Here is a 43,877-nt window from a genome sequence, read left to right as displayed (position 1 = left end):
CGACGCGATGCCCGCGTCGGCCGGCGGCGCCGCCCCGAGGATGGCGGTCGTCAGGGGCGCCACGGTGATCGACAGGCCGAGGCCGAACACCAGCAGGCCGGGCAGCACCTGGGTGAGGTAGTCCGCACCGGCGTCCATCGTGAGCATCAACAGGTACCCCGCGCCGGCCACGATCGGCCCGATCGTCATGAACCAGCGCGGGCCGTAGCGCCCGGCGAGCGCGCCGAACCGCGTGGAGAGCGCGAGCATGGCGAAGACCGCAGGAAGCTGAGCCACCCCCGCCGCCGTCGCCGAGTACCCCGCGACCTGCTGCAGGAACAGGGTGAGCACGAATCCGCCGAGCGCCAGGGCGCCGTAGACGGCGGCCGTCGCGACGTTCCCCCACGCGAAGTTGCGCGCCGCGAAGAGCCGCAGCGGCAGCATCGGGTCGCGCGCCCGGCGCTCCCACAGGACGAACGCGACGAGCAGCACCGCGCCGGCGGCGACCGAGACCCACGACCGCTCGATGAGCCCGTAGACGGCGGCGGCGAGCCCCACCGCCGCCAGCACGGCGCCCGGGACGTCGACCCGGCGGCCGGCGGCCGCCAGTGACTCCGGCACGCCGCGCAGCAGGACCAGCGTGACGACCACGACCGGGAGGTTGATCCAGAAGACCCACCGCCACGAGACGAGGTCCACGAGGCCGCCCCCGATGAACGGGCCGACGATCATCGCCGTCCCGGTCCACGCGGTCCATCGGCCGATCGCCCGCCCCTGCGCCTCGCCCTCGAACGTCGAGATGATGAGCGCCAGCGAGCTCGGCACGAGGAGCGCCCCGGCGACGCCCTGCAGCAACCGCGCCACGACGAGCACCGGGCCGGTCGGCGCGAGCGCACACAGCACCGACGCCACCGCGAAGCCGGCGAGCCCGAGCATGAGCACCCGGCGGCGGCCGTGCACGTCGGAGAGCGACCCTGCCACGAGGATCAGCGAGCCGAGGGTGACGAGGTAGCCGTCCACCACCCACTGCTGCAGGCTCAGCCCGGCCTCGCCCGGGCCGCCGAGCTCGTCCGCGATCGCGGGCAGCGCGACGTTCACGACCGTCCCGTCAAGGAACGAGACGAACGAGGCGAGGATCGCGACGAGCAGCACCCGCTGCTGCACGCGTCGCGACTCGGGCGGCACGACGCTCACCCGGGACACGCTACGGCCCGCGGCACGGCCACGACACCCCCGCGCCACCACCCGCGCGGCCGACCCGACGACGCGACGCGCACGGCAAACACCTACCCCGCCGACGCGGTCGTGGATACCCTCCGACGGTGAGCCTCGAGATCCGCCGGAGCACCCTCACCGACGTCCCCGCCGCGCGGCGCCTGGGCGCCGAGGCGTTCGGCGTCCCGTCCACGCCGCCGCCGGACCCGACACCGGGGTCGTGGCCGGCGGCCAACACCCGTCCGTGGGTGGCGGTGGAGGACGCCGCCGGCACCCCGGAGCTCGTCGCGACGCTCGGGGTGCGGCGGTTCACGTCCTGGTTCCACGGGGCCCCCGTGCCGACGGCGGGGATCGCGGGGGTCACCGTCGCGGCCGAGCGGCGCGGCTCGGGCGTCCTGCGCCCGCTGTTCGACGCGGTTCTGGCCGAGGCGCGCGAGCACGGCGAGGTGGTCTCGACGCTCTATCCCACCGCGGCGGGGATCTACCGCGGCCTGGGCTACGAGGTCGTCGGCGCGTACGACGAGGTGCGGATCCCGATGTCCGCGCTCGCCGCGGTGCGGCCCGGCGGCGGGGTGCGCACCCGCCGGGCGACGGCCGCGGACGTCCCGGCGCTCCGGCGGGTGTACGACGCCTGGGCGGCCGCGCAGAACGGCCCGCTGACGCGCGCCGAGACCCCGTTCGAGATGCTCGCCGAGGAGATGGTCGGCCCCGACGCGGACTACACGGGCGTGAGCCTCGCCGTCGCGGGTGGGCCCGACGGCGATGACGGCGACCCCGGCGAACGGGTGCTCGGCTTCGCGAGCTGGTCGCGCGGGTCGGGCTACGACCGGACGACCGCGATCGAGGTGGACGACCTGGTCGCGCTCACGCCCGATGCCGCCCGGGCGCTGTGGCGGCTGCTCGGGACGTTCTCCGGGGTCGTCGGGGAGGTCGCGCTGTCCACGTCCGGCGGCTGGGCCGGCACCGACGTCGCCCGGATCGTCCTGCCCGACCACGCCGCCACCGTGACGTCCCGCCCGTACATGCTGCGGCTGCTGGACGTGCCCGGCGCCCTGGGCGCCGGGCGGCTCGCCCCCGTCACCGCCCGCGTGCCGTTCGCCGTCGCTGACGCTGCCGCCCCCGACCTCGAGGGCGCGTGGACGCTCGGGGTGGTCGGCAGGGTGGACCACGGCGAGGTGCGCGTGGTGCCGGACACCGGTCCCGGCGTCGGCGCGGGCGACCGCATGACGTTCACCTCGGCGGGGATCGCCCAGTCCTACGCGGGCGCGCAGTCGTGCGCCAACCTGCGCCTGGCGGGCCACCTCACGGGGCCGACCGACCACGACGACACCTGGGACGCCCTGTGGGGCGGCCGGCAGGTGCACGTCCGCGACTACTTCTGAACCGACCGCGGGGAGCGTCCGACCCCGCGCATTGCCACCATACCTAGAGGTAGGTATGGTGGCGGCATGACCACGACCACCGATGCGCGCGAGCGGCTCGTCGCGACGGCGCAGGAGCTCTTCGCCGCCCAGGGCGTCGGACCGACCAGCCCGCGGCAGGTGCTGGCGGCGTCCGGCGTCGGGCAAGGCAGCCTCTACCACCACTTCCCCACCAAGCACGACCTCGCCGTGGCGGCGGTCGGGGCCACCGTGGACGAGGCGCTCACCGCCGCCCGCCGCGACCTCGAGGCGGGCGGCCCCGCCCTGGAGCGCGTAATCGGGTACGTACGCCGGCCTCGCGAGGCGCTCGCCGGCTGCAAGGTCGGCCGGCTCACCAGCGACCAGGCCGTGATGGACGACGACGGGCTGCGGGACGTCGTCACCGCCTACTTCGTGCGGCTCCTCGACGCCGTCACGGCGACCCTGCGCGACGCCGGGCTGCCGGAGGCCGAGGCCCGCGACCGGGCGCACACCGCCGTCGCCGTCGTGCAGGGCGGGTACGTGCTGGCCCGCGCCACGGGCGACCCCGAGGCCATGCGCGCCGCGGTACGAGGGTTCGTCGCGATGCTGAAGGAGACACCATGACCCCCGCGAGCACGAGCTTCCGCGAGCGCCTGCGCGCGCTGCCGACCTTCCCGCCCGGCCTGCCGCCCTTCGGGATCGACCTGGACGACCTGCCGTCCGCGCCGGGCACGCCGCAGGACCTGTTCGCACGCTGGTTCGACGACGCCCTCGCCGCCGGCATCGGCGCCCCGCACGCCGCCGTCCTGTCGACCGCGGACGCCGAGGGCCGGGTGCACGCCCGCACCCTGGTGCTCAAGGACGTCACCGCCGCCGGCTGGTGGTTCGCCGGTCACGCCGCCAGCCCCAAGGGCCGCGACCTGGCGGCGAACCCGCACGCGTCGCTCACCGTCTTCTGGCGGGAGCTCGGTCGGCAGGTGCGGATCACGGGACGGGCCACGTCGGCGGGACCGGAGGCGGGCGCCGCGGACTTCCGGGCGCGCCCGGACGGATCGCGGGCCGCCGGGCTGGTGGGGCACCAGAGCGAGCCGCTCGGCTCGCGCGCGGAGTACTCGCGCGCGTTCGCCGACCGGCTCGAGGACGCGCGCGCCGACCCCGCCGCCGTCGCCCCGTCGTGGACGGCCTGGACGCTCGCGCCCACGGAGGTCGAGTTCTGGCAGGCGAGCGACGACAAGGGCCAGGCGCGCCTGCGCTACCGGCTCGAGAACACCACCTGGACCAAGGAGCTGCTGTGGCCGTGAGCATTCCCGACCTGACCCACGCGACCCGCGACGCCGACGCCGCGCTCGGAGCGCTGATCGACGCCGTGCGCCCGCTGCCCGCCGATGCCGGCTCGGCGCCGTCGTCGCTGCCCGGCTGGACGCTGGGCCATGTGCTCGCGCACGTGGCGAACGTCGCCGCGGCGCTCGCCCGCCAGGCGGAGTACGCCGCCCGGGGCGAGAAGGTCGCCCCGTACGACGGCGGCAAGGCCGGGCGCGACGCGGCGATCGAGGCGGGGTCCGTGCGCACGACGGCGGAGCACGTCGAGGCGTTGACCGCCGCTCGCGGGCGCCTCGCGGCGGCATGGCCGGACCCGGCCGACCGGGACGCCTGGTCCGCGCCCGTCGCCTACCGCGACGGCGTCCTGGCCGACGCGCTGCTCGCCTGGTGGCGCGAGGCCCGCATCCACGCCGTCGACGCGACGGCGGGCCTCGGCGACCGCGCGATCGGGTACGACTCGTGGGACGACGCGTTCCGCGCACACCTGCGCGACTTCCTCGCCGTCCGGCTGCCCGGTCCGCAGGACGGGGGCGACGCGGCGGCCGTCGAGCTCGTCGGCGACCCGCACGACGTGGCCGCGTGGCTCGCCGGCCGCGAGCCGAGAGGGGCGGTCTCGGCCGCCCGCGACGGGGTCGCGGTGCCGCTGCCCGAGCTCGGCCCGTGGCCGTCGGCGGCGGCCCCGACGCGCTGACCTGCGCCCTCGCCGAACTCCGGTGTGACCTGCGTCACTGCAGGTCAGGGCGTCGTGTGAGGTTGATCTCTTTCTTTGTGACAGTTTTCACGCGCGACGTAGCATGGCTACGTGACTTCGCCTGCTACGACTGCTGGGGCCCCCGCGCGGGCCGACGTCGACGTCGTCCTCATCGGCGGCGGGATCATGAGCGCCACGCTCGGCACGCTGCTCCAGCAGCTCGAGCCGAGCTGGTCGATCCGCATCTACGAGCGGCTCGACGACGTCGCCCAGGAATCCTCCAACCCGTGGAACAACGCGGGCACCGGGCACGCCGCGCTCTGCGAGCTCAACTACACGCCGGAGCGCAAGGACGGCTCGATCGACATCAGCAAGGCGGTGACGATCAACGAGCAGTTCGAGGTCTCGCGCGAGCTGTGGCAGCACCTCGTCGCCTCCGGGCGCCTCAAGGACGACTCGTTCCTGTCCCGCACCCCGCACATGACGTTCGTGCGCGGCGAGAAGAACGTCGACTACCTGCGCCGCCGCTACGAGGCGCTCGGCAAGCACCCCCTGTTCCGCGACCTCGAGTTCAGCACCGACCGGTCCGCCATCCAGCAGTGGGCCCCGCTGCTCACGCAGGACCGCGACCCGGACGAGGCGGTCGCCGCGACCCGCGCGACGTCCGGCACCGACGTCGACTTCGGCAACCTCACCCGCCAGATGATCGACGGCCTCGTCGGAGGCGGCGCGCAGCTGCGCACGGAGCACGAGATCACGAGCCTCAAGAAGACCAAGGACGGCCGCTGGCGGCTGCGGGTCAAGGACCGCTCGTGGAACGCCGACCGCCGCCACCACACCGTCACCGCGAAGTTCGTCTTCGTCGGCGCCGGCGGCGGCGCGCTCCCCCTGCTGCAGTCGGCGGGCATCCCCGAGATCAAGGGTTTCGGCGGCTTCCCCATCTCCGGCGAGTTCCTGCGCACCTCGAACCCCGAGGTCGTGGCCCGCCACCAGGCCAAGGTGTACGGCAAGGCCGACGTCGGCGCCCCGCCGATGTCCGTGCCGCACCTCGACACCCGCGTCATCGACGGCAAGCAGTACCTCATGTTCGGCCCGTACGCCGGGTTCAGCCCCAAGTACCTCAAGAAGGGCAAGTACCTGGGCCTGATCACGTCGCTGCGGCTGCACAACCTCACGTCGATGCTCGGTGCAGGCCTGAAGAACCTCGACCTCACCCAGTACCTGGTCGGCCAGCTCGCCGCCGCGCCGGAGACGAAGTTCCACGCGCTGCAGCAGTTCATGCCCACCGCGCACCCCAAGGACTGGGAGCGGATCACCGCCGGCCAGCGCGTCCAGGTGATCAAGCGCGACTCCGACGGCAAGGGCGTGCTCCAGTTCGGCACCGAGATCGTGGCCGCCTCCGACGGCACGATCGCCGGCCTGCTGGGCGCCTCCCCGGGCGCCTCGACCGCCGCGTCGGCGATGGTCGACGTGCTGGAGAAGTGCTTCCCGTTCCGGTTCACCAAGTGGCGTCCCGAGCTCGCCACCGTGATGCCGAGCCTGGACGGCGGCGTCCCCGCCGACGTCAGCGGCATCTCCTCCGCCGGGACCGCGGTCCCGGAGTCGGCGTTCGTCCACCCCGACGGCGTGCTCGACGCGGCGGTCTACGAGTCGCAGGCCGACTCGCGGGTCTGACGCCCCGACGTCAGAGCGCCTGGACGATCTTCTCGACCTGCTCCTTGGCGTCGCCGAACAGCATGGCCGTGTTCGCACGGAAGAACAGCGGGTTGCCCACGCCGGCGTAGCCGGTGGCGAGCGAGCGCTTGAACACCACGACGTCGCGCGCCTTCCACGCCTCGATCACCGGCATGCCCGCGATCGGCGAGGACGGGTCGTCCTGCGCGGCGGGGTTCACGGTGTCGTTCGCCCCGACGACGAGGACGACGTCCGTGCCGGGCAGGTCGGGGTTGACCTCGTCCATGCCGAGCACGATGTCGTAGGGCACCCGGGCCTCCGCGAGCAGCACGTTCATGTGTCCCGGCAGCCGCCCTGCCACGGGATGCACGCCGAACCGCACCACGGCGCCGTTCCCCCGCAGCCGCTCGACGAGGTCCGCGATCGGGTGCTGGGCCTTCGCCACCGCCATGCCGTAGCCCGGCACGACGACCACCGACCGGGCCGCGGTGAGCAGGTCGGCCACCGCCTCGGGCGACGTCTCGCGCACCTGCCCCTGCTCCGCGGTGACGCCCGGCGCCGTCCCGCCGCCGGTGCCGAAGCCGCCCAGCACGACCGACCAGAACGACCGGTTCATGGCGCGGCACATGAGGTAGCTGAGGATGGCGCCGGACGCGCCCACCAGCGCCCCGGTGACGATGAGCAGGTCGTTGCCCAGCGTGAACCCGGCCGCGGCGGCCGCCCAGCCCGAGTACGAGTTGAGCATCGACACGACGACCGGCATGTCCCCGCCACCGATCGCCGCGACCAGGTGCCAGCCCAGCGCGAGGGCGACGAGCGTCATCAGCACGAGCGGGACCGTCCCTGCCGCCACCCCGCCCGCCGCGACGAACCACGCGAGCAGGCCTCCGCAGGCGACGAGCGCGACCAGGTTGAGCAGGTTGCGGGCCGGCAGCGTCAGCGGCGCGGACGGCAACCGCCCGGACAGCTTGCCGAACGCGACCACCGAGCCGGTGAACGTCACCGCGCCGATGAGGACGCCGAGGAAGACCTCCACCCGGTGCACGGCGTCGGCCCCGCCCGCCCCCACGGGCTCGCCCAGGTACGACCCGTACCCGACGAGCACCGCCGCGAGCCCCACGAACGAGTGGAGCAGCGCGATGAGCTCCGGCATCTGCGTCATCTCGACGCGGCGGGCACGCCACGTGCCGACCGCCGCCCCCACGACCAGGACGAGGAGGATCAACCCCGCCGTCACCGGCCACGGGCGGGCCGAGCGCTCGAGGGCGAGCGCGATCGTCGCGGCGAGCGCCAGCCCCATGCCGAGCATGCCGAGCAGCGTCCCGCGCCGCGCGGACTCCTGGGCGGACAGCCCCGCCAGGGACAGGATGAACAGGATGCCTGCGACGACGTAGGCGGCCTGCACGACCGACGTGACGGTCATCGCCCGCCCCCGCTCCGCGAGGGCTCGTCCCGGTGGAACATGCCCAGCATCCGCCGGGTGACGAGGAACCCGCCGAAGACGTTCACACCCGCCAGTGCCGCCGCCACCACCGCGAGCGTCGTGACGACCGGCGACGGGTCGCCGATCTGCAGCAGCGCGCCGACCATGATGATCCCGCTGATGGCGTTGGTCTGAGCCATGAGCGGCGTGTGCAGGGCGTGCGTGACGTTCGAGATGACGTAGAAACCGACGACCACGGCGAGCGCGAACACCGTGTAGTGGCCGACCAGCTCCGGCGGCGACGCCGCGATCAGCAGGCCGGCGAGGACGCCGCCCAGCGCGGCCAGCACGACGCGACGCTGGCGGTGCCGCTGCGCCGAGGCCCTCGGGCCGACGGGCGGGGCGGCCTCGGGGGGCGGTTCCGTCGGGGCCGCCGAGACCTGCACGGGCGGGGGCGGCCACAGCACCTGCCCGCCCGTGGTGACGGTCATGCCGCGGACCACCGGGTCGTCGAGGTCGAGCACCGGCCGCCCGTCCTGGCCGGGTGTGATCAGCGCGACGACGCCCGCCACGACCGTGCCGACGAGGCGCGAGGTGTGCTGCGGCAGCCGCGCGGGCAGGTCCGTGTACCCGAGGACGACCACGCCGCGTGCGGTGACCACGCGCTCCCCCGGCACCGTGAGCTCGCAGTTGCCGCCGCCCGACGCGGCGAGGTCGACGATCACCGAGCCGGGCTTCATCGCGTCGACCATCTCCCGCGTGACGGTGGTGGGCGCCGTGCCGCGCACCAGCGCCGTCGTGACGACGACGTCGGCCCGCGCCGTCTGCTCGGCGTAGGTCCGCAGCGCCGCCGCCTCCTGGTCGGTCGTGAGGGCACTCGCGTAGCCGTCCGCGCTGACCTGCTGCGTCGCGTCCGCGGCGCGCACGACCCGGGCCCCGAGCGACTCGATCTGGTCGGCGGCCTCGGGCCGCACGTCGAAGGCGTGCACGTCGGCGCCGAGGCTGGCGGCGGTGCCGATCGCCGCGAGGCCGGCCACGCCGGCGCCGATGACGAAGACGCGCGCGGGCGGCGTCGTGCCCGCGGCCGTGACCTGCCCGGTGAACATGCCGCCGAACTCCTCGGCGGCCTCGACGATCGCGCGGTAGCCCGCCACGTTCGACAGGGCCGACAGCACGTCGAGCGACTGCGCCCGCGAGATGCGCGGCACGGCGTCGAGCGCGAGCGCCGTAACGCCGCGCGCGGCCAGGTCGGCGAGCAGCTCGGGATCGGTCGCGGGGGCGAGCTGCGCGACGAGCACCGCGCCGGGCCGCAGCAGGTCGAGCTCGGCGGGACCGGGCGCGTGCAGGGCCACGACGACGTCGGCCGACCACACGTCGTCCCGCCCGGCGACGCGCGCGCCGGCCGCGACGTACTCGTGGGCACCGAGCCGGGCGCCGTCGCCCGCACCGGGCTCGACGAGGACGTCGTACCCGAGCTCGGTGAGCCGACGAGCCGCGTCGGGGGTGACGGCGACGATCCGGTGGTCCTCGCCGGTGGTGCGGGGGACGCCGAGACGCATCGGTGCCTCCGTCAGCGTGCCGTGTTGTCGACCAGGCTGCGGAGCGCTCCCCACGCCGTCCAGCGGTCCACGTCGATGCGCGCGGTGACGCGGGGGCGGTCCCGGACGGGGTAGGCGTGGCCGGTGTAGTGCCGGGCGATCAGGTCCGTGTCCGAGAGATCGGCGTCGTCGCGCAGCTCCACCACCCGGCCGAGCAGCGTGACGTGCGTGTACCAGTCGTCGTCGAGGACGGTGAGGCTCACCTGCGGGTTGCCACGCAGGTGCTCCAGCCGCTTGCGGCCCGCCTCGAGATTGACCAGCAGATGCCCGCCGGTCGGCGAGTCGTCGTCCTCCCACACGAACCAGGTGGCCGCGGTGACCGGGCTCCCGTCGGGCCGGACGACGGCCATCACGGCGGGTTGCGCACGGCGGACGAGGTCGAGGGCGGTGGTCGGCAGCGGCGGACGGGGCACGAGGTCTCCTCGGGTCGGACGGGCGGCGGCGGCCGTGGACGTGCCCCGACGCTACCGCGCGGGCACGCGAGCGCGCTCGCCGTTCGTCGGTAGGCGTTCGCCGTGGCCGCGACGAGGTGCCAACCTGCCCGCCGCGCCGTCTGAGGAGTGGTTCACCTGGCCCGATGACGACCCCGTGCGAGCGGCCGGTAGGCTAGCCTGAAACGTGCTGGAACCGGTTCCAGCCCTGTCGTCGTCGAGCTCGGGGGTGCGCATGGTCACGCTGCGCGAGGTCGCGCGCGCCGCGGGCGTGTCGCCGGCCACGGCGTCCCGCGCGCTGACCGACGCCCCGCACGTCTCCGCCGCCAACCGCGAGCAGGTGGCCCGGGCGGCCGCGTCGCTCGGCTACCGCCCGCACCCGGCGGCCCGCGCCCTGACGACGGGCACCACCGCCACCGTGGGTCTCGTGGTGCCCGACCTGGCCAACCCGTTCTTCGCCGCCGTCGCCAAGGGGGTGCAGGCGCGCGCCCGGGAGACCGGCCGCGAGGTGCTGGTGGCCGACACGGACGAGGACGCGACGCTCGAGCAGGACGTCGTCGCCCGGCTCGGCAACCGGGTGGACGGCCTCGTGCTCTGTTCGCCACGGATGCCGGCCGAGACGCTCGGCTCGGTGATCAGCGAAGCGCTCGCCGCCGACGGCCGGGTCGCGCTGGTCAACCGCGAGGCGCCCGGCGCGCCCTCGGTGTCCTTCGACATCGCCGACGGCGTGCGGCAGGCGGTGGACCACCTCCGCGCCCTCGGCCACGAGACCGTCGCCTACGCGGGCGGCCCCCGGACGTCCTGGTCGGACGCCGAGCGGCGGACGGCGCTCGGCGCCGCCGCCGGCGGCGCGGTCCTCGACCTCGGGAGCTTCCGCCCCACGCACGGCGGGGGCGTGCAGGCGGCCGACCTGGCCCTCGCGGCCGGGGCGACCGCCGTGCTGTGCTTCAACGACCTGGTGGCGCTCGGCGTCCTCGCGCGCCTGCACGCCCGCGGCGTGCGGGCACCTGACGACGTCTCCGTCGTCGGCTTCGACGACGTCGCCACGGCGGCCCTCGTGACCCCCGCGCTCACCACCGTCGCCGTCCCCCTGGCGCGGGCAGGACGGGAGGCCGTCGACCTGCTCGGCGGCAACGCCGGCGCCGCGGCCCGGCACCGGCGCCTGCCCGTCGAGCTCGTGGTGCGGGCGTCGACCGCGCCCGCACCCCCGGCTTTCTCCCCCAGCCCGCCCGCACGCACCGATCCCGAGGTCGTGATCCGATGAGCACCGCCCCGCACCACCCGCTGCTGCCCCTGGCCGCGGGCGCGTCGTCGCCCGACGCCGCGCCCCTGCCCGGCGTCGTCGACCTCGCCGACGTCGCCCTGGTGCTGCGGCCCGGCGACGACGTCGCGGTGACCACGCGCCAGGTCCCGGCGGGCACGGTGGTGCGGCTCCCCGGCGGCGAGACGACGACCGCCTCCACGCTGCCGCGCGGGCACAAGCTGGCCCTGCGCGCCGTGCCGGCGGGCGCCGAGGTGCGCAAGTACGGGCAGTCGATCGGACGGGCGAAGCGCGACGTCGCCCCGGGCGAGCACGTGCACACGCACAACCTCGGCTTCGCCGACGGAACCGACGACGGTGCCCGCGACCACGAGTTCGGCACGGCCCGCACGACGCTCCCCGCGCCGGCCGCCCGGCGCACGTTCGCCGGCTACCGGAGATCCGACGGCCGGTGGGGAACCCGCAACTACGTCGGCATCCTCACCTCGGTGAACTGCTCGGCGTCGACGGCGCGCCTCGTCGCCGACCAGTTCCGCGGCCCCGTCCTGGACGCGTTCCCGCACGTCGACGGCGTCGTGGCCCTGACCCACGACACGGGTTGCGGGCTGGTGCCCACGTCCGAGGGCGCGCAGGTCACGCTGCGCACGCTGCGCGGCTACGCGAGCCACCCGAACATGGCCGGCCTGCTCGTCGTCGGTCTGGGCTGCGAGATGCTGCCCGCGGCCTCGGTGCTCGACGGGCTGGCGCTGCGCGACGACCTGCCCGTGCGCACCCTGACCATCCAGGACACCGGCGGCATCCGCGCCACCGTGCGCGCCGGCGTCGCCGCGATCACCGAGATGCTGCCGGAGATCGACGCGCTGCGCCGCGAGGAGGCGCCCGCCTCGGAGCTCGTGCTGGGGCTGAACTGCGGCGGCTCCGACGGGTTCTCCGGGATCACCGCCAACCCCGCGCTCGGGCACGCGTCCGACCTGCTGGTGGCGCAGGGCGGCACGTCGATCCTCGCCGAGACGCCGGAGGTCTTCGGCGCCGAGCACCTGCTGCTGCGCCGCGCCGTCTCGCGCGAGGTCGGGCAGCGCCTGCTCGACCGCCTCGACTGGTGGCAGGCCTACGCGGCCGCCGGGGGCGGCACCCTCGACAACAACCCCTCGCCGGGCAACAAGGCCGGCGGCCTCACGACCATCCTCGAGAAGTCCCTCGGCGCCGTCGCCAAGGCCGGCACCGCCGACCTCGTGGCCGTGCACGAGTACGCCGAGCCCGTCACCGAGCGCGGCATGACGTTCATGGACACCCCCGGCTACGACCCGGTGTCCGTGACCGGCATCGTCGCCGGCGGCGCCACCGTCGTCGTCTTCACCACCGGCCGCGGGTCGGTGCTGGGCTGCAAGCCGACCCCGTCGATCAAGGTCGCCACCAACTCCGACACCTACCGCCGCATGCGGGAGGACATGGACCTCGACGCCGGCCGCATCGTCGAGACCGGCGCGACGGTGGAGGAGGTCGGCGACGAGCTGTTCGAGAAGATCCTCGCCGTGGCCTCGGGCGAGCAGACCGTCTCCGAGGAGCTGGACCTCGGCGCCGACGAGTTCGTGCCCTGGCAGCTCGGCGCGGTCACGTGACGCGCGACTGACCCGGACGAATCAGGCCTCGATCCCCCGCAGCAACCGGCGCAACGCCTCCCAGGCCTGTTCGAGGGCCCGGTCGCGGTCCGGCGCGGCGGCCACCCACAGCGCCGCCTCGTTCATGGCGCCGGACAGCAGGGCGGCGGTCGCCCGGACGTCGGCCGCACGGACGAGCCCGGCCTCGGCGAGCCCGTCCAGCACCTCGTCCAGCAGCCGGCCCGAGCTGCGGGCGTCGTCCTCGCGCCACCGCGCCCAGCCGAGCACGGCGGGCCCGTCGACGAGCACCACCTGACGCGCGTCGTCCGCCACCACCGCGGCGAGGAACGCGCGACAGCCGGCCTCGAGGCTCGCCCACAGGTCGCGCTCCCGCTCGGTCGCCCGCTCGATCTCGGCGGCGACAGCGGCCGTCACGTCCGCGTGCACGGCGGCGAACAGCCCGGCGCGGCTGCCGAAGTGGTGGTAGACGGCGCCGCGCGTGACGCCGCACGCCGCCGCGACCTCCTCCACCGCCACCGCGGCGTACCCACGCCGCGCGTACAGGTTCCGCGCGGCGGCGAGGACCGCGGCCGCCGTCGCCTCGCTTTCCGCCTTCGTCCTCCTGGGCATGGTTGACAGGTTACCGACATTGTGAATGTATAGATACGTACACACCGTATGTATCCAACCGACCGGGAGCCCATCGTGATCACCAGCCTCTACCCCGTCCTCGCCTCGTCCGACGTGCCCGCCGCGGCCCGGTTCTACGCCGAGCTGCTGGGCATGTCCCCCACCTTCACCTCCGACTGGTACGTCAGCCTCCGCTCCGGGGACGCCGAGCTCGCCGTCGTCGACGCCGACCACGCCACGATCCCCGAGCGCGCCCGCGGCGCCCGTGCCGCCGGCGTCCTGGTCACGGTCGAGGTGGACGACGTCGACGCCGTGCACACCCGGGTCGTCGCCGACGGCGGGCACGACCTCCTGCTGCCCCTGCGCGACGAGGAGTTCGGCCAGCGCCACTTCATCGTGGCCGGGCCCGACGGCGCGCTCGTCGACATCGTCACGCCCATCGCGCCGTCGGAGGAGTTCGCCGCGCTCTACTCGTAGCGCGGTGCCGCGGGCCAGCTGCCACAGCCCCGGCCCGGCGCTCAGTGCGAGACGGGCATCCGCGCGCGCACGATCGCGACGCCGTCACCGGTCACCTCACCGAGGAACCTGGAGCGGCCCGCCATCACCATGGTCAGGGCGAGGGTGCTGCCGCGTAGCATGGGCCCGGCGCCGTGCGCGAACGGGCCGTCGGTCGCCTCCAGGCGCAGCCCGGCGACCATGCTCCGGCTGTTGACGGCGAAGTCCCGGCCCGCGAAGAACCGCGCCACCTCGGTCATGGCCTCCAGGGACGGCGTCGTCGCGATGCCGAGCGGCGTCCGCACGTCCTGGCCGTGGACGACGACCTCGCCCAGCCACGCGGCGGTGTCGCCGGTCGGCGCGACGCGGCTGTCCACGACGGCGCGGAAGCGCGCCAGCGTCTCGGCCGGCGTCGCTCCGCGGCGCTCCGCCAGCCGGCGGGCGTTGTGCCGGTCGGCGTCGAAACGGGCGGCGACGATGCTGCGGAGCCAGGCCCACCGGCCGATGCTCGCTCCCGCGGTCAGGTGGGCGACGACGTCCTCGACGTCCCACCCGGCGCAGAGCGACGGGGCCCGCCACGCGGCGTCGTCCAGGGTTGCGAGGTCGCCGGCGAGCGCCGCGCGCTCGGCGTGGATCATCGCCCAGAGGTCGTCCCGTGTCGTGGAGGCCACCGCCGCATGCAACCACGGCCCACCGACAGGAGCGAGGCCGAGCCGCGGTTAGGCTGGACGCTCCCGCGCCGTCGAAGCTCTGGAGGTCTGGCGCCCGTGACTGGTTCGCCGAAGCGCGCGATCTTCCTGGACGTGGACGGCACCTATGCCGACCACGGCACCGTGCCCGAGGCGCACGCCGACGCGGTGCGCGCCGCCCGGCGCGGGGGCCACCGGGTGCTCTTGTGCACCGGCCGGCCGGTGTCGATGCTCCCGGCCCCGATCCTCGCCGCCGGCTTCGACGGCGTCGTCGCAGCCGCCGGCGCCTACGTGAGCCTGGACGGGCAGGTCCTCGCCGACGAGCGGTTCCCGGACGACCTCGCGACCGCGGTGCGGCACGTGCTCGACGAGCACGACGTCGCGTACCTGCTCGAGACCCCCGAGGCGATCTACGGGCCCGTCGGGGTCGACGCCCGGTTCACCGCGGCGCGGTCCGCTGCCCCGCAGGAGATCCTCGACGTGCTGCGCATGCCGGGCGACCTGTCCGCCGTCCGGTTCGCCAAGATCAGCTACGTCGACTCGCCCGTCCCGATCGCGGGGCTGCGTGCCCTCTTCGGCCCCGAGATCGGTGTGCTGCCCAGCTCGTACGCCGACTTCGGCGACAGCGCGGGCGAGATCCACCTCGCCCGGATCCACAAGGCGGTCGGTATCGAGACGGTCGTGACGGCCCTCGGGCTCACGGCCGCGGACGTCGTCGCCGTCGGGGACGGCCACAACGACCTGGAGATGCTCGCCTACGCCGGCACCGCGGTGGCGATCGAGGGGGCGCCCGCCCCGCTGCTCGCGGAGGCGGACCTGGTGGTGCCCGGGCCGGCTGACGGCGGCGTGGCGCGGGCGTTCGAGCAGCTCGGCCTGCTGGACGGCGCAGCCAGCCGATAGCATCCAAGGGCCGCGACGAACGGAGCCCCCATGTCGAACCTCGACGCCCTGACCGCGACCCATCTCGCCAAGGCGCGTGCCGCCGAGAACGGCCGCAGCGCCGAGGTCCTGCTTCACGACGGCCCGCTGCGGCAGACCGTCATCGCGCTGGCCTCCGGCACCGAGCTCGGGGAGCACAACTCGCCCCCCGCTGCGTCGATCCTGGTCCTGCGCGGGCGCGTGCGCGTCACCGCCCTCGACGGTCACGACGAGGTGACCGCGGGCGAGATCCGCGTGCTCACCCACGACCGGCACGCCGTCCTCGCGCGGGAGGACTCCGCCTTCCTGCTCACGACGGTGACGAGCGTCCCCCGGGGATGACCGCAAGCGACCACGCCGCCGCGACACAGTCGGGGTGACGTCGCACGCAGCACGCCCCGAGCAGCCAGGAGCCCCGATGACGCGGCCACGCCTCCCCCGTCCGCCGACGCTCGCGACGGTCGTCCTGCTCGTCGCGCTCCTCGGCGCGTGCGCCGGCGAGGGGTTCGCGACCCTGCCGCCGGCGGCCGCGCCGTCGGCGGTCCCGTCGCCCACGGCGACGACCGCGCACGGCGAGTGGCCCGCCACGGAGGTCGAGGTCGAGCAGCCGCCGCCGTTCGAGGTCCGGCACGCGGGTGAGGCCCTGCTGATCTACCCGCACTCCTTCTGCAACGCGACGGGGTGCGCGGACGGCGCCGACGAGCACCCGCCGTCGGTCGGGTCACCGGCAGAGGTCTACGTGCGGGTCCCGGTCGCCACGTTCACGGAGCTTCGGGTGAGCGGCGCGCCGGTGGACAACCGGTGCGCGGAGCCGGCGGACGAGTACGCCGTCGAGCCGCTCGGCGAGGGCTGGTGGCGGGTGACGCCCCGCGGCGCGGCCGACGAGCGCCGCGTGACCCTGTTCGCGGACGGCGGCGACGGGTCGGGCAGCATGGGCGCCGACCTGCGCTGGACCACGCCGCCGGGCGACGCGCCGCCCACCACCTGTCAGTGACCGTGCCCCCTCGTTGGGAGGATCCGGTCACCGCTCACCTCGGGGTTCATCGGGCCGCCTCGACAGCCTCCGCCAGAGTGATCCCACTGCTCCCCGGCTTGAGGTCGGCCCACCCCTCCGCGATGCGGTCGCGCACGGCCTCCCCGAGGCCCTTCCCCCGCCACTCATCACGGTCGGCCATCACCGGCATGTCGCTGCGCGCACGCTGGGCTCACGCCCCGGCGAACAACCTCAGCAGGCGCGCGGCCTCCGCGGTGACGGCGTCCCGGCCGGCGCGCACGTACTTCCGGGAGTCGACGACGTCCGGGTGCTCCGCCAGGTAGCCGCGCACCGCCGCGGTGAAGTGCTTGTTCAGCTGCGTGGACACGTTGATCTTGGTCATCCCCGCGCGGATCGCGGACGCGAGCACGTCGTCGGGGACCCCGGACGAGCCGTGCAGCACGAGGGGCACGTCGAGCCCCGCGCGGAGCGCCGCGACGAGGTCGAGGTCGAGGGCGGCGGTGCGCTCGGTCATCGCGTGCGACGAGCCGACGGCCACCGCGAGCGAGTCCACCCCCGTGTCCGCGACGAACGCCGCCGCCTCGTCGGGATCCGTGCGGACGCCGGGCGCGTGCGCGCCGTCCTTGCCGCCGACCCTGCCGAGCTCCGCCTCGACGGCGACGCCCGCGGCGTGCGCGTAGGTCACGACGCGCGCCGTCGCGGCCACGTTCTGCGCGTACTCCAGCGTCGACCCGTCGAACATCACCGAGCCGAAGCCCAGGTCGATCGCCGTCCGGGCCAGGTCCTCGTCCTCCGCGTGGTCGAGGTGCACGGCGACGTCCGCCCGCGAGGCGTGCGCGAGCTCCAGGCACGCGAGCGCGAGCGGGTCCAGCGAGCCGTGGTAGGTCACGCAGTTCTGCGAGAGCTGCAGGACCACGGGCCGGCCGGTCTCCTCCGCCGCGGCGACGAGCGCCTCGGCCGTCTCGAGGTGGACGACGTTGAACGCCCCCACCCCGGTGCCGCCGGCGACGGCCGCGGCGAGGAGGTCGGCGGTAGGGATCTGGGGCATGCGGAGCTCCTCGTCGTGGGGTGTCTCGGGGCTTCAGGAACGGGTGAGGACGACGTCGCGCTCGAGCGCGCGGTACGCCGGGTCGAGCTCGCCCGCGAGCGGCGCGAGGACGGCGGCCGCGGACCACGCGACGGCGCGGCGCAGCAGCGCGGCCAGGTCGGGCTGCCCGGGCGTGCGGTCGGCGAGGGAGACGGCGGCGGCGGCTACGGCGGCGTCGCCCGCGCCCGTGGGGTTGCCGCGCAGGGCGCGCGGCAGCCGCGCGCGCAGCACGTCGCCCGGGCGGTCTGCGTCGACGACGATCATCCCGTCCGGGCCGAGCGTGACGACGACGCGCCGGGCTCCGGCCTCCAGCAGCGCGCGGGCGCCGGCCACCGGGTCGGCGGTGCCCGTCGTGGCGACGAGCTCCTCGCGGTTGGGCTTGACCAGGTCGACCCCCACGGCGCAGGCGGCCAGGAGCGGCGGCCCGACGGCGTCGACGACGGCGGGGACGCCGGCGTCGTGCGCGGCGGTCACGAGACCGGCGTCGAGGCCCGCGGGCGCGCCCGGCGGCAGGCTGCCGGAGACGACGAGGCACGACACCCGGCCGGGACCTTCCGCGCCAAGGAGCTCGACGACGGCGGCCCGGAGCGCGTCGAGCTCGGCGGCGGCGAGCTCTGTCCCCCGCTCGTTGAGGATGGTGGTGTCGCCCGCGGCGCGGTCGACGAGCGCCACGCTGCGGCGGGTCGCGCCGGCGACGGGCACGACGCGGTGCGCCAGGCCGGACGTGGCCAGCTCCGCCGCCAGCTCGCGGCCCGTCTCGCCGCCGGCGGTGACGACGGCGAGCGCGTCGGTGCCGACCTGCGTCAGGACGCGGGCCACGTTGACGCCCTTGCCGCCCGCCCGCACGGCGGGGGCGTCGACGCGCAGGGATGCGCCGGGCGCGAGCCCGTCGACCGCGTAGGTGACGTCGATCGCGGGGTTCGGGGTGACGGTGAGGATCACGCTCCGCCTCCCGCAGACGGCGCCACGTCCCTGGCCCGCAGCGCGGCGCCCAGCACGCCCGCGTCGCCGCCGAGCCGCGCGGGCACCAGCGCGGGCCGCCGGTGGAACGTCAGCAGCGCGCCGAGCCGCTCGGCCAGCGGCGCGAGCAAGGTGTCGCCCGCGTGGGAGAGCCCGCCGCCGAGCACGATCGCCTGCGGGGCGAGCAGCGCGACGACGTGCGACAGCCCGAGGGCCAGGGCGTCGAGGGCCTCGTCCCACACGGCCCGGGCCACCGCGTCGCCGTCCTCCATCGCGGCCAGCACGTCGCGCGCCCCGGGCACCTGGATCCCGCTCGCGTCGGTGTACCGGCGCGCGATCGCCGCCGCCGAGGCGACCGCCTCCAGGCAGCCGCGCCCGCCGCAGACGCAGTCGGGGCCGTCGGCGACGCGTGCGTGCCCGATCTCGCCGGCGAGGCCACCGCCACGGTACGGACGCCCGTCGAGCAGCACCGCGGCCGCGATCCCGGTGCCCAGCGTGACGACGAGCGCGTCGCGGTACCCCGCGGCGGCGCCCAGCCGGTACTCGGCCCACCCCGCGGCGGCGACGTCGTGGCCCAGAGACACGGGCAGCCCGAGACGCGCGGACGCCGCCTCGGCGAACGGCGCGTCCCGCCAGCCGAGGTTCTCCGACCAGACGCCGACGCCACGCTCGTCGTCGACGATGCCGGGGACCACGAGGCCCAGCGCGCGCGGCGTCACGTCCGGGTGGCGGGCGGCGAGCTCGGCGGCGACCGCGGCGGCCTCGTCGACCACGCGCTCGCCGGTCCGCCCGGCGTCGCGCGGGGTCGGCCGGCGCAGCACCTCGCGGACGACTCCCGACCCGTCGACCAGGGCCGACTTCGTGTCGGTGCCGCCCACGTCGACGGCGAGGACCGCCGCCCCCGGGCCGAGCGAGACCTCGGGCCCTGCGCTCATGATCGGCTCACGCGCCCTCGAGCACGACCGAGCGGGTGAGGTTGCGCGGCTGGTCCGGGTCGAGCCCGCGGCGCCGGGCGCGCTCCAGGGCGACCGCGTGCACGCGGACGAGCTCCGCCATCGGGTCGGCCGCGCGGTGCTCGTAGTGCGCGCCGGTGGCCGCGGTGTCGCGGTCGATGCCGGCCGGCATCGTGCCGAACGCCCACGTGACGCGCCCCGGCGCGGCGATCGCGATCGGCCCGTGGCGGTACTCCATCGCGGGGTACGACTCGGTCCACGACTGGGCCGACTCGCGCATCTTCAGCGCGGCCTCGTGCGCCAGCCCGACCGTCCACCCGGCGCCGAGGAAGGTGTGCTGCTCGGCGTCGACGAGCACGTCCGGGGCCGCCTCGGCGAGCGCCGCGCGCGCGTCGGCGACGGCGGGCGCGAGGTCCTGGCCGAGGGTGGCGCGCAGGTAGGCGAGGGCCGTCGTCGCGAACCGCGTCTGCACCACGGACCGCTCGTCGGCGAACGGCAGCGCCACCAGCTCGTCGACCAGGTCGACGAACGGGGAGCCGGTGTCGCCGACGATGCCGAGGGTGGGCACCCGGCCGCGCAGGCGCTCGACGAGCTCGAGCACCTCGGTCGTGGTGCCCGACCGGGTGATCGCGACCACGGCGTCGTAGCCGCGGTCGACGAAGGCCTCGGAGGCGGTGAACGCGTCGGTCTCGCCCTGGCCGGAGGCCTCGCGCGCCACGGCGTAGGACTGCGCCATGAACCAGGAGGTGCCGCAGCCGATCACGGCCACGCGCGCGCCCGCTGCGGGCGCCGCTCCCCCGGCGACCGCGAGCTCCGCCGCGCGCTCCCAGGTCTCGGGCTGGGATGCCAGCTCGGCGGCCATGTCGGCGCCGGGAACGCGTCCGGGCGATGGTGTCTCGGTCATCGTTCTCCTCGCGGGTCGATCGGGGTACGTCGTCGTGGCCCATCCAACCATATGAGTGAGCGAAAATGAGCGATCCGCGGATCAAGGCGTCATCTTCATCCCTTGGCCCCGGGTCCGTTGACATGTGACCATATGGTCACCTATGGTGAACGGATGACGCCCGACGACGAGACGCAGGAGGCCGTGTTCCGCGCCCTCGCCGACTCGTCCCGACGGCGGCTGCTCGACCTGCTCCACGCGCGGGGCGGGCAGTCGCTCACCGAGCTCGAGGAGGAGTTCGCGATGACCCGGTTCGGCGTGATGAAGCACCTGCGGGTGCTCTCGGACGCCGGGCTCGTCGTCACCAGGAAGCAGGGCCGCAAGACGCTGCACTTCCTCAACCCGGTGCCGATCCGGCTGGTCCACGACCGGTGGATCGACAAGTACACCGAGCCGCAGGTCGCCACCCTGGCCGGCCTGGTGCCCCTGCTGGAGGGGGCAAGCCCCGAGGAGGGCTGATGAGCACCACCGACCACGACCTCGCGACCGAGCAGGTCTATCAGATCGTCATCCGCACGACGCCGGAACGGCTCTGGGAGGCGATCACCTCGCCGGCCTTCACCACGCAGTACTTCCACGGGGCGCGGATCGACGTCACCCCTGAGCGCTACACCTCCCGCGGGCCCGACGGGCAGTCGTGGGGCGACGACGCCGTGTACGAGTTCGACCCGCCCCACCGCCTGGTCCACGGCTGGCGGTCCCTCTACGACCCGGACCTCGCCGACGAGCCCGAGAGTCGGGTGACCTGGCAGATCGAGCCCCGCGACGGCGGGCTCTGCCTGCTGACCGTCACGCACGACCGCCTCGAGGGCTCGCCCCGGACCGCGCGCGGCGTCTCCGGCGAGGGCTGGACGACGGTCCTGTCCGGCCTCAAGACGCTGCTGGAGACGGGGAGCCCGATGCTGCCGGCCGACGGCTGACCGACGGCGGCGACCGTCGAGCGCGCCCGGACTCGCGGTCAGGGGCTCGGCGGTCGCCTGGTGTGCTGCGCTCGGAACTCCGTCGGCGGAACACCCGCCTTACGGGCGAACAGCCGTGAGAAGAATGCCGGGTCGTCGTATCCCACCGCCGCACCGATGGCACCCACGGGCAGCTCGGTACGCACGAGGAGGTCCTGCGCTCGCTCGATGCGGGTCGTGACGATGAACTCGTGCGGAGACCGCCCGGTGGCCTCGTGGACGACCGCGCGCAGCGTCGCCGGGGAGAGGCCGAGGCGCCGCGCACGCTCGGCGATCTCGATGCGGTCGGCGGCGTGCTCGCGCAGGGCCGCGATCACGCGGTCGGCAACCCGGTCCGCGTCTTCGTCGTGGATCTCGACCTCCGCGGCCAGCGCGATGAGCCGCAGACAGAGTGCCGACGCCGTGACGCGCGCCGACCGGCGGGCCGATTCGAGCACGCCGCGCAGCTCGGCGAAGAACTCCGGCACCTCGGCCGGCATCTGGCGGAGCTGAGCCACCGGACGCCGGGTGTCGAACGCACCGAGGTCGAGCAGCGCGCGCACCGTGACGCCGTCGAACAACAACCAGTGCTCGGTCCATCCGTCGGGTGCGGGACCGTAGCCGTGCAGCCGCCCCGGCGGCACCCGGATGACCGCGGGGGAACTCACCGTGCGTCGTCCCACACGTCGATCGTGGTACTCGCCGGCGCCGCTGCTCACGAACACGAGGGCATGGCTGTCCAGACGCCGGTTCGAGAACCCCGTGCGGGCATCGGACTGCTCGCCGGCGCCGAGGCACACGAGGCCGTGGTCGCGCAGCAGGGGTGTCGGCGCGGCGTACTGCGCCCAGCTCGAGACCACCTCGGCACGATAGTCCAAGGGATGCGTGCCGCGGATCCATGGATGTCGCGGATCAGCGTCGCCGACCATGGAGCCATGCTCACCTCGAACGGCTACGTGCTCGACGACGACCCGACCCGCCTCGCCCGGCTCGAGCCGGTACCCATGGACGAGCGCGACGACCGGGACGCGCTCTGGGCCAGGCTGCGCCGCGACGGCTACCTCTACCTCACCGACCATCTCGACCCGGCCGAGGTGCTCGCCTTCCGCCGCTACTACTTCGAGGCGCTCACGCCTGCCGGGCTCATCGCCGACGGCAGCGACCCGGCGGACGGCATCGCGGCCGACCGGGACGTCGACCGAGGCTCCTACCGGCGGATCCTCTACGACGACGTCGTGCCGGGGGCCGAGTACCAGGCGCTGTGCGCGGCGCCGCGCGTCGCCGACTGGTTCGCGTGGCTGCTCGACGACGAGGTGCACCTGCACAAGCGCAAGATCATCAGGCACACGAAGCCGGGCGATCGCGGCCTCGGAACGGCGACGCAGGCACACTACGACCTCGTCTACCTGCGGGAGGGCACCGACCGCGTGCTCTCGATGTGGATCCCGCTCGGCGACATCCCCCTCGAGCGTGGCGGACTTGCCTACCTCGAGGGCAGCCACCACCGGGTCATGGCGCAGGAGGCCGCCGGGCTGCTGCGCCGGCCGGCCGCGTCGATCACCGCCGACCTGCCCGGCCTCGCCGACGAGTACGACGCGCGTTGGCTCGTGACCGACTACGCGGCCGGCGACGTGATGGTGCACTCGGCGCACATCGTGCACGCGGGCCTCGACAACGTCGACGCCGGCGGGAAGATGCGCCTCTCGACCGACATCCGGTACCAGCGCGCGTCCGAGCCGATCGACTGGCGCTGGCAGGAGCACTGGCACGATCAAGACGGTCTCTGAACGGTGGTGCCTTCCTGAGAGGGCGTTTCCTGCCATGGGCAGGGGAACCGGCGACGGCTACGCGGACGCCCTCGGCACGAGCCGGGTGATGCGGCCGCCGATCACCCACTCCGTCACGATGACGTGGCCATCGGCGGTGGCCGCGATTCCGTGCGGCGCGCGAAACTCTCCGAGTGACGTGGGCCGTTCGATCGCGCCGCCGCGGGCGACGTTCGGCCACGCCGCAGGGGGTCGCCGCAGGGGCGTCCCGATGCTGCCGAGCACCTCGTCGTCGGGGCCGAACGCGACGACCCGACCGTCGAGCTCCGTGATGAGCAGCCGCTCGCCGTCGAGGGCGAACCCCGACGGGCTGGTGAGCGCAGACTGGCCGAAGTCGCCGAGGAACTCCCCGTCGAGGGTGAGCCGGACGATGCGCCGGTTCAGGCGGTCGGCGACGAGAAGCGAGGATGTCGTCGAACGGGAGTCCACGACGATGGCGTGGGGCTGCCGGAACCGCGTCCCGGTGCCTTCACCGTCGGACTTCCACAGCAGATCGCCGGCGACGGTGAAGGCGTAGACCATGCTGTCGCCGTACCCGTCGGCGACCCAGATCCGCGCGTCGTCGGCGCCGAACGCCGACAGCGCGACATCGCACGGTCGCCACGTCTCGGGCCCGACCAGCTCGGCGCTGACGTCGCCGTCCCCGCTCAGCCTCAGAACCCGCCCTCGCACCGGATCGCCCTCGTAGCCTCCTTCGGTGGTCCGCTCGGGCTTGTAGCCGGTGTCGGCAATCCAGGTCTCGCCGTCAGCGTCGACAGCAAGACCATGCAGCTCCGTGCCCGGGAACGGCACCCGTTCGAGGTCGTCACCGCGGATGATCACGAGGTGGCGGGCCTGCGCGTCCGCCGTGTGGATCGCGCCGTCGGGTGCGACGGCGACGCCGTGGTGCGCCCACGCGGTCTCTCCGGGCTCATCGACGGCGATGATCTCTCGGAGGTACTCGGTGTCGTCGAGCACCGTGGCAGCTTCGGCGGGGCGAGGGAGGGGCATGCCCTCACCCTGCGACAACCTCGACCGAAGTTCGATGGATTCGCCCGCTCGCCTGCTTGGACTTTTCGTGGGGCGCAGGTCAGGACGGGTCGTCGTTCGGCAGACTCCGATCCTGGACGATCACCGCACCGTGGCGTCGGAACTCCCGTGGCGGCAGGCCGGTCCTGCGGGTGAACAGCCTGCTGAAGTAGGCCGGATCGTCGTACCCGACGCGGCGGGCGATCGCGGCGACCGTGAGGGACGACCCGGTCAACAGCGCCTTCGCCTCGCTCAGCCGGGTGCCGAGCACGAACTCGTGCGGCGGGAGACCCGACATGGACCGGGTCACGTCTCGCAGCCGGCTCATGCTGACGCCGAGACGTGCGGCGTGAGCCGGCATGGTCAGCGGGAGACGTGCGGCGTCGCGCAACCGCCCGAGGAGCACGTGGTCGTCGGACGCCGCGGCATCGGTGGACGGTCGGCGGGCGTGCGCGAGCAGGTCGTGGAGGGCGGGCACGGCCCGGACGCCGGCGTCCGGGTCCGGACGTCGGCACAGCGCGAGCAGCCGTGCGAAGGCACCGGCCACGCCGTCGCCCGCCCGGGGCCCGAGCGACAGCACCGGGAGGTCGGGGTCCAGGTAGCCCATCGCCTCGTATACCGCGACGGCCGGCCCGTCGAACAACACCCAGGCCTGCGACCAGCCAGAACCTGCCGGGCGGTACCCGTGCAGGACGCCGGGGAACAACCAGAGCACGGCGGGGCCCCGCACCTCGACCAGCCGGCGGCGCGGGCCGTGGAGCAGCTCGCCCTCCCCCGACCCCACCAGGACGGCCGCGTAGCAACCGAGCGCGCGTTCCGGGGTGGGTGCGGGCGGGTTCCACTGCTCGCCGGCACCGAGGCAGACGAGCCCGAGCCCACGGTGTCCGGGACTCGGCGTGAGGTAGGTCGACCAGTGCACCACGGGCTCGGCAGACCTGCGGACGCCGGGGTTCATGAGCACCAAGAGTCCAAGAACCTTCCCGAGCAGTCCATGCTCCCGCAGCCCGGGGTTCGGCGACCGGGCTGTCGGACGCCGGCGCCTACGAGGGCGCGGGCGTGGGCGGACCGGTCCCGTCGCCCGCCGACGGCTGACCACGGGCCGCGAGCCACCCGCACGCCTCGAGACCCTGCCCCGCTCGCCGCGGGGCAGGGTCTCGTGCGTCGGGAGCGCTCAGCCGCAGGTCAGCTGCGCGCCGGCCCAGTCGGCGTGGTCGTTGCCGCCGCCGTCCCCGCCGTCGGTGACGACGAGGTCGAGGTACCGCACGCCGGAGACGTCGACCGCGAGGTCCTGCGTCGCTCCCCCGCCGCGCAGCACGGGCGTGCTCGCCAGCGAGGCGTCGTCGCCGAGCACCTCGAACGCCACCGAGCCGCGCGTGGCCTGGCTGTCGTCGAGGCCCACCGTGGCGGTGAACGTCTCGCAGCGCTCACCGAGGAAGAGCCGGACCCGCGACGGCGAGCCTGCCCCGATCCCCTTCTCGTAGACGGTGCCGCGGAGGGTGATCGGCGAGCCGTCCCCCGGCGCCTGTTCGCCGTTCGACATGTCCCGCTCGACCGGTCCCCAGCCGCCCGTCGCCGACACGAACGGCAAGTCGCTCACCCAGTGCTCGCCCGCCGCCGGCGGCACCACGACGTGCACGTCGGACCGCGCCTCGACAGTCCGCGGGCCGACGGGGTCGGCCGTCGTGGTGTACGTCGCCGTGGCGGTCAGCGGGTACGCGTCGGTGGTGATGTCGCCGCGAGGCGTGACCTCCCACGTCGTGACCAGCTGGCCGCCGCTCTGGATCGTCCCCGCGGTGTCGGCGTCGGTCGCGGTGACCTCCCAGCCGTCGGGCACGTCGAGCGCCACGGAGACGTCCGCGACGTCCGCCGGCTCGAACACCTGCAGCGTGGTCGTCACGGTGTTGGCGACGTCAGGCTCCAGCGACGCCTTCTCGGTCTCGACCCCGAGCGAGGCGCACGCCGGCACCTCGTCCGCGACACCGAGGTCCTCGACGAGGAAGTCGTCCATGATCAGGTCCGTCTCGTTCCCTCCGCCGACCGTCTTGCGCAGGCCGACCCAGGTGTCGCCGCACGCCGAGGCCACGACCTCCTCGGTGAACGTCGCCGTCGTGCGTTGCTCGCCGATCGGCGTTCGGCGCGTCTCGACGCTCACCGGCTCACCCGACGCGACGGAGTCGTACCCGGTCACCCAGGAGTAGTAGCCGCTGCGCCCCGACTGGTGGTCGAAGGACACGCGGTACCGGTGACCCGGCTCGAACGCCACCGTGCTCGGCGTGGTCCGGTAGACCAGGCCGCGGTTCTCCTCGTGCGCCTTGAGCGACCACTGGCCGTCGATGACGTCGTCCACGAGCTTGTCGTTCCAGCCCGCCTGCGTGTACGGCGCGTTCTTCTCCGCGAGATGGGTGCGAGGGTCGGTGATGCCACCGGCATCGCCCTTGGTGAACGGCCCCCAGCCCTGCGGGACGTTCTCGAAGTCGTCAAAGGCGACCACGTCGCCGGCTCCCGCCGGCGACGGGGGACGTTCGGTGTCGACGACCCTCAGGTCGTCCATCCGCACGACGGCGTCGCCGTCGCCCGCTCGCACGGTGAGCGTCGGCCGGGCCGAGCGGTCGACGTCGAACAGCACCTGCACGCGCTGGTAGTACCGGCCGTACTTGTCATCGGCGGCGTTCATGTTCTGAGCGGTCGAGCGCTCCAGGTGCACCTCGGCGTCGTCGACGCCGCGGCCCGCGACCTCGAGAGTCGTCGGCCGCGACCCGCCCGGCTCGATCTCGATCCAGGCGGAGGCGGCGTAGCTTCCGCGGTCCAGCCGACCGAGCTCCTGCGAGATCGACGCCTCGCCCGCGCCGAGCTGCGCCACGTGCTGGCCGTTGCTCAGCCGCTCGCGCGTCACCTCACCGGAGGTCCGGTAGGCGTCCAGGTCCCCGGCATCGAAGCCCGGGTTCTCGATCGACGAGCCCTCGCCCCATTCGACGCTCGACGCGTCCGGGGTGCGGAAGCCGTGGCCCGGGACGTCCGGGAACAGCACGTACGGCTGGCCCGCCTCCGCTTCGACCGTGACCTGCCCGTCGTCGACCGGCACGACCCCGACCTTCTCGCGGCCGGTGTCCGTCAGCCGGTACACCGTGAGGTTGCGGGCCTCGGCGAGCTCACCCGGCAGGTCCCACGTCGTGGCCCCGCCGGCGGGGTTGTAGTGGTAGAGCTTGTCGCCCTTCGCGACCGCGCCCTTCGCCCCGGGCGCGTCGGCCGCGCTCCACGGCAGCAGGTAAGTGTCTCCGCGCGCGACGACGGCGTCGCCGACGAGGATCTCGCGGTCCGCCGCGCTGGTGCCGCGGGCGGTGACGCCGTCCGAGAAGGTGATCTCGTCATCGGCCCACCGCTGGATCTCGTGGTGCTGGAGGAACTTCGTGGTGAGGTTGTGCCCCCAGATGTTCTGATAGAACGCGTCCCAGTCGACCTCTCCGGTCCAGCCCTCCCACTCGACGATGCTCGCGTTGCCGAGCAGCGGGTGCGGGTTCCAGGTGTCCTTCTCGCCGTTGCGGATGAACCGCACGACCTGCGAGTTCAGTCCCTTGTTGGACGAGCCGCCGTAGCTCTCGTCCGCCGACCAGTGGCTCCACAGCGAGTCGGCCTCGAACTTGTCCGACCATTCCGTGGCGATCTGGAAGTCGTTCGACTTCGCGGCGTCTGCGAGCGCCCGCGCCTGCCAGCCGAAGCTGTAGTAGACGTCGACATACAACATGTCGAGGTCGCCGCGCGTCTCGTCTGCCAGCTGGTCGAGGCGGGACTCGAGGTCGCCGCTGTTGATGTCACGCCGCTGGTCGATGTAGTACGACTGACCGAGCCAGTTCCAGCCCTCGGCGTCCTTGTCGACCAGCTCCTCGGAGAATGCGTGCGCCTCCGCGTAGGACTCGGTGGCGTTGATGTGCACCCCGAAGTCGGCGTTCCAGTCGTCGCCCGACCTCAGGAGGGTGCGCATGTCCGTCAGCCCGCCGGCGCGCTCGTTGTAGTGGCCGCCATAGTCGGGGTGGGCCGAGTCGTGCCCCTCCGACCCGTAGCCCTTGAGCACCGCCATCTGGCCCAGGCCGTCGGTGGCGAGGGAGATGTGCTTGACGTCGTCGAGGGTGCGCAGGAACGGGTGGGTGGCCTGCGACGCGAAGTTGAACGGGATGTGTGTCACGACGCGGTCGGCCACCTCCTCGGCACCCTTGGCCTTCGGCGCGACGTCGCGGTAGGCGATGGCGCCGTCCTGCCAGTCGGTCGTGCCGTCGTCGTTGGCGTCGCCGGTGACGACGACGGTCGCGGACGGCAGCACCTCGGTGACCGGCGAGCCCTGCGCCCGGTAGGTCCAGGCCCCGCTCCACAGCCCCACCCGCTTCGCGGTGCCGTCGGCGAACGCCTGACGCTGGAGCCGGTTGCCCTCCCGCGTGGCCTTGCCCTGCGCCTCGTCGTACGTGCTGTTCGTGACGACGGACGCGGCCAGTCCGTTGGCGCTGACGAAGGCGTACGCGGAGCCGACCGGGTTGGCGTCGGCCGGGGTGTCGGCCGTGACCTTCGAGAACGTGTCACCGCTGACGGTCCGCGACGGAGAGATGACGGCGCTGGCCACGGCCGCGTCGGCATCGGCGGACGAGACCGAGACCAGGTCGTGCCCGGGGATCTCGAGCGTCCCGACGCGGTGCTCGGCGGTGTCGACGATCTTCGTGACCTCGAAACGGACCTGCTGGCCCCGCACACGCAGCGCGGCGTCGATGCGCACGCCGGGCAGGTCGGGGAACGTCAGGCGGTAGGCCGCGGCGTCGTCGCTGGTCGCGGTGCGCTCGACGACGACGGCGTGCGCCGTCCCGTCGATCGTCACCGACGTCACGGGGCGGGTGCTGCCCGCCAGCGTGGCGCCGCTGGCCCGATCGGTGTAGCTCAGCACGCGGGGGAAGTCGGCCGCGACGCGCACCTCGAGGGCCCGCGAGCGCAGGGTGACGTGATCGGACGCGGTGTCGGACGAGGTGCCCGACGCCGTATGGGGTATGGGGCCCGCGGCGGCCGCGGGGGCCACCACCAGCCCCGCGCACCCCGCCGCGAGCGCCGTGGCAAGGGCCACGGCGCTGCGCGCGGTGCGCGGACGGACGGATCGTCGTGCCATGCGAGATCTCCTTCGATCGGGCGGGTCGTCCTCGACCCGCCGGGGGCGGTCCGTGCTGTCGGAACTGCTGGTCAGAACTCCTCGACGTACTCCTCCGCCGTGCCCAGGTCGGGCGCGGCGCGCAGCTCGAGGTCGGTGCCGGCGCGGTGCTGCTCGAGCACCGTCACCGTGTTGGCCCCGGGCCGCAGCAACGGCGCGGGGACGTAGAGGGTGCGCTGCGGGCCGACCTTCCAGTACCGGCCGAGCAGCACGTCGTTGACCCAGACGAAGCCCTTCGCCCAGCCGGGCAGGGCGAGATAGGTGTCGGCGGGCTCGTCGACGTCCAACACGGTGCGCCCGAGGACGGCGGCGCCGTCGGCCGCGGGGACCTCGCCGGCGTCCGCCGTGGCCCAGAGCGCGTCCGGGGCGACCCGGTCGAGCGGGACGGGCCGCGACTCCCAGCCGTGCACGATGCGCCGGTCCACCAGGACGTCGCCGACGACGCCCTTGGGCTCGCCGAGGCGCGGGCCGTAGTTGACCCGGCCGAGGCTCTCCACGACCAGCTCGAGCACCACCTCGTCGCCGGCGCCGGTCACCGCGACGCCGTCGTGCGCCGTCGCGCGCTCCAGCGTGCCGACCGCCTCGCCGTCGACCAGCACCGTGGCCCGGTCGTGCAGGCCGAGGACGCTGATCACGGACTCCCCCGCGGGCAGCCGCGTCGTCGCGCGGTAGAGCACCAGGCCGGCGTCGAGGCCGAGCTGCTCGAAGGTGCGCGGGCGCGGGGCGAGCTCGCCGGGCCCTGCGAGGACCCGCAGCGCGGACAGGGCGGGCCGGGTCCGCGCGGCAGGCAGCACGCGCGGGGCGAGCCGCGGCCGCGGGGCGGTCCACGCCTCGTCGAGGGCGTCGGCCGGCAGGTGCGGCGACCGGAACGGTGCGAGGACCTCGCGGACGGCGAAGAACTTCGCGGTGGCCGTGCCGTCCTCCGCCACGGGGGCGTCGGAGTCGTAGCTCGTCACCGTGGGCTGCAGCACGCGACCGTCGTGGTTCGCCCCCGCCCACAGGCCCGGGTTGGACCCGCCGTGCGCCATGTACAGGCTCACCGAGCCGCCGAGCTCGAGGATCTCGCCGACGGTGCGCGCCGCGTCGTGCGGGTCGCGGGTGTGGTGCTCCTCGCCCCAGTGGTCGAACCAGCCGTTCCACAGCTCGGCGACCAGGAACGGCTCGCCGTCGGGCCGCCGGGCGGCGAGCAGGTCGCGCGCCTGGCCCGGCTTCGAGCCCAGGGTGGCCGCGGCGAGCACTCCCGGCAGCGACCCGCCGTCCTGCATGAGGTCCGTGGCGCCGTCGGCCGTGAACACCAGCTCGTCGATGCCGCGCTCGCGCAGGGCGTCGCGGATCCACGCCACGTACGCGTGGTCCTCGCCGTAGCTGCCGTACTCGTTCTCCACCTGGACGGCGACAACCGGGCCGCCGCGGTTCGCCTGAAGTGCTGCGACGCGCGGGACCAGCTCGTCGAACCAGCGGGCGACGGCGTCGGTGAACGCCGGGTCGACGGTGCGCAGCGCGATGCCCGGCGCCGCGGTGAGCCAGGAGGGCAGCCCGCCGTTCGACCACTCGGCGCAGATGTACGGCCCCGGTCGCACGATCGCGTCCATGCCGAGCTCGCCCACCAGACACAGGAAGCGCTCGACGTCGCGGTCGCCGCCGAAGTCGAACCGGCCGGGGGTGGCCTCGTGCCAGTTCCACGGGACGTACGTGTCGATCGTGTTGAGCCCCATGGCGCGGACGCGCCGCAGGCGGTCCTCCCACAGGTCCGGGTGCACGCGGAAGTAGTGCACCGACCCCGACAGGACACGGTGGGGCTCGCCGCGGCGCAGCAGGGTCTCCCCCACCGTCGTGAGGGTGGGGGCGCTCACTTGACCGCCCCCGTGGCCAGGCCGGAGCGCCAGAAGCGCTGCAGGGACAGGAACGCGACGACCAACGGCACGACGGCGACGAACGCGCCGATGATCACCATGTGCCGCTCGATCTGCCCGGACTGCACCAGCGCGTTCCAGGTCACCAGCCCGACCGTGACGGGCTTGAGCTGCTCGTCGATCAGCACCTGCGAGGGCAGCAGGAAGTTGTTCCAGATCTCGACGAACTGGAAGAGGAAGATCGTCACGAGCGCCGGCGACATCATGCGCAGGCTGACCCCGAAGAAGATCCGTCGCTCGTTCGCCCCGTCCAGGCGTGCCGCCTCGATCACCTCGTCCGGCACCGACGACGCCGCGAAGATGCGGGCGAGGTAGACGCCGAACGGGCTGACGATGCTCGGCAGCAGCACGGCGAGGTAGGTGTTGACGATCCCGACCTGGGAGAACATCAGGAACAGCGGCAGGGTGAACAGGACCTTGGGCACGAGCACCGCGCCCAGCACGACGGCGAGCAGCGCGCGGCGACCGGGGAACTCGTACTTGGCGATCGCGTACCCGGTGGACGCCGCGATCAGGGTGCCGACGCCGGCGCCCACGATCGAGTAGAGAGCCGCGTTGCCGAGCCAGACGGCGTAGAGCCCGTCCTTGTAGGCGAACAGATCGGCGATGTTGCCGAAGAGGTCGAAGTGGCTGAACCACAGCGGGTTGCCGGCGAACGTGTACCCGGCGTCCTTGGTGGCGGCCACCAGCAGCCACCACAGCGGCATGAGGAAATACACGCTCGTCAGCACGAGCACGCCGGTGACCAGCACCCGGCTACGCACGGTCGTCTCCACCGAGTCGCGGCGGGGGCGGACCGGGCGGCGCGGCGCAGGACCGGGCGAGGTCGTGCCGGACGGCCCGGACGCGAAGGCGGCACCGACGGTGGCGGCGGGCGCGGGGGCGCTCACGAGGACCTCCGGGAGGTGAGGCGGAAGAACACGACGGACAGGGCGGCGACCCCGACGGCGAGGATCACCGACTGCGCGGCGGCGTACGGGTAGTTGGCCGCGGTGATGGACGACTGCGCCGCCATCAGCGGGGTGTACTGCGGCCCGATCGTGCCGGTGCTGGACGACAGCACGAACGGCTCGTTGTAGAGCTGGGCCGAGCCGATGATCGAGAAGACGGCGGTGAGCAGGATGGCGGGGCGAACGAGCGGCACCTTGACGTTCCACGCGATGCGCCACGGGGACGCGCCGTCGAGCTTCGCGGCCTCCAGCACCTCGCCGGGGATCCCCTGCAGGGCGGCGTAGATGATGATCATGTTGTAGCCGGTCCAGCCCCAGGTCACGACGTTCGCCACCGACCACAGCGTGAGCTGCGTGCCGAGGAAGTCGACCGTGATCCCGGTGGGCTCCAGCAGCTGGTTGAGCGGGCTGTTCGTCGGCGAGTAGAGGAACGACCACATGAGCGCCGACACGACGGTCGGCACCGCATACGGCGCGAAGCTCGCGAGCCGGAAGAACCCCTTGCCGCGCGCCGAGGCGGAGTCGATGAGCAGCGCCAGCGCGAGCGCGAACCCGAGCATGACGGGCACCTGCACGACGCCGAACAGCAGCACCCGCCCGAGCGACGCCAGGAACGCCGAGTCCTGCAGGGCCGCCGAGTAGTTGAACAGCGGGTCAAGGACCTCGGTCGGCGGGGTCAGGCCGAGGGCGTCGCGCTCGATGCGGAACAGGCTCTGGTAGACCGCGTAGCAGATCGGCGCGACGTACACGCCGGCGAACAGCACCACGAACGGCGCCACGAACCAGAGGGCGTAGCGGGCGGTGCGGGAGGGACGGCGCCGGTCGGCCCGGACCGGGGCGCCGGCCGGGGCCCCCGGCACGCGCCGCTGCGCGTGCCGGGGGTCGGCGGTCGGGATGCTCGAGATCGTCACGGTGTCACTCGCCGACGTCGATGCCCTGCTGGGCGAGCGCGTCGGCCGTCGCGGCCTTGGAGCTGGCGAGCGCGCCCGAGATCGTGGCGTCGCCCTCCTTCGCGTAGGCCTTCTTCATGTCTGCGGCGAACGTGCTCGTGAGCGTCGAGACGCCGGGGCCCCACTGCCAGTCCCCCGCGACGTCGGCCGAGGCCTCGATGATGACCTCGTCCACGACCTGCCCGCCGAAGTAGTCGTCGCCCTGGGTGAGCAGCTCGGACGTCAGACCGTCCACCGATGCCGGGAGCGTGCCGGCGGCCTCGATGACGGCGTCAGCAGCTGTGGTGTCGGTCGCCATGAAGTGGGCGACCTCCCACGCGGCCTCCGGGTTCTCGCAACCGGCGAGCACGGCGATGCTGCTGCCGCCCACGTTGCCGGTGACCTCGTCGCCGGCCTCCCAGGTGGGCAGCGGGGCGACGGCCCACTGACCGGCGGATGCCGCCGCCGAGTCCTTGAGGATCCCCTTGAACCACGAGGCGCCGGCGATCGTCGCGATGCTGCCGTCGGACAGGCCCGCGGCCCACTCGTCGCTCCAGATGCCCGCGCCCACGAGGCCGTCGTCGATCAGGCCCTGCCAGTAGTCGGCGACCTTCTGGTTCTCCGGCGAGTCGTTGGTGATCGACCACTGCCCGTCGGCGACCGAGTACCACGGGGCGCCCGCCTGCCAGGCGAAGCCGGTGTAGTCATAGTCCTCGTACGTGCCGGTGAGCGCGATGCCCGCCTTCTTCAGCTTCTCGCCCGCCGCCCGGTACTCGTCCCACGTGGTCGGGACCTCGATGTCGTGCTTCTCGAAGACGTCCTTGTTGTAGAACAGCACCATGGGGCCCTGGTCCTGCGGCGCGCCGTAGACGCGGTCGCCCACGGTGACGCCCGACCAGCCCGCCGGGGCGTAGGCGTCCGCGTCCGGCGAGGCGATGTCCGTGACGTCGAGCAGGTTGCCCTCGGAGACGAAGCTCGGCATGGTCTCGTAGCCGACCTGCGCGAGGCACGGCGCACTGTCCGCCTTGATGGCGTTGCGGATCTTGTCGTAGCCACCCTTGCTGCCCGGCTCGATCTCGGTGAACGTCACCTGGACGTCGTCGTGGGCGGCGTTGAACGCCTCGGCGGCCTTGTCGTACCCCTGTGCCCAGGTCCAGACCTCGATCTCGACAGGGCCGTCGCCGTCGCCTTCGGCCGACGTGCCGCCGTCGGCGGGGTCGCCGCAGGCGGCCAGTCCCGCCACCGCGAGGGCGGCGACGCAGGCCGCTCCGGTCGCGCGGGCCGGGACGCGCACCGTCGAACGCTTCATGTCTGACTCCTTCTGACCACTCTGTGCTGAGGAGCGGCGCCGTCGCCGCATGGGGATCGGGCACACTCTAGGCACAGATTGATATCCATAACAACCCCGATCAAGGCCTGAATCCAGCGAATCAGACGCCGCAGGAGCGATGCGCGCTGTTATCGTCACCAGCTCGAGCGGTAAGGTCGAGGCGGGCACGGCGGCCCGCGCGTGCCCACGCCGTCCCCGTGGACGAGACCAGGAGGTGGCCCATGACCAGGGCGTCATCGATGAGCGAGGTGGCGCGCGTTGCCGGTGTCTCGGCGCAGACCGTCTCCCGCGTGCTCTCGGACCACCCCAACGTGAACGCCGCCACCCGCGCGAAGGTCCGGGCCGCCGTCGAGCGGACGGGGTACCGCCGCAACCGGCTCGCGCGCGCTCTCGTCACCGGCCGCAGCCGTATCGTCGGGGTGGTCACGCACGAGACGGACGCCTACTCGACGTCGGCCATCCTCCTCGGCGTCCAGACGGCCGCCCGGGCCGCGGGCTACTTCGTCTCTACGGCGACGACGTCGTCGCTGTCCGCCGCCCCGATCGCCCAGGCCGTCGGCCGGCTCATGGACCAGGGCGTCGACGGCCTGGTGATTGCGGTGCCGGTGCGCGAGGACGCGTCCCTCGGCGACGTCACCCGCGACCTGCCGACCGTCGTCGTCGACGGCATGCGCGCGTCCGCGACCGAGGTCGTCGCGATCGACCAGGTCGAGGCCGGGCGGGTCGCGACCGAGCACCTGCTGGCGCTCGGCCACCAGACCGTGTGGCACGTCGCGGGGCCCGAGTCGTGGAACGACGCGATCGGGCGCACGTCCGGCTGGCGCGCCGCCCTCGAGGACGCCGGCCGCGAGGTCCCCCCGGTGCTGTACGGCGACTGGACCCCCGGGTCCGGCTACCGGAACGGGGCCCTGGTCGGTCGCATGCCCGAGGTCACCGCGCTGTTCGTCGCGAGCGACGAGATGGCGTTCGGCGCGATCCGGGCGCTCGTCGAGCTCGGCCGCCGGGTGCCGGACGACGTGTCCGTCGTCGGGATGGACGACATCGCCCTGGCCGCCTACGCCTCTCCCCCGCTGACCACCGTCCGTCAGCCGTTCCACGACATGGGCCGTCGCGCCGTCGAGCACGTGCTCGCCCTGGTCGCCGACCCCGAGACCGTGCACGAGCCCGAGGTGGTGCACCCCCAGCTCGTCGTGCGCGGCTCGACCGCCGCGGCCGCGAGTCGCTAGAGCTCAGTCCCGACGCGGCCCCACCCAGACCTGCTGGGCGTTGACGAACTCCCGGATGCCGTGCGGGCCGAGCTCGCGCCCGTAGCCGGACCGCTTGATCCCGCCGCTGGGCAGGCGGGGGTCGGTCTTGACGATGCCGTTCACGGCGACCTGGCCGGCCTGGATCTCACGGGCCAGGGCCTCGCCGCGCTCCGGCGTCGACCACACGCTCGCGGCCAGGCCGTAGTCGGTGCGGTTGGCCATCGCGAGCGCGTCGTCGGCGTCGTCGGCGCGCAGCACCGCCAGCACGGGGCCGAAGGTCTCCTCGCAGGCGGCGGTCATGTCGTCGGTGACGTCGGCGAGGAGCGTGGGCGGGTAGAAGTAGCCCGGCCCGTCCGGGACCTCGCCGCCCAGCAGCAGCCGGGCGCCCGCGGCCACCGTCTCGGTCACCTGCCGGTGCAGGTTCTCGCGCAGGTCGGCGCGGGCGATCGGGCCGACGTCCGTGGCGGGGTCGGACGGGTCGCCGGTCCTCAGCGCGGCCAGGCGCTCGCGCAGCCGCGCCACCAGCGCGTCGTAGACGGGCGCCTCGACGATGATCCGCTTCGCGGCGATGCAGGACTGCCCGGCGTTGATGATGCGCGAGAGCGCGATCGTGTCGGCCGCGGCGTCCAGGTCGGCGTCGGCCAGGACGAGGCACGGGTCGGACCCGCCGAGCTCGAGGACGGCGGGCTTGATCTCGCCGGCCGCGACGCTCGCCACCGCCGCCCCGCCCCGCGCCGACCCGGTGAACGACACCGCCTGCACGCGCGGGTCCCGGACGACGCCCGCCACCGCCGCCGTCTCCAGCGGCAGGTTCTGGAAGACGCCGGCCGGGGCGCCGGCCTCGGCCAGCGCCGCCGCGAACACCTCGCCGATCGCCTGCGCGCATCCGGGCACGTGCGGGTCGTGCTTGAGCACGCCCACGTTGCCCGCCATCAGGGCCGGGGCTGCGAAGCGCAGCGCCAGCCAGAAGGGAGCGTTCCAGGGCAGGATGCCGAGGACGACCCCGAGCGGCAGGTGCTGCACGTAGCTGCGCGACGCATCCGAGCCGATGACCTCGTCGGCGAGGTACGCGGCCGCGTGCTCGGCGTAGTGCTCGGCGCACCAGGCGGCCTTGGCCACCTCGCCGCGGGCCTCGGTGATGGGCTTGCCCATCTCCTGCGTCATCAGCGGCGCCAGGTCCTCGGTGCGCTCGCGCAGCAGTGCGCCCACGGCGCGCATCGCCTCGGCCCGCGCCGCGACGTCCCGCGCGCGCCAGGCGGGCCAGGCGGCCTCCGCCGCGGCGAGCACCGCGTCCACCTCGTCGGGCGTGGCCGGCGGCACCTCGCGCACGACGATGCCGGTGCGGGGGTCGGTGGCGGTGAGCATCGACATGGGCAGCAGACCTCTTTCAGACGACGTCGGGTCGGAGCGGAGCGGGCTCGGCGCCGGGCGGACGGTCGCCGTCGGGCAGGTGGTTCGTCCCGTCCTCGGGCGCCGCCGGCCGGGCCGCGTGCTCCGGCTTGCAGGTGAAGTCCTCCTGGAGCGTGAAGAAGGACTCGCAGCCGCGGTCGGTGATGCGCACGGTGTCGGAGATGCCGACGGTCTTGTCGCCGTCGACGCCCCACATCCACGGGATGATGTGGAACGTCATCCCCTCGCGCAGGATCGTGGGATCCCCCTGGTTGAGGCTCGCGATGTAGCCCTCGTCCCAGCTCGGCGGGAACGCGATGCCGATGGAGTAACCGGAGCGGGTGACGAGCCGGGCGCCGACGCCGTTGTCGGAGATGATGCTGCGCACGATGTTGTCGGCGTCCGACACCGTCAGGCCGGGGCGCATCGCCGCCTTGATCTCCGCGAGCGCGAGCTTCATCCGCTCCTGCGCCACCAGCATCGAGCGCGAGAGCTCGCCCAGCACCGCCGTGCGCATCATGGCCGTGTGGTAGCGCCGGAAGCACCCGCCCACCTCGAGGAACACGTGCTCCCCCGGTTGGACGGTCCGACCCTCCCAGGTGGCGTGCCCGATCATGCTGCGCGGCCCGGACGTGACGTACGGCAGCACGGCCGGCGGCTCGCCGCCCGCGCGGAACATCGCGGCGCAGATCTCGGCGGCGACGTCGTTCTCGGTGACCCCGGCCGCACAGGCGTCGAGGCCCGCGCGCATCCCCACCTCGGTGGCGTGCGCCGCCCTGCGCATGACCGCGATCTCCGCGGCCGACTTGCGCACGCGCCCCTCCTCGACGATGCCGAAGCAGTCGAGCAGCCGCCCCTCGGTGAACGCCGTGTGGACGTAGTCCTGGTGGTAGGCCGGGAAGAAGTAGCTGTTGCGCTCGTAACCCACGTCCTTCGTGTGCAGGCCGAACTCCCGCAGCGCCTGCACCAGGCTCTGGATCGCGTCGCCCGTGTCGGGATAAGGCCGGGTCAGCTCGACCCACGTGCGCGCATGCACGTTGGACTCCTCGACGCTGCGCGTGATCATGAACGGCTCGGCATCGAGCGGCACCACCAGCGCCTGGAAGAACGAGTACCCGGTCGTCTGGTAGTCGGTCAGGTACATGAGGTTCTCGGGGTCGGTGATCACCACCGCGTCCAGCAGGCGTTCCACCATCCGGCGTCGCAGGTCGTGCAGGCGCCGGGCGTACTCCTCGAACGGGAACGTCATGTCGTCGCGCTGGCGCATGCGGCCTCCTCCTGCTGTCCCCGTGCCGGGGTCGTGGTCAGATCGTGCGTCGCACCGCCCCGGCGAGGATCTCCAGGCCCTCGGTGAGGTCGTCGTCCGGGATCGTCAGCGGCGGGATGACCTTGAGGACGCGGCCGCCGCTGCCGCACGGGCAGATCAGCAGGCCGTCGTCGAAACAGCGCGCGGTGACGGCCTTGGCCAGCGCGCCGTCACCGACGTCGAGGCCCCGGATCATGCCGCGGCCGCGCACGGCGAAGCCGTCACCGGCGTCGTCGGCCAGGTCGAGCAGCGCGGCCCGGATCCGCTCGCCCTTGGCCCGGACCTGGGTCATGAGGGTGTCGTCGTCGAAGTACCGCAGGGCCTCGCGCCCGGCGACGAACGACAGCCCCTGCCCGCGGAAGGTGCCCGTGTGCTCGCCGGGCGCCCACCGCGCGTCGAGCTCGGGCTTGTTGAGGTTCATGGCCAGCGGGGTGCCGTAGCCGCCGATGCCCTTGGCCAGGCAGACGATGTCGGGGTCCAGGCCCATGCCGTCGAAGCTGAAGTAGCTCCCGGTGCGGCCGCAGCCCACCTGGATCTCGTCGATGACGAAGAGGGCCCCCACCTCGCGCGCGAGCTGCTGCACGGCGTGCAGCCACTCGGCGCTCGCGACGTTGACGCCGCCCTCGGCCTGGATCGTCTCGACGACGAACGCCGCGGGCGCGGTGAGCCCGCTGGAGACGTCGGCGAGCTGGGCCCGGTACGCCTCGAGGGCGGGGAGGCCGCCGCCCGGCGCCGTCTCGAACGGGAGCCGGTGCACGTGCTCCAGGGGCACGCCGGCGGCCCGGCGGAAGACGTCGTTGCCCGTGAGGGCCAGCGAGCCGAGCGTCATGCCGTGGAAGCCGTGCGTGAACGCGACCACCTCGCGTCGCCCGGTGACGCGCCGCGCGAGCTTCAGCGCCGCCTCGACCGCGTTGGTCCCGGTGGGGCCCATGAACTGGAGCCTCATCGTCATGCCGCGCGGCTCGAGGACGGTCGCGACGAACGCGGAGACGAAGTCGCGCTTCGTCGTGGTCGCCATGTCGAGGCCGTGCGCCACGCCGTCGGCCTCGAGGAAGTCGATCATGGCGCGCTTCATGCGCGGGTCGTTGTGCCCGAAGTTGAGCACCCCGGCCCCGGCGAAGAAGTCGACGTAGCTACGGCCGGACTCGTCCACCATCCTCGCGTTCGACGCCGACGCGAACACCGTCGGGTAGGTCCGGCTGTAGCCCCGGATCTCGGACTCCCACTTCTCGAAGACCTCCATCAACCCGGTGTAGTTGCTCGCGCCATCGAGCGCAACAGCGCGCTACGAGCGTCGTCGCACGAGGTTCGCGAGCGGCGAGTAGCGCGGCACCCAGCGCCCGAGGGCGGCGGCCGAGCCGGCGCCGAGCGCCGCCGTCGCCCACACCCCCGCGGCGAGGGACCCCAGCGCCGCGCCGGCCGACAGGATCAGCGGGCCGAGGGCGTCGCCCGTGTCCTGGAAGAGACGCCACACGCTGAGGAAGGTGGGCCGGACGTCGGCGGGCGCGACGTCGGCGCCGAGCGTCATGACGATGCCCGACCCCATGCCGTTGCCCACGCCGAGGACGGCCGCGACGACGGTGACGCCCGCGACGGTGTGCGCGAACGGGAGCAGGGCGAGCCCGGCCGCCATCGTGAGCATCGACGGCACCGCCACCCACAGGCGCCCGAAACGGTCCATGACCTTGCCGGCCGGGTAGAAGAGCAGCATGTCGAGGGCGCCGGAGACCCCGAAGATCAGCGACGTCACCTCGGCGTCGAAGCCCAGGTGCTCGCCCCACAGCGGGATGACTGTCTGGCGGGCGCCGCGGACGGCGCTCACCAGCAGGATCGCCACCCCGAGGCTGGCGAACAGGCGGCGGTGCTCGCGCGCCACCTGGACGATGGAGGCCCGCGGGCCCTGCCCGGCGCGGCCGCCGGCGGCCCGGACCTCGGCCTCGTGGGGCTCCGGGCGGACGACGGCGAGCACCAGCACGGCGACGAGCGCGGCGCCGGTGCCGAGCCAGAAGGCGCCGTCCAGCGACGTCGCCGCGATGACCGCGGCGCCGGCGAACGGGCCGAGGAACAGGCCGATGCGGTGCACGCCGGCGAGCGTCGACAGCACCCGCGCCCGGCGCAGCGGCGGGGTGATCTCGGTGAGGTAGGACTGCCGCGCGAGGTTGAACACCGCGTTCGCCGCGCCCAGCGCGAGCACGCCCGCGGCGAGCCCCCACAGCGGGGCGGTGAGCGCGATCGTCGTGAAGGCCAGCACCGCGACGCAGCCCGCGATCAGCATCGCCGTCCGGTCACCGAGTCGCTGGGCGAGCGCGCCCGCGGGCAGGTCGAAGGCGATCTTGCCGATCGGCAGGAGCGCCGCGACGAGCCCCGCGACCGTGAGGCTGGCGCCGCGATCCGTCGCCGTGACCGCCACCACCGGCAGCAGCGCGCCGATGCCGATCTCCAGGACCAGGGTCGGCAGGAATGCGCCCAGGACGACGCTGCGGAACGGGAAGAGGGGCGGGGACGACGGCACGTCTCTTCCTACCGCACCGCCTTCCGGGCGCGCGGGCGCGACCGCACAGCGAGCCTCACGCGAGCGCCGCGACGGCGAACGGCAGGACGGCGACGGCGACGCCGAGCGCCAGCACCGCGCCGTCGACCCGCGTCCACGGCGCCGGCTCGGCCCACGTCCTGGCGTGCGTGACGGCGAAGCCGCGGGCGTCCATCGCCACGGACATCGAGGTCGCGTCGCGCAGGGTCGCGACGAGCACGGCGTACGTCACCGACGCCCCGTGCCGGGCCTGCTCGAACGGCCCGCGGCCGGGGCCGAGGCCACGGGAGCGGCGGGACCGCGCGGCCTGCTCCGCGACCAGGCCGAGGCGCTCGAACCGGTGCAGCGCGGCCGCGAGCCCGACGACGAACCGGGCCGGCAGCCGGAGCCGCTGGCCGAGCTGGTCGGCGAGCGCGCTCGGCTCGATCAACGGCGCCACCGCGACCCCCGGCAGGGCGAGCACCGCGATGCGCAGCCCGGCCACCAGCGCGACGACGGGGTCGCGGCCGCCGAGCAGCCACGCGGACCACGCCACCGACAGTCCCGCGACGACGACGGCGAGCCAGCGCGCCGCCGGGCCCGCGCCCCGCGGCAGGAGCAGCACCCCGAGCAGCACGTAGGCGCCCAGGGTGACGCCCGCCGTCACGAGGTCCCGCACGGCGAGGGACGCGACCAGGCCCAGCAGCCCGAGGGCCGCGAGGACGAGCGGGTTCGTGCGCCCCAGGACGCCCGTCACGCCGGCACCGCCGCTGGGACCGGCGCGGGCGCGCCGAGCGCGACCCGGTGGTCGGCAAGGTCCACGAGGCGGCGGTCGTGGGTGCTCACGGCGACCGTCGACCCGTGGCGGGCGGCCGCGGCGAGCCAGCCCGCGACCGCGGCCCACGTGTGCCGGTCCTGGCCCACCGTCGGCTCGTCGGCCAGGACCAGCGCGGGCCGGTGCGCGAGGGCGGCCCCGAGCGCCAGGCGCCGCTGCTCGCCGCCGGACAGCCGGAACGGGTGGGCGTCCGCGACGTGGTCGAGTCGCAGCAGCGCGAGGATCGCGTCGACGTCGGCGGCGACCCCCAGGCGCCGGCCGGTGGCCGCGACCTCGTCGGCGACGCGGTGGGTGAGCAGGCCGTGCTCGGGGTGCTGGGGCACCCAGCCGGAGCGGCGGGCGAGCTCGCGCGACCCCGTGCGCGGCGAGGGTGCGCCGCGCACGGCGCCGTGCACGGGCCGCAGATGCCCGGCGAGCGTCGCGACGAGCGTCGACTTCCCCGCGCCCGACGGACCGGTCACGGCGGTGAGCCGACCGGCCGGGAACCGCGCGGTGACGGCGTCGAGCGCGCGGGTCGTGGTCCGGCCCCGCAGCCCGCGGCTGGTCAGGTCGACGCCGAGCTCGTCCAGGTCCACCGCGGGGCCCGGCTCGTCCGGCGCCACCAGGGGCTCGGGCACCGCGAGCGGGTCCGGCGGCTCGACGCCGGGCAGCCAGACCCCCGCGCGGGTCAGGTCGGCGACCAGCCCGGAACGTGGACCGCCGCGCAGGGCCGACGGCGCGACGTCGTGCGTCAACGACCCGTCCGCGCCCAGCACGACCACCCGGTCCAGGTGCTCCAGCCACGGTCCGAGCTCGTGGTCGACGACGACGAGGGACGTGTCGGTGCCGGCCAGGGCGCCGGTGACCGCGGCCCGGACCTCGTCGGCGCTCGCGGGATCGAGCATCGACGTCGGCTCGTCCAGCAGCAGGAGCCGCGGCGCGCACGCCAGCGCCCCCGCCAGTGCGAGGCGCTGCAGCTCGCCGCCCGACAGGGCCGCGGTCGGGCGGTCGGCGGGGTACGCCAGCCCGACCCGGTCGAGGGCCTCGCGGGCCCGGCGCCAGATCTCCTCGCGCGACAGGCCGGCGTTCTCCGGCCCGAACGCGACGTCCCGCCCGATGCGGTCGGCGACCACGGCCGCGCCCGGGTCCTGCAGGACGAGGCCGACGCCGCCGTCGACGGCGACCGTGCCGGAGAGCTCGCCCGGCAGCGGGTCGCCGAGCACCCCCGCCAGAGCGTGCAGGACCGTCGACTTCCCGGCTCCGCTCGGCCCGACGATCCCGACCCGCTCGCCAGGGCCGACCGTCAGGTCGAGGCCGTCGAGCACGGGAGCGCGCCGCCCCAGCGGCCGCCACCGCAGGCCGGTCAGCCGGGCCCGCGGCGCGCTCACCGGGCGCGATCGGCATCGGCGCGATCGGCGTCGGCGCGATCGGCGAGGTCGCGGCCGGGCCCGAAGGCGTCGAGCGCGCCCGTGCGCGCCAGCGCGCGCACCAGCGCGTGGCCGCCGACGCCGGCGAGGAGCGCGCCGGACAGCGCGAAGCACCCGAGATACGCGAGCCGGAACCCCCAGGCCCAGTCCTGGTAGTAGACGGCCCACTCGTAGACGGCTCCGGACGCGCCGGCGACCGCGCCCGCCAGGATCGCGACCCCCGCGCCGAAGCGGCGGTACAGGAACACCGCGAGGACCACCTCGACCGCGGCGCCCTGGACCACCCCGGACACGACGGCGGAGAACCCCCAGCCGGTGCCGAGCAGCGCCTCGACGCTCGCCGCCACGACCTCGGTGAGCAGCGCCGCGCCGGGCTTGCGCACGATCAGGCCGCCGAGGACGCCGCCGAGCAGCCAGGCACCGCCGAGGAGGCCCGTCGCGGGCGGGAAGGCCACCGCGAGCCCGGTGCTGAGCAGGTGGTAGAGCTGGGTCCAGCCCCAGAAGACGACGCCGACCGCGACGCCGAGCATCGCGATCGTCACGAGGTCGACGGTGCGGTACCGCAACGCGCGGCCGGGGCGCGCGAGCACGCTGAGCCGAGACGTGGGCCGAGACGCAGGCATGGACATACCGGGCAACTCCCTTCGCCGGTGCTAACCGGAGCAGGTTCCAAGGGTCTGCGGGCCGGCCCGCACTCTCAGCGCCCCGTCGTCGGCGCTCCCCTGTCATGGGTGTGTTCACTTGTGGCGGCCCTGGCACGGTCTGCCGGGGCGCAGGTGCGAGCGTAGGCGACGCAGCGCCGGGCGCAACAGGGTCCCGCGTCGTGGGCACCCGTGCGCACCCGACGGCAGCGCAGAGCGCCGGCCGCGGA

At 74.3% G+C, this 43,877-nt stretch carries 40 protein-coding genes and 1 riboswitch; of the genes, 15 read left to right on the top strand and 25 right to left on the bottom strand.

Features of this window, described 5'->3' with window-relative positions; all coding sequences use genetic code 11:
- A partial coding sequence (locus ABD254_RS18235; protein WP_344250139.1) for an MFS transporter occupies nt 1-1,173 on the bottom strand: 1,173 nt, incomplete at its 3' end.
- A gap of 128 nt (nt 1,174-1,301) precedes the next feature.
- Here ABD254_RS18235 and ABD254_RS18230 point away from each other — a divergent pair.
- From ABD254_RS18230 to mqo, 5 genes are all read left to right on the top strand, one after another.
- The gene (locus ABD254_RS18230) at nt 1,302-2,576 is read left to right on the top strand and encodes a GNAT family N-acetyltransferase (RefSeq protein WP_344250138.1); all 1,275 of its coding nucleotides are present in this window, start codon (nt 1,302-1,304) and stop codon (nt 2,574-2,576) included.
- Nucleotides 2,577-2,642: 66 nt separating this feature from the next.
- Nucleotides 2,643-3,200, top strand: a complete 558-nt coding sequence (locus ABD254_RS18225) for a TetR/AcrR family transcriptional regulator (RefSeq protein ID WP_344250137.1) — start codon at nt 2,643-2,645, stop codon at nt 3,198-3,200.
- The gene (locus ABD254_RS18220; protein ID WP_344250136.1) at nt 3,197-3,877 is read left to right on the top strand and encodes a pyridoxine/pyridoxamine 5'-phosphate oxidase; all 681 of its coding nucleotides are present in this window, start codon (nt 3,197-3,199) and stop codon (nt 3,875-3,877) included. The genes ABD254_RS18225 and ABD254_RS18220 overlap by 4 nt, the downstream gene beginning before the upstream one ends.
- The gene (locus ABD254_RS18215) at nt 3,874-4,587 is read left to right on the top strand and encodes a maleylpyruvate isomerase family mycothiol-dependent enzyme (protein ID WP_344250135.1); all 714 of its coding nucleotides are present in this window, start codon (nt 3,874-3,876) and stop codon (nt 4,585-4,587) included. The genes ABD254_RS18220 and ABD254_RS18215 overlap by 4 nt, the downstream gene beginning before the upstream one ends.
- A 111-nt stretch (nt 4,588-4,698) precedes the next feature.
- Nucleotides 4,699-6,261, top strand: a complete 1,563-nt coding sequence (mqo, locus tag ABD254_RS18210) for a malate dehydrogenase (quinone) (protein WP_344250134.1) — start codon at nt 4,699-4,701, stop codon at nt 6,259-6,261.
- Between the two features lie 10 nt (nt 6,262-6,271).
- Here mqo and pntB read toward each other — a convergent pair whose 3' ends face one another.
- From pntB to ABD254_RS18195, 3 genes are read right to left on the bottom strand one after another with little or no spacing between them, the layout of a single operon-like run.
- Complete coding sequence (gene pntB, locus ABD254_RS18205; protein WP_344250133.1) at nt 6,272-7,684, bottom strand: Re/Si-specific NAD(P)(+) transhydrogenase subunit beta; 1,413 nt, start codon at nt 7,682-7,684, stop codon at nt 6,272-6,274.
- A complete protein-coding gene (locus ABD254_RS18200) occupies nt 7,681-9,243 on the bottom strand; it encodes a Re/Si-specific NAD(P)(+) transhydrogenase subunit alpha (protein ID WP_344250132.1) in 1,563 nt (520 codons plus the stop codon). The genes pntB and ABD254_RS18200 overlap by 4 nt, the downstream gene beginning before the upstream one ends.
- An 11-nt stretch (nt 9,244-9,254) precedes the next feature.
- Nucleotides 9,255-9,695 carry a pyridoxamine 5'-phosphate oxidase family protein gene (locus ABD254_RS18195; RefSeq protein ID WP_344250131.1) on the bottom strand — a complete coding sequence of 147 codons (441 nt, stop codon included), beginning with the start codon at nt 9,693-9,695 and terminating at the stop codon, nt 9,255-9,257.
- Between the two features lie 205 nt (nt 9,696-9,900).
- On the opposite strand from ABD254_RS18195, the gene ABD254_RS18190 reads away from it, so the two are divergent.
- Nucleotides 9,901-10,977, top strand: coding sequence for a LacI family DNA-binding transcriptional regulator (locus tag ABD254_RS18190; protein WP_344250130.1), 1,077 nt, complete (start codon nt 9,901-9,903; stop codon nt 10,975-10,977).
- Nucleotides 10,974-12,593 (top strand): UxaA family hydrolase, encoded by a 1,620-nt coding sequence (locus ABD254_RS18185; protein WP_344250129.1) that lies wholly within the window; start codon nt 10,974-10,976, stop codon nt 12,591-12,593. Before ABD254_RS18190 ends, ABD254_RS18185 begins: the two co-directional genes overlap by 4 nt.
- A gap of 21 nt (nt 12,594-12,614) precedes the next feature.
- Here the strand turns inward: ABD254_RS18185 and ABD254_RS18180 are convergent, their stop codons facing one another.
- A complete protein-coding gene (locus ABD254_RS18180; RefSeq protein WP_344250128.1) occupies nt 12,615-13,202 on the bottom strand; it encodes a TetR/AcrR family transcriptional regulator in 588 nt (195 codons plus the stop codon).
- Nucleotides 13,203-13,277: 75 nt separating this feature from the next.
- On the opposite strand from ABD254_RS18180, the gene ABD254_RS18175 reads away from it, so the two are divergent.
- Nucleotides 13,278-13,679 carry a VOC family protein gene (locus ABD254_RS18175; RefSeq protein ID WP_344250126.1) on the top strand — a complete coding sequence of 134 codons (402 nt, stop codon included), beginning with the start codon at nt 13,278-13,280 and terminating at the stop codon, nt 13,677-13,679.
- A 41-nt stretch (nt 13,680-13,720) separates the two neighbouring features.
- Here the strand turns inward: ABD254_RS18175 and ABD254_RS18170 are convergent, their stop codons facing one another.
- Nucleotides 13,721-14,368 carry a maleylpyruvate isomerase family mycothiol-dependent enzyme gene (locus ABD254_RS18170; protein WP_344250125.1) on the bottom strand — a complete coding sequence of 216 codons (648 nt, stop codon included), beginning with the start codon at nt 14,366-14,368 and terminating at the stop codon, nt 13,721-13,723.
- 96 nt (nt 14,369-14,464) lie between these two features.
- Here ABD254_RS18170 and ABD254_RS18165 point away from each other — a divergent pair, with 96 nt between their 5' ends.
- The 3 genes from ABD254_RS18165 to ABD254_RS18155 all read left to right on the top strand — a co-directional run bounded on the left by ABD254_RS18165 (nt 14,465) and on the right by ABD254_RS18155 (nt 16,298).
- Nucleotides 14,465-15,286 (top strand): HAD hydrolase family protein, encoded by an 822-nt coding sequence (locus ABD254_RS18165; RefSeq protein WP_344250124.1) that lies wholly within the window; start codon nt 14,465-14,467, stop codon nt 15,284-15,286.
- A 30-nt stretch (nt 15,287-15,316) separates the two neighbouring features.
- Nucleotides 15,317-15,646 carry a cupin domain-containing protein gene (locus tag ABD254_RS18160; protein ID WP_344250123.1) on the top strand — a complete coding sequence of 110 codons (330 nt, stop codon included), beginning with the start codon at nt 15,317-15,319 and terminating at the stop codon, nt 15,644-15,646.
- A 76-nt stretch (nt 15,647-15,722) separates the two neighbouring features.
- Nucleotides 15,723-16,298: a hypothetical protein gene (locus tag ABD254_RS18155; RefSeq protein WP_344250122.1), complete on the top strand. Its 576-nt coding sequence runs from the start codon at nt 15,723-15,725 to the stop codon at nt 16,296-16,298.
- Between the two features lie 211 nt (nt 16,299-16,509).
- On the opposite strand, the gene ABD254_RS18150 is transcribed toward ABD254_RS18155, so the two are convergent.
- From ABD254_RS18150 to ABD254_RS18135, 4 genes are read right to left on the bottom strand one after another with little or no spacing between them, the layout of a single operon-like run.
- Entirely contained in the window at nt 16,510-17,346 is an 837-nt protein-coding gene (locus ABD254_RS18150; RefSeq protein WP_344250121.1) for a class II fructose-bisphosphate aldolase, read from the bottom strand.
- A 33-nt stretch (nt 17,347-17,379) separates the two neighbouring features.
- Nucleotides 17,380-18,327, bottom strand: coding sequence for a 1-phosphofructokinase family hexose kinase (locus ABD254_RS18145; RefSeq protein ID WP_344250120.1), 948 nt, complete (start codon nt 18,325-18,327; stop codon nt 17,380-17,382).
- Nucleotides 18,324-19,280: an ROK family protein gene (locus ABD254_RS18140; protein WP_344250119.1), complete on the bottom strand. Its 957-nt coding sequence runs from the start codon at nt 19,278-19,280 to the stop codon at nt 18,324-18,326. Before ABD254_RS18140 ends, ABD254_RS18145 begins: the two co-directional genes overlap by 4 nt.
- A gap of 7 nt (nt 19,281-19,287) precedes the next feature.
- The gene (locus tag ABD254_RS18135; RefSeq protein WP_344250118.1) at nt 19,288-20,202 is read right to left on the bottom strand and encodes an SIS domain-containing protein; all 915 of its coding nucleotides are present in this window, start codon (nt 20,200-20,202) and stop codon (nt 19,288-19,290) included.
- A 153-nt stretch (nt 20,203-20,355) separates the two neighbouring features.
- Here ABD254_RS18135 and ABD254_RS18130 point away from each other — a divergent pair, with 153 nt between their 5' ends.
- Together ABD254_RS18130 and ABD254_RS18125 are read left to right on the top strand one after the other, a co-directional pair.
- On the top strand, nt 20,356-20,700 hold the full coding sequence (locus tag ABD254_RS18130; RefSeq protein ID WP_344250117.1) for an ArsR/SmtB family transcription factor: 345 nt from the start codon (nt 20,356-20,358) through the stop codon (nt 20,698-20,700).
- Nucleotides 20,700-21,161 (top strand): SRPBCC family protein, encoded by a 462-nt coding sequence (locus tag ABD254_RS18125; protein WP_344250116.1) that lies wholly within the window; start codon nt 20,700-20,702, stop codon nt 21,159-21,161. Before ABD254_RS18130 ends, ABD254_RS18125 begins: the two co-directional genes overlap by 1 nt.
- A gap of 38 nt (nt 21,162-21,199) precedes the next feature.
- On the opposite strand, the gene ABD254_RS18120 is transcribed toward ABD254_RS18125, so the two are convergent.
- Nucleotides 21,200-22,039 carry a helix-turn-helix domain-containing protein gene (locus ABD254_RS18120; RefSeq protein ID WP_344250115.1) on the bottom strand — a complete coding sequence of 280 codons (840 nt, stop codon included), beginning with the start codon at nt 22,037-22,039 and terminating at the stop codon, nt 21,200-21,202.
- A gap of 75 nt (nt 22,040-22,114) precedes the next feature.
- Between ABD254_RS18120 and ABD254_RS18115 the strand changes: the two genes are divergently transcribed.
- Complete coding sequence (locus ABD254_RS18115) at nt 22,115-22,966, top strand: phytanoyl-CoA dioxygenase family protein (RefSeq protein WP_344250114.1); 852 nt, start codon at nt 22,115-22,117, stop codon at nt 22,964-22,966.
- A gap of 57 nt (nt 22,967-23,023) precedes the next feature.
- Here the strand turns inward: ABD254_RS18115 and ABD254_RS18110 are convergent, their stop codons facing one another.
- The 7 genes from ABD254_RS18110 to ABD254_RS18080 form a co-directional block, all read right to left on the bottom strand.
- Complete coding sequence (locus tag ABD254_RS18110) at nt 23,024-23,995, bottom strand: NHL repeat-containing protein (RefSeq protein ID WP_344250112.1); 972 nt, start codon at nt 23,993-23,995, stop codon at nt 23,024-23,026.
- A gap of 79 nt (nt 23,996-24,074) precedes the next feature.
- The gene (locus tag ABD254_RS18105; protein WP_344250111.1) at nt 24,075-24,968 is read right to left on the bottom strand and encodes a helix-turn-helix domain-containing protein; all 894 of its coding nucleotides are present in this window, start codon (nt 24,966-24,968) and stop codon (nt 24,075-24,077) included.
- A gap of 216 nt (nt 24,969-25,184) precedes the next feature.
- Complete coding sequence (locus ABD254_RS18100; RefSeq protein WP_344250110.1) at nt 25,185-29,153, bottom strand: endo-alpha-N-acetylgalactosaminidase family protein; 3,969 nt, start codon at nt 29,151-29,153, stop codon at nt 25,185-25,187.
- A 71-nt stretch (nt 29,154-29,224) separates the two neighbouring features.
- A complete protein-coding gene (locus tag ABD254_RS18095; RefSeq protein ID WP_344250108.1) occupies nt 29,225-31,045 on the bottom strand; it encodes a glycoside hydrolase family 35 protein in 1,821 nt (606 codons plus the stop codon).
- On the bottom strand, nt 31,042-31,995 hold the full coding sequence (locus tag ABD254_RS18090; RefSeq protein ID WP_344250107.1) for a carbohydrate ABC transporter permease: 954 nt from the start codon (nt 31,993-31,995) through the stop codon (nt 31,042-31,044). Before ABD254_RS18090 ends, ABD254_RS18095 begins: the two co-directional genes overlap by 4 nt.
- Nucleotides 31,992-32,966, bottom strand: coding sequence for a carbohydrate ABC transporter permease (locus ABD254_RS18085; RefSeq protein WP_344250105.1), 975 nt, complete (start codon nt 32,964-32,966; stop codon nt 31,992-31,994). Before ABD254_RS18085 ends, ABD254_RS18090 begins: the two co-directional genes overlap by 4 nt.
- A 4-nt stretch (nt 32,967-32,970) precedes the next feature.
- Nucleotides 32,971-34,293, bottom strand: a complete 1,323-nt coding sequence (locus ABD254_RS18080; RefSeq protein WP_344250104.1) for an ABC transporter substrate-binding protein — start codon at nt 34,291-34,293, stop codon at nt 32,971-32,973.
- Between the two features lie 242 nt (nt 34,294-34,535).
- On the opposite strand from ABD254_RS18080, the gene ABD254_RS18075 reads away from it, so the two are divergent.
- Nucleotides 34,536-35,540 carry a LacI family DNA-binding transcriptional regulator gene (locus ABD254_RS18075; protein ID WP_344250103.1) on the top strand — a complete coding sequence of 335 codons (1,005 nt, stop codon included), beginning with the start codon at nt 34,536-34,538 and terminating at the stop codon, nt 35,538-35,540.
- 3 nt (nt 35,541-35,543) lie between these two features.
- Here the strand turns inward: ABD254_RS18075 and ABD254_RS18070 are convergent, their stop codons facing one another.
- From ABD254_RS18070 to ABD254_RS18040, 7 genes are all read right to left on the bottom strand, one after another.
- On the bottom strand, nt 35,544-36,932 hold the full coding sequence (locus ABD254_RS18070; RefSeq protein ID WP_344250102.1) for an aldehyde dehydrogenase family protein: 1,389 nt from the start codon (nt 36,930-36,932) through the stop codon (nt 35,544-35,546).
- A gap of 16 nt (nt 36,933-36,948) precedes the next feature.
- Nucleotides 36,949-38,217: an ectoine hydrolase gene (gene doeA, locus ABD254_RS18065; protein ID WP_344250101.1), complete on the bottom strand. Its 1,269-nt coding sequence runs from the start codon at nt 38,215-38,217 to the stop codon at nt 36,949-36,951.
- A 37-nt stretch (nt 38,218-38,254) separates the two neighbouring features.
- Entirely contained in the window at nt 38,255-39,499 is a 1,245-nt protein-coding gene (locus tag ABD254_RS18060; RefSeq protein WP_344250099.1) for an aspartate aminotransferase family protein, read from the bottom strand.
- Nucleotides 39,500-39,541: 42 nt separating this feature from the next.
- On the bottom strand, nt 39,542-40,768 hold the full coding sequence (locus ABD254_RS18055) for an MFS transporter (RefSeq protein WP_344250097.1): 1,227 nt from the start codon (nt 40,766-40,768) through the stop codon (nt 39,542-39,544).
- A 55-nt stretch (nt 40,769-40,823) separates the two neighbouring features.
- On the bottom strand, nt 40,824-41,522 hold the full coding sequence (locus ABD254_RS18050) for an energy-coupling factor transporter transmembrane component T family protein (RefSeq protein ID WP_344250095.1): 699 nt from the start codon (nt 41,520-41,522) through the stop codon (nt 40,824-40,826).
- Complete coding sequence (locus ABD254_RS18045; RefSeq protein WP_344250094.1) at nt 41,519-42,967, bottom strand: ABC transporter ATP-binding protein; 1,449 nt, start codon at nt 42,965-42,967, stop codon at nt 41,519-41,521. Before ABD254_RS18045 ends, ABD254_RS18050 begins: the two co-directional genes overlap by 4 nt.
- Nucleotides 42,964-43,635 carry an ECF transporter S component gene (locus ABD254_RS18040; RefSeq protein WP_344250093.1) on the bottom strand — a complete coding sequence of 224 codons (672 nt, stop codon included), beginning with the start codon at nt 43,633-43,635 and terminating at the stop codon, nt 42,964-42,966. The genes ABD254_RS18045 and ABD254_RS18040 overlap by 4 nt, the downstream gene beginning before the upstream one ends.
- Nucleotides 43,629-43,740: riboswitch (TPP riboswitch) on the bottom strand. Its footprint overlaps the gene before it by 7 nt.
- Between the last annotated feature and the right edge of the window lie 137 nt (nt 43,741-43,877).

This window comes from Isoptericola hypogeus, assembly GCF_039531145.1.
GTDB lineage: Bacteria > Actinomycetota > Actinomycetes > Actinomycetales > Cellulomonadaceae > Isoptericola > Isoptericola hypogeus.
This window is presented reverse-complemented; position numbering and strand designations above follow the sequence as displayed.

Bases quoted from the DNA above. Each gene is read 5' to 3' on its own strand.
- ABD254_RS18185 (WP_344250129.1), top strand. From the start codon at position 10,974: ATGAGCACCGCCCCGCACCACCCGCTGCTGCCCCTGGCCGCGGGCGCG.
- ABD254_RS18220 (WP_344250136.1), top strand. From the start codon at position 3,197: ATGACCCCCGCGAGCACGAGCTTCCGCGAGCGCCTGCGCGCGCTGCCG.
- pntB (WP_344250133.1), bottom strand. From the start codon at position 7,684: ATGACCGTCACGTCGGTCGTGCAGGCCGCCTACGTCGTCGCAGGCATC.
- ABD254_RS18115 (WP_344250114.1), top strand. From the start codon at position 22,115: ATGCTCACCTCGAACGGCTACGTGCTCGACGACGACCCGACCCGCCTC.
- doeA (WP_344250101.1), bottom strand. From the start codon at position 38,217: ATGCGCCAGCGCGACGACATGACGTTCCCGTTCGAGGAGTACGCCCGG.
- ABD254_RS18060 (WP_344250099.1), bottom strand. From the start codon at position 39,499: ATGGAGGTCTTCGAGAAGTGGGAGTCCGAGATCCGGGGCTACAGCCGG.
- ABD254_RS18155 (WP_344250122.1), top strand. From the start codon at position 15,723: ATGACGCGGCCACGCCTCCCCCGTCCGCCGACGCTCGCGACGGTCGTC.
- ABD254_RS18080 (WP_344250104.1), bottom strand. From the start codon at position 34,293: ATGAAGCGTTCGACGGTGCGCGTCCCGGCCCGCGCGACCGGAGCGGCC.
- ABD254_RS18070 (WP_344250102.1), bottom strand. From the start codon at position 36,932: ATGTCGATGCTCACCGCCACCGACCCCCGCACCGGCATCGTCGTGCGC.
- ABD254_RS18150 (WP_344250121.1), bottom strand. From the start codon at position 17,346: ATGCCCCAGATCCCTACCGCCGACCTCCTCGCCGCGGCCGTCGCCGGC.
- ABD254_RS18100 (WP_344250110.1), bottom strand. From the start codon at position 29,153: ATGGCACGACGATCCGTCCGTCCGCGCACCGCGCGCAGCGCCGTGGCC.
- ABD254_RS18135 (WP_344250118.1), bottom strand. From the start codon at position 20,202: ATGACCGAGACACCATCGCCCGGACGCGTTCCCGGCGCCGACATGGCC.
- ABD254_RS18225 (WP_344250137.1), top strand. From the start codon at position 2,643: ATGACCACGACCACCGATGCGCGCGAGCGGCTCGTCGCGACGGCGCAG.
- ABD254_RS18105 (WP_344250111.1), bottom strand. From the start codon at position 24,968: ATGAACCCCGGCGTCCGCAGGTCTGCCGAGCCCGTGGTGCACTGGTCG.
- ABD254_RS18130 (WP_344250117.1), top strand. From the start codon at position 20,356: ATGACGCCCGACGACGAGACGCAGGAGGCCGTGTTCCGCGCCCTCGCC.
- ABD254_RS18040 (WP_344250093.1), bottom strand. From the start codon at position 43,635: ATGTCCATGCCTGCGTCTCGGCCCACGTCTCGGCTCAGCGTGCTCGCG.
- ABD254_RS18200 (WP_344250132.1), bottom strand. From the start codon at position 9,243: ATGCGTCTCGGCGTCCCCCGCACCACCGGCGAGGACCACCGGATCGTC.
- ABD254_RS18160 (WP_344250123.1), top strand. From the start codon at position 15,317: ATGTCGAACCTCGACGCCCTGACCGCGACCCATCTCGCCAAGGCGCGT.
- ABD254_RS18125 (WP_344250116.1), top strand. From the start codon at position 20,700: ATGAGCACCACCGACCACGACCTCGCGACCGAGCAGGTCTATCAGATC.
- ABD254_RS18180 (WP_344250128.1), bottom strand. From the start codon at position 13,202: ATGCCCAGGAGGACGAAGGCGGAAAGCGAGGCGACGGCGGCCGCGGTC.
- ABD254_RS18140 (WP_344250119.1), bottom strand. From the start codon at position 19,280: ATGAGCGCAGGGCCCGAGGTCTCGCTCGGCCCGGGGGCGGCGGTCCTC.
- ABD254_RS18075 (WP_344250103.1), top strand. From the start codon at position 34,536: ATGACCAGGGCGTCATCGATGAGCGAGGTGGCGCGCGTTGCCGGTGTC.
- ABD254_RS18110 (WP_344250112.1), bottom strand. From the start codon at position 23,995: ATGCCCCTCCCTCGCCCCGCCGAAGCTGCCACGGTGCTCGACGACACC.